Source organism: Paenibacillus terrae (assembly GCF_005217525.1).
GTDB classification, from domain to species: Bacteria; Bacillota; Bacilli; order Paenibacillales; family Paenibacillaceae; genus Paenibacillus; species Paenibacillus terrae_C.
On record NZ_PNXQ01000014.1, the window covers coordinates 109,157 to 166,827 of the forward strand.

At 47.3% G+C, this 57,671-nt stretch carries 51 protein-coding genes and 2 pseudogenes (2 of these 53 running past the window's edge); 40 read left to right on the top strand and 13 right to left on the bottom strand.

The genetic code is table 11. From position 1 onward, the window contains the following. The 9 genes from C1I60_RS15210 to C1I60_RS15250 all read left to right on the top strand — a co-directional run. Positions 1–1,971, top strand: partial view of a glycosyl hydrolase 115 family protein gene (locus tag C1I60_RS15210; RefSeq protein ID WP_137062505.1) — the 3' portion only. 897 nt of this gene lie to the left of the window's left edge; 1,971 of the gene's 2,868 nt are visible here — the last part of the coding sequence; the start codon falls outside the window, past its left edge; it ends in the stop codon at positions 1,969–1,971. A 211-nt stretch (positions 1,972–2,182) separates the two neighbouring features. Then, on the top strand, positions 2,183–3,709 hold the full coding sequence (locus C1I60_RS15215) for a response regulator transcription factor (protein ID WP_137062506.1): 1,527 nt from the start codon (positions 2,183–2,185) through the stop codon (positions 3,707–3,709). A gap of 49 nt (positions 3,710–3,758) precedes the next feature. Then, positions 3,759–5,582 carry a sensor histidine kinase gene (locus C1I60_RS15220; protein ID WP_137062507.1) on the top strand — a complete coding sequence of 608 codons (1,824 nt, stop codon included), beginning with the start codon at positions 3,759–3,761 and terminating at the stop codon, positions 5,580–5,582. Next, the gene (locus tag C1I60_RS15225) at positions 5,572–7,155 is read left to right on the top strand and encodes a response regulator (protein ID WP_137062508.1); all 1,584 of its coding nucleotides are present in this window, start codon (positions 5,572–5,574) and stop codon (positions 7,153–7,155) included. The genes C1I60_RS15220 and C1I60_RS15225 overlap by 11 nt, the downstream gene beginning before the upstream one ends. A gap of 69 nt (positions 7,156–7,224) precedes the next feature. After that, the gene (locus C1I60_RS15230; RefSeq protein ID WP_137062509.1) at positions 7,225–8,910 is read left to right on the top strand and encodes a type 2 periplasmic-binding domain-containing protein; all 1,686 of its coding nucleotides are present in this window, start codon (positions 7,225–7,227) and stop codon (positions 8,908–8,910) included. A 74-nt stretch (positions 8,911–8,984) separates the two neighbouring features. After that, complete coding sequence (locus tag C1I60_RS15235) at positions 8,985–9,959, top strand: ABC transporter permease (protein WP_137062815.1); 975 nt, start codon at positions 8,985–8,987, stop codon at positions 9,957–9,959. A 17-nt stretch (positions 9,960–9,976) separates the two neighbouring features. Next, a complete protein-coding gene (locus C1I60_RS15240; RefSeq protein ID WP_137062816.1) occupies positions 9,977–10,912 on the top strand; it encodes a carbohydrate ABC transporter permease in 936 nt (311 codons plus the stop codon). Continuing rightward, positions 10,913–12,472: a glycoside hydrolase family 43 protein gene (locus tag C1I60_RS15245; protein WP_137062510.1), complete on the top strand. Its 1,560-nt coding sequence runs from the start codon at positions 10,913–10,915 to the stop codon at positions 12,470–12,472. A 40-nt stretch (positions 12,473–12,512) separates the two neighbouring features. Beyond that, entirely contained in the window at positions 12,513–13,538 is a 1,026-nt protein-coding gene (locus C1I60_RS15250) for an endo-1,4-beta-xylanase (protein WP_137062511.1), read from the top strand. Positions 13,539–13,981: 443 nt separating this feature from the next. Here the strand turns inward: C1I60_RS15250 and C1I60_RS25685 are convergent, their stop codons facing one another. Then, positions 13,982–14,389 carry a carbohydrate-binding protein gene (locus C1I60_RS25685; protein WP_252361750.1) on the bottom strand — a complete coding sequence of 136 codons (408 nt, stop codon included), beginning with the start codon at positions 14,387–14,389 and terminating at the stop codon, positions 13,982–13,984. A 6-nt stretch (positions 14,390–14,395) separates the two neighbouring features. Continuing rightward, positions 14,396–15,655: pseudogene (gene xynC, locus C1I60_RS15255) on the bottom strand (glucuronoarabinoxylan endo-1,4-beta-xylanase XynC); the annotation flags it as partial. Between the two features lie 860 nt (positions 15,656–16,515). On the opposite strand from xynC, the gene fabV reads away from it, so the two are divergent. Beyond that, positions 16,516–17,688 carry an enoyl-ACP reductase FabV gene (fabV, locus tag C1I60_RS15260; RefSeq protein WP_137062513.1) on the top strand — a complete coding sequence of 391 codons (1,173 nt, stop codon included), beginning with the start codon at positions 16,516–16,518 and terminating at the stop codon, positions 17,686–17,688. A gap of 158 nt (positions 17,689–17,846) precedes the next feature. Here the strand turns inward: fabV and C1I60_RS15265 are convergent, their stop codons facing one another. Further along, a complete protein-coding gene (locus tag C1I60_RS15265; RefSeq protein ID WP_137062514.1) occupies positions 17,847–18,050 on the bottom strand; it encodes a hypothetical protein in 204 nt (67 codons plus the stop codon). Positions 18,051–18,218: 168 nt separating this feature from the next. Here C1I60_RS15265 and C1I60_RS15270 point away from each other — a divergent pair, with 168 nt between their 5' ends. The 4 genes from C1I60_RS15270 to C1I60_RS15285 all read left to right on the top strand — a co-directional run bounded on the left by C1I60_RS15270 (position 18,219) and on the right by C1I60_RS15285 (position 23,424). Then, entirely contained in the window at positions 18,219–19,370 is a 1,152-nt protein-coding gene (locus C1I60_RS15270) for a sn-glycerol-1-phosphate dehydrogenase (protein ID WP_137062515.1), read from the top strand. Between the two features lie 198 nt (positions 19,371–19,568). Next, the gene (locus C1I60_RS15275) at positions 19,569–20,666 is read left to right on the top strand and encodes a GntR family transcriptional regulator (RefSeq protein WP_137062516.1); all 1,098 of its coding nucleotides are present in this window, start codon (positions 19,569–19,571) and stop codon (positions 20,664–20,666) included. A gap of 353 nt (positions 20,667–21,019) precedes the next feature. Beyond that, a complete protein-coding gene (gene araD / locus C1I60_RS15280; protein ID WP_137062517.1) occupies positions 21,020–21,730 on the top strand; it encodes an L-ribulose-5-phosphate 4-epimerase in 711 nt (236 codons plus the stop codon). Then, positions 21,727–23,424: a ribulokinase gene (locus C1I60_RS15285; RefSeq protein WP_137062518.1), complete on the top strand. Its 1,698-nt coding sequence runs from the start codon at positions 21,727–21,729 to the stop codon at positions 23,422–23,424. The genes araD and C1I60_RS15285 overlap by 4 nt, the downstream gene beginning before the upstream one ends. A gap of 175 nt (positions 23,425–23,599) precedes the next feature. On the opposite strand, the gene C1I60_RS15290 is transcribed toward C1I60_RS15285, so the two are convergent. Next, positions 23,600–24,184 carry a helix-turn-helix domain-containing protein gene (locus C1I60_RS15290; RefSeq protein ID WP_013370447.1) on the bottom strand — a complete coding sequence of 195 codons (585 nt, stop codon included), beginning with the start codon at positions 24,182–24,184 and terminating at the stop codon, positions 23,600–23,602. A 344-nt stretch (positions 24,185–24,528) separates the two neighbouring features. Here C1I60_RS15290 and C1I60_RS15295 point away from each other — a divergent pair, with 344 nt between their 5' ends. The 13 genes from C1I60_RS15295 (at position 24,529) to C1I60_RS15355 (ending at position 34,281) form a co-directional block, all read left to right on the top strand. Then, positions 24,529–26,427, top strand: a complete 1,899-nt coding sequence (locus C1I60_RS15295; RefSeq protein ID WP_137062519.1) for a 3'-5' exonuclease — start codon at positions 24,529–24,531, stop codon at positions 26,425–26,427. Positions 26,428–26,714: 287 nt separating this feature from the next. Next, entirely contained in the window at positions 26,715–27,851 is a 1,137-nt protein-coding gene (locus C1I60_RS15300; protein WP_137062520.1) for a polysaccharide deacetylase family protein, read from the top strand. 208 nt (positions 27,852–28,059) lie between these two features. Continuing rightward, positions 28,060–28,473 (top strand): phage holin family protein, encoded by a 414-nt coding sequence (locus C1I60_RS15305; RefSeq protein ID WP_137062521.1) that lies wholly within the window; start codon positions 28,060–28,062, stop codon positions 28,471–28,473. Positions 28,474–28,555: 82 nt separating this feature from the next. Then, complete coding sequence (locus tag C1I60_RS15310; RefSeq protein ID WP_137062522.1) at positions 28,556–28,843, top strand: Dabb family protein; 288 nt, start codon at positions 28,556–28,558, stop codon at positions 28,841–28,843. 24 nt (positions 28,844–28,867) lie between these two features. Next, positions 28,868–29,308, top strand: a complete 441-nt coding sequence (locus tag C1I60_RS15315) for a DUF86 domain-containing protein (protein WP_137062523.1) — start codon at positions 28,868–28,870, stop codon at positions 29,306–29,308. 8 nt (positions 29,309–29,316) lie between these two features. Then, positions 29,317–29,964, top strand: a complete 648-nt coding sequence (locus tag C1I60_RS15320; RefSeq protein WP_137062524.1) for a helix-turn-helix transcriptional regulator — start codon at positions 29,317–29,319, stop codon at positions 29,962–29,964. 98 nt (positions 29,965–30,062) lie between these two features. After that, positions 30,063–30,386: a YtxH domain-containing protein gene (locus C1I60_RS15325; protein ID WP_137062525.1), complete on the top strand. Its 324-nt coding sequence runs from the start codon at positions 30,063–30,065 to the stop codon at positions 30,384–30,386. Between the two features lie 204 nt (positions 30,387–30,590). Further along, on the top strand, positions 30,591–31,406 hold the full coding sequence (gene racE / locus C1I60_RS15330) for a glutamate racemase (RefSeq protein ID WP_170970832.1): 816 nt from the start codon (positions 30,591–30,593) through the stop codon (positions 31,404–31,406). A gap of 117 nt (positions 31,407–31,523) precedes the next feature. Next, positions 31,524–32,780 carry a M14 family metallopeptidase gene (locus tag C1I60_RS15335; protein WP_137062526.1) on the top strand — a complete coding sequence of 419 codons (1,257 nt, stop codon included), beginning with the start codon at positions 31,524–31,526 and terminating at the stop codon, positions 32,778–32,780. A 130-nt stretch (positions 32,781–32,910) separates the two neighbouring features. Next, a complete protein-coding gene (locus C1I60_RS15340) occupies positions 32,911–33,177 on the top strand; it encodes a hypothetical protein (protein WP_137062527.1) in 267 nt (88 codons plus the stop codon). 193 nt (positions 33,178–33,370) lie between these two features. Further along, positions 33,371–33,673, top strand: a complete 303-nt coding sequence (locus tag C1I60_RS15345) for a heme biosynthesis protein HemY (RefSeq protein WP_014280825.1) — start codon at positions 33,371–33,373, stop codon at positions 33,671–33,673. 23 nt (positions 33,674–33,696) lie between these two features. Beyond that, complete coding sequence (locus C1I60_RS15350) at positions 33,697–33,918, top strand: YuzB family protein (RefSeq protein WP_014280826.1); 222 nt, start codon at positions 33,697–33,699, stop codon at positions 33,916–33,918. Positions 33,919–34,011: 93 nt separating this feature from the next. Further along, entirely contained in the window at positions 34,012–34,281 is a 270-nt protein-coding gene (locus tag C1I60_RS15355) for a hypothetical protein (RefSeq protein ID WP_044646319.1), read from the top strand. Between the two features lie 153 nt (positions 34,282–34,434). On the opposite strand, the gene C1I60_RS15360 is transcribed toward C1I60_RS15355, so the two are convergent. Further along, positions 34,435–36,444: an LTA synthase family protein gene (locus C1I60_RS15360; protein WP_137062528.1), complete on the bottom strand. Its 2,010-nt coding sequence runs from the start codon at positions 36,442–36,444 to the stop codon at positions 34,435–34,437. Positions 36,445–36,682: 238 nt separating this feature from the next. Then, entirely contained in the window at positions 36,683–37,843 is a 1,161-nt protein-coding gene (locus C1I60_RS15365) for a THUMP domain-containing class I SAM-dependent RNA methyltransferase (RefSeq protein ID WP_137062529.1), read from the bottom strand. 157 nt (positions 37,844–38,000) lie between these two features. Between C1I60_RS15365 and C1I60_RS15370 the strand changes: the two genes are divergently transcribed. After that, positions 38,001–38,645 carry an O-methyltransferase gene (locus C1I60_RS15370; RefSeq protein WP_137062530.1) on the top strand — a complete coding sequence of 215 codons (645 nt, stop codon included), beginning with the start codon at positions 38,001–38,003 and terminating at the stop codon, positions 38,643–38,645. A gap of 123 nt (positions 38,646–38,768) precedes the next feature. On the opposite strand, the gene C1I60_RS15375 is transcribed toward C1I60_RS15370, so the two are convergent. Further along, a complete protein-coding gene (locus C1I60_RS15375) occupies positions 38,769–39,989 on the bottom strand; it encodes an MFS transporter (RefSeq protein WP_137062531.1) in 1,221 nt (406 codons plus the stop codon). A gap of 229 nt (positions 39,990–40,218) precedes the next feature. Between C1I60_RS15375 and hemE the strand changes: the two genes are divergently transcribed. The 10 genes and pseudogenes from hemE to C1I60_RS15425 all read left to right on the top strand — a co-directional run bounded on the left by hemE (position 40,219) and on the right by C1I60_RS15425 (position 51,368). Further along, a complete protein-coding gene (gene hemE, locus C1I60_RS15380) occupies positions 40,219–41,265 on the top strand; it encodes a uroporphyrinogen decarboxylase (protein WP_137062532.1) in 1,047 nt (348 codons plus the stop codon). Between the two features lie 31 nt (positions 41,266–41,296). Next, positions 41,297–42,238, top strand: a complete 942-nt coding sequence (hemH, locus tag C1I60_RS15385; protein ID WP_137062533.1) for a ferrochelatase — start codon at positions 41,297–41,299, stop codon at positions 42,236–42,238. A gap of 7 nt (positions 42,239–42,245) precedes the next feature. After that, positions 42,246–43,691: a protoporphyrinogen oxidase gene (hemG, locus tag C1I60_RS15390; RefSeq protein WP_137062534.1), complete on the top strand. Its 1,446-nt coding sequence runs from the start codon at positions 42,246–42,248 to the stop codon at positions 43,689–43,691. Positions 43,692–43,846: 155 nt separating this feature from the next. Beyond that, positions 43,847–45,334: a CapA family protein gene (locus C1I60_RS15395; RefSeq protein ID WP_137062535.1), complete on the top strand. Its 1,488-nt coding sequence runs from the start codon at positions 43,847–43,849 to the stop codon at positions 45,332–45,334. A 73-nt stretch (positions 45,335–45,407) separates the two neighbouring features. Continuing rightward, positions 45,408–46,181: a glycerophosphodiester phosphodiesterase gene (locus C1I60_RS15400; protein WP_137062536.1), complete on the top strand. Its 774-nt coding sequence runs from the start codon at positions 45,408–45,410 to the stop codon at positions 46,179–46,181. A 35-nt stretch (positions 46,182–46,216) separates the two neighbouring features. Next, positions 46,217–46,840, top strand: a complete 624-nt coding sequence (locus C1I60_RS15405; protein WP_137062537.1) for a fumarylacetoacetate hydrolase family protein — start codon at positions 46,217–46,219, stop codon at positions 46,838–46,840. A 188-nt stretch (positions 46,841–47,028) separates the two neighbouring features. Then, entirely contained in the window at positions 47,029–47,835 is an 807-nt protein-coding gene (locus C1I60_RS15410; RefSeq protein WP_137062538.1) for a DUF92 domain-containing protein, read from the top strand. Between the two features lie 17 nt (positions 47,836–47,852). Continuing rightward, positions 47,853–47,945 (top strand): annotated as a pseudogene (locus C1I60_RS26445) (TetR/AcrR family transcriptional regulator); the annotation flags it as partial. A 209-nt stretch (positions 47,946–48,154) separates the two neighbouring features. Further along, complete coding sequence (locus C1I60_RS15420) at positions 48,155–50,101, top strand: ABC-F family ATP-binding cassette domain-containing protein (protein WP_137062539.1); 1,947 nt, start codon at positions 48,155–48,157, stop codon at positions 50,099–50,101. Positions 50,102–50,378: 277 nt separating this feature from the next. Beyond that, positions 50,379–51,368, top strand: coding sequence for an aldo/keto reductase family protein (locus tag C1I60_RS15425; protein ID WP_137062540.1), 990 nt, complete (start codon positions 50,379–50,381; stop codon positions 51,366–51,368). A gap of 19 nt (positions 51,369–51,387) precedes the next feature. Here C1I60_RS15425 and C1I60_RS15430 read toward each other — a convergent pair whose 3' ends face one another. The 6 genes from C1I60_RS15430 to C1I60_RS15455 all read right to left on the bottom strand — a co-directional run bounded on the left by C1I60_RS15430 (position 51,388) and on the right by C1I60_RS15455 (position 56,315). Beyond that, positions 51,388–52,287: a LysR substrate-binding domain-containing protein gene (locus tag C1I60_RS15430; RefSeq protein ID WP_137062541.1), complete on the bottom strand. Its 900-nt coding sequence runs from the start codon at positions 52,285–52,287 to the stop codon at positions 51,388–51,390. A 72-nt stretch (positions 52,288–52,359) separates the two neighbouring features. After that, positions 52,360–53,397 carry a M42 family metallopeptidase gene (locus C1I60_RS15435; protein WP_137062542.1) on the bottom strand — a complete coding sequence of 346 codons (1,038 nt, stop codon included), beginning with the start codon at positions 53,395–53,397 and terminating at the stop codon, positions 52,360–52,362. A gap of 14 nt (positions 53,398–53,411) precedes the next feature. Then, positions 53,412–53,834 carry a LapA family protein gene (locus tag C1I60_RS15440; RefSeq protein ID WP_137062543.1) on the bottom strand — a complete coding sequence of 141 codons (423 nt, stop codon included), beginning with the start codon at positions 53,832–53,834 and terminating at the stop codon, positions 53,412–53,414. 56 nt (positions 53,835–53,890) lie between these two features. Continuing rightward, positions 53,891–55,687, bottom strand: a complete 1,797-nt coding sequence (gene pepF / locus C1I60_RS15445) for an oligoendopeptidase F (protein ID WP_137062818.1) — start codon at positions 55,685–55,687, stop codon at positions 53,891–53,893. 198 nt (positions 55,688–55,885) lie between these two features. Next, positions 55,886–56,074, bottom strand: coding sequence for a hypothetical protein (locus tag C1I60_RS25695; protein ID WP_025686450.1), 189 nt, complete (start codon positions 56,072–56,074; stop codon positions 55,886–55,888). A gap of 7 nt (positions 56,075–56,081) precedes the next feature. Beyond that, a complete protein-coding gene (locus C1I60_RS15455; RefSeq protein ID WP_013309704.1) occupies positions 56,082–56,315 on the bottom strand; it encodes a hypothetical protein in 234 nt (77 codons plus the stop codon). Positions 56,316–56,488: 173 nt separating this feature from the next. On the opposite strand from C1I60_RS15455, the gene C1I60_RS15460 reads away from it, so the two are divergent. Together C1I60_RS15460 and C1I60_RS15465 are read left to right on the top strand one after the other, a co-directional pair. Then, positions 56,489–56,686 carry a cold shock domain-containing protein gene (locus C1I60_RS15460; RefSeq protein ID WP_010348936.1) on the top strand — a complete coding sequence of 66 codons (198 nt, stop codon included), beginning with the start codon at positions 56,489–56,491 and terminating at the stop codon, positions 56,684–56,686. A gap of 207 nt (positions 56,687–56,893) precedes the next feature. Beyond that, positions 56,894–57,671, top strand: the 5' portion of a protein-coding gene (locus tag C1I60_RS15465; protein WP_137062544.1) for an MATE family efflux transporter. The gene runs 635 nt beyond the window's last position; the window shows 778 of its 1,413 coding nt (coding positions 1–778); it begins with the start codon at positions 56,894–56,896; its stop codon lies off the right edge, out of view.

Sequence of the window (57,671 nt, forward strand, 5' to 3'; positions counted from 1 at the left end):
TCCAATATGATTACGCTGGGAATGCGCGGCGAACAGGATTCGGCTCTTGGTGGCACCCTGGAGCAGAATATTCAGCGGCTGAAGGACATCATTTTGACCCAGAAGGCTTTGTTGCACAAGCATGGCCTGGACAATGCACCGCAAGCATTGACGATCTACAAGGAAGTGGAGACATTCTGGCATGGGACAGATACGGTTCAGGGTCTGAAGCATTGGGAGGTGTTGGATGATGTGACCATCATTTTGTCTGATGATAACTTCGGCAATATGCGGAAGCTTCCCGAAGCCCCGGATCGGAAACGCAAAGCTGGCTGGGGGATGTACTACCATTTTGATTACCATGGTGGCCCCCGGTCTTATGAATGGGTTAATACGGTTCCGCTTGAGAAAACATGGGAGCAGATGTCTCTGGCCTATGACTATGGAATCCGAGACCTCTGGATTGTGAATGTCGGCGACTTGAAGCCGATGGAACTGCCCATTTCCTATTTCATGGAGCTAGCCTATGATTTCGAGACCTGGGGAACAGGAAATCCCAATCGTACGGAAGAATTTTTGCAGACATGGACGGAGCGACAGTTTGGTCATGCTGCTGATGAAGAGACCACCGAGGGCATTGCTCGGGTTTTGGCGGACTATACAAAAATGAACGGGAGCCGCAAGCCGGAAGTGACCTATGCTGACACATACAGCTTGCTTCACTACAACGAAGCGCAACGGGTGCTAGAGAAAGCGATCCGGTTGGAGAAGGACGCCAAGGCATATTATGAGCTTGTGCAAAAAGAGCAGAAGGATGCCTACTATCAGCTTGTGTATTATCCGGCCGTAGCATCGGCCAATGTGACCAAAATGCAGATATACGCGAGCTTAAATCACAAATATAGCGGATTCCAACCTCAGAGCGTTCTTGCCAATCATTATGCGGCTTTGGTGGAGGAAGCCATTGCCAAAGATGTACAAATGCAAGAGGACTACAATAACAAAATTTCCAGCGGCAAATGGGAGGGAATGATGTCCTCTGCCCATATCGGCTATGTAAACTGGAATGACGAAGGCTGGCAGTATCCAGAGTTCAAGTATATCGAGCCTAAGGAAAAAGCGATGATGATTGTTGATGTAGAAGGGACAGACGGAGGGTTTACCGCTGGAACGGTAGCGCTCCCGCCATTCACTAGCTTGCAAAAGGAACGCTACCGTATAACCGTCAGCAATGCCGGAAAACAGGCGTTTGCTTATCATCTGGAGACTGACGCCGACTGGATCAAGACTGATCCAACGCATGGAAGCGTTTTGACCGGGGAAACCATTGAGGTGCATGTCGATTGGGGACGGCTTGACGCATCGGCAACGGGGGAAATTATGATTGTCTGCGGCAATCAGACGGTAAAGGCAACGGTCGTCGCAGAGGTTGTACACATCGATAATTTGCCCGATCTGACCTTTGCTGAAGCACACGGTGTGATTGCAATTGAAGCAGAGCACACTTGTGGCCGGGAAGCTGCGGGGGAGCTTCGCTGGGAGATAATCAAGGGATATGGACGCTCCTTGTCCTCCATGAAGCTGTTCCCCACAACAGCTCTTTTTGAGCGGATCGAAGACGCTCCATATCTGGAATATCGTATCTGCACCGCGGAAGAACAGATCTATAGCTTAACGGTTTATGCGGCCCCGACTAATCCTCTGGGGGAGGGTAGACGGCTGAAATATGCGGTGGCTTTTGATGGTCATCAACCGGTTTTGACAGATATGCTGCCTCTGGAGTTTGCTGCGGGCGAATCCCGGCATTGGTCAGAGTCCGTTATGAATAATATCCATACTTCCACAACGCAGCATTCATTGACCGCCGGCGTGCACACCCTACGATTGTATGTGCTGGATGCGGGTCTGGTGCTACAGAAGCTGGTCTTGTCCCGCGAGCCGCTTCTCTGCTCCTATTTTGGCCCCGAGGAGAGCTTCTGTAAGGAAGATTAGTATCAATACCTATTTCTTCGTAAGCGGTATTGCCGACAGGCATACCGGAAAATATACAGCTGATCGGCTAAATGCTCTGCATTAAACGGTGGGAACGCTAGGCCGGGGACACTTATACCCGTGGGGCAAATTTGATATCTGAACCGTAAATTGTAATTGCGCTTTCATGTATACAAGGCAAGGTTCATTTAACGAAGGGGGCGAAGGATAGATGATGAATGTGCTGTTGGTAGACGATGAACCGTGGGTTCTTGAGGGCTTGCGCACAATTGTGAACTGGGACAAATATGGCTTCCGGGTCTGTGGAGAGGCCTCGAACGGCAGCGCCGCCTGGTCTCTGATAGAGCGGCTTCAGCCCGAACTGGTGTTTACCGATATTCAAATGCCTTCCGTCAGCGGTCTGGAGCTGATCGACCGCTCACAGCATAAGCTGGCAAAGCCGCCGCGGTTTGTCATATTGAGCGGGTACAATAACTTCGAGTATGCAGTGACGGCGCTTGACCAACGTGTCGATGATTATCTGCTCAAGCCGATTGACGAGGATGAGATCGAGGCGGTGTTGGACCAGATGAGCCGCAAGATTCGGGAAGAGACGGCCCAGGAGGAGCTCCGCCGCCGCGACCGATCCCTGTACGTCAATAGTCTGATCAATCGGCTGATTCAGGGCGAGGTGGGCACCGAGCTTGAAAAAGAAGCCGCGGCCTTGTTGAATATCGGAAGCAGTGAGGAGATCGGCTGCCTGCTGGTTGAAACGGAAATGAGCGAAGAAGAGTTGAAGCGTCAGATACCGGAGCTTGCCGGGCCGGAACCGCCGGAGCTGTTCACGGATCCCGAAGGAAGAGTAGGCCTGGTCGCTTCCGGGAAACCGCACGCTGCAGATCGGCTTGAGGCTCTTGGGCGTCGGCTGTGTGAAGAGTGGCCGGGCGAGGCTCCCTCTCCCGCAATTGCGGCGCTGAGTTATGGTACAGGAGGGGCGTCCACACTTCGGCCTATTTACGAAAAAGCGCTGGCAGCGCTCAAATGGAAGCGCTATCACAATGAGGGAGGCATTATCGCCTGCAACGAGCTTCCGCGGAACGAACGCATGAAGGGAGTGAACAAAGCGGCCCTGGCTTCCTTGATCGAACGGGTCTCCTCGGACAGTCCCGAAGAGATTGAGGCTGCGGCGGACGCCCTGCTTGCTGCACCGCCCCCCGGGCTACCGGATATCGAATATGTGCGGATTCAGCTGTCCGCCCTCGAAATGGGCATCTCCAAGAAGCTGAAGGAGCTGGGTGGAGACGCCGATGCCTTCATGCGGGGCATACAGGGAGAGTTCGGTACGCTGACGGAGACAACCACTTTTCCGGCTTTTCGCCGGTATGCCCTGGCGCTATGCCTGAGCGGAGCGGCTGCCCTCCGCGAGCAGCGTGAACGCAGCGAGTGCCGCACGATCTTCCGGGTGGTGCAGCATGTGGACCAGGAATTTCGGAAGAAGCTGCAGCTTCAGGAGCTTGCCCAGATGTTCCATATGAATCCTATCTATTTGGGACAGCTGTTCAAGCAGCAGACCGGCAAGTCGTTCCGGGAATATCTGAACGACAAGCGGGTTGAAGAGGCGAAGCGGCTTCTGCGACAAGGCCGGCTGAGCATCGCCGAAGTGGCGGCGAATTCCGGTTATCCCAACACTGATTATTTTATAAGCCAGTTCAAACGGATAACAGGGATAGCGCCGTCTGCCTTCAGACGGCGGGAATAGAGACGGCTCAGGCCGAAAGAATGTTCAATGGGAGATGGTGGTGGAAGCCATGATTAGAAAGTTCAGATTTCGCAGTATAGTGAACGATATCCCGCTGAATTACAAATTCATGCTGATTTATGTAATCGGGATTTTGCTGCCTATTGTTATAATCAATTATTTGTTTATGGACCGGATGTCCGGGCTGATCAAGGAGCGGGAAGAGCAGAATCTGCAAATCTCGTTGGAGCGGGCGAGAAAGGATATCCACGGCATGATTGATGGCGGAGTTGCGGTCAGTCATGCCCTGATTACAGATAAGCTGCTGTACGAGACCCTGGACCGTAATTATAAGGATTCGCTGGATTTCTATAATACGTTCAACGAACAGCTCCGTCATCGGGTCACATCCTATATTCCGGTGAACAATCAGATCCAGCGGATCGGCATTTACACGGACAATCCGACGATCGTGCCCGGCAGCGACTATTATTACTTGAATGAATCGGTTTTTGCCAGCCCCTGGTATCAGGAGTGGAAGTCGTTCAACGGAACCGTGCTGGTGTCTGCGTATCTGGACATGGAGGCCAAACCCCCCGCAACTGCCACGCCTTATCTCAGCGTCGTTGAGAAAATGGATAATTACGACGTCAACAACTCTTACCAGAAGCTGGTGCGGATCGATTTCGATCTCAGCCGCTTTTACGATGTCATCGCCCGCGAGCGGGATTACCTGGATCTCTATCTGGTTAACGACCAGAACGAGATCATCGTATCTATGGACAGCGGATACCAGCGCGAGAATACCCCCAGTTTTCCTTTGTTCAAAATGGACAAAGAGGCGGACAACGATCTGCATATCATGCCGATCGGTAACGCCAGCTATGTGCGGGGGTGGAAGCTGATCGGCGTGCCCCAGGGGACGCGCGTCAGCAAGGCCATGCTGGATATGCAGCTTTATTCTAGCATACTGGTCGGCCTGATTACACTGTTCACCTCAGTGTTCATTTACGTCATGCTGCGCTCGTATAATCACCGGGTCAAGCGCTTGGCCCGGCACATGCAAAAGGTAAGGAACGAGAAGTTCGACTTGATCACAATCGATGAGGGGCGCGACGAAATCGGGCATCTGATCCGCAACTTTAACATGATGACCTCCCAGATCCATTCCTTGATCAATAATGTGTATAAGCTGGAGATTCAGCAAAAAAGCCAGGAAGCCGAGCGCGTCCGAGCTGAGCTCAATCTGCTGCAGAGTCAGATGAATCCCCATTTCCTGTTCAATACGCTGAATGCGCTTCTAGTGGTCAGTACCAAAAACAATTACACAGATGTTAAAGACATCATCAAGAACTTGTCGAAGCTGCTCCGCCGCTTGCTGAACTGGAAGGACGATCTGGTGCTGCTGGAGGAAGAGATAAATTTTACCGTGATGTATCTCGGCATCGAGAAATTCCGCTTCCAGGACAAATTCGAGTATTCCATCGAGATCACCGAGGAAGTGCGTCACTACAAGATACCGAAGATGAGTATTCAACAACTCGCGGAGAACGCCTGCAAGTATGGAATACAGGCTATTGAGGGGCTTGGAGTTGTCAAAATCCGCGTCGAAGTAGCCGATGAGCAGTTGCGCGTGGTTGTATCGGATAATGGCAAAGGTATTGACGAGGATCGTTTAAAGGAGGTTTTGTACAACATGCGCAGCGAAAAGGAGACTATAGGAGGTAATATCGGTATCCGTAATGTATACCGACGGCTGGAGTTGTACTACAACGACAGGGTTAGTTTTAACCTGACTAGCAAGGTGGGAGAAGGTACCGAGGTGTCCTTCGAAATTCCGATGCAGTTGTTGAAATGTCAGGATGGAGAAGGAGGGAAGGGGAATGGGGTTTAAAGTGCTGCTGATTGACGATGAGCCTTGGGCACTGGAGGGCATGCAGATTTGTATTGATTGGGGAGAGATGGGCTTTGAGGTGTGTGGTATCTGCGGCAACGGAATGGATGGTTTGAGGCTAATGGAGGAATTGAGCCCAGACCTGGTGATGGTGGATATCCATATGCCGATAATGGATGGTTTGGAAATGATAAAGCAATGGCGGCAAAGAGGGAATGTCTCCACGAAATTTATCATTCTTACCGGGTACAGCGAATTTGATTACGCTCGAAAGGCTCTCAAATACAGAGTCTCCCGGTATTTGCTGAAGCCTTTGGATGAGGAGCAGACTGAACTGGAGATTCGGGCAATCCAGCGCGAATTGTTAGAGGAACAGGAGCTCATTTACATCGGGCAGATTGCTCGTCGGGAAGAGGTGCTGCAGATGATTAAGGAGGCACTACTGGGCAAATCGATGTCCACAGAGGGTAATGATTTCATGGAATCTGTGTCCCAATCCGCCGATTTATGGAATGTATGTCTGGTGCAAGCGCATCGGGACCAGTCCGGACGACTGGGCGAGTTTGCACTTGAATTACTCGATGACTTAGAGACAGTATATTTGGTGCATCTGTCCATGGAACATTTCGTCATTGTGTTCGGCGACTCGGCGTATCAAGGTGATGGGCTCAGTGCTGAGAAGACTATAGAAGCACTGGCCCGTCGCTTGGCGGGTTTTCGTGTCTTCATGGCTGTTGGTGCCCCGGTAGGCTCATTAACTGGCATTGGAACCGCCTACAAAACGGCGTCCAAGGCGCTGCTGCATGCGTTTTATGAGTCGGAAAATAATGGAATTATTCACTATGACATAATTAAAGACAGCGTGTTTCAACATTGCTACAATCAGGTGGAACTTTTGGAACGCATATTGGAGACATTTGAAATCATCGACTATGCTGGCTATCGGTCAATTGTCGATTCGATGGAGCAAATGTTTTGGGAGACGCGAGTGTATCCTGATGAGGTCCAAAAATTTGTCGTCTTTATCCTTCACGAAATCAGGGCGTATATGAGTGTGCATTTTGCCGATGACAGGGAGCCTTCCGACTATCTGTTCGATATTCCCAATATGGACGAGGCATTGCTGACCTTTGACGATATGATTGGGATACTACGCTCTTGTGGACAGGTTTGCTTTGAACTTCTTCTCAAACAGAGCATGATTGAGCCTCAGGGGATCGTGCAGGATATCAATGACTACATCCGTAGTTATTTCCGGGAAAGTCTGACCATTAAACAACTGGCAGAGCAATTTTTTCTGCATCCTACCTATCTGGGACAATTGTTGATACGCAAAAACGGTATCGGGTTCAATGAATTGCTCCATGATCTGAGGATTGAAGAGGCAAGTCGCCTGCTTCGTATGAACCAATATAAAAATAGCGAGCTATCGGAAATGGTAGGATATACTAATTATAACCATTTTCTGAAGCAATTTGAGAAGCGCTTGGGTATGTCACCAAACGAATATAAGAAAATCAAAGCTTTTCATGTGAAAAGCTTTAATTCGAATATAGTTTCCGATCAGATATAAATTTAAACTAAAATTAATTAAATGTAAGGGCTTTCATTATTGGTATTACAAAACTATCGGAGGTGTCTTATGGGGGACAGAAAAAAATCGTTACTTCGTATTGGAGCGGTAGCACTTTTGTCACTGAGCGTTGTTCTATCTGGCTGCTCAATCAGCGGCAGCAGCAAAGGTGGAAATTCCAATGCGGACAATGTCAACAGCGGAGAGGTTGGAGCGGCAAGTCCAATTGAAATCTCAGTCTTCTTGAATGAAGCTGGACAGCAGCCGACAGCGGACAACAAGCTTTACAAAATGATGAAGGATGAGCTTGGTGTTACCTTCAAATTTGAATTTCTTGCGGGCGATAAGAACCAGAAGCTCGGCGTTATGATTGCTGGCGGGGACTACCCGGACCTGATCTCGGCAGACACAAAGCTGACCGCTGCGGGAGGTGTCATCCCGTTGGAAGATTTGATCGAGAAACATGCGCCTAATCTGAAGAAACACTATGCAAAGTATTGGAACCAAATGAAGGACCCTAATGATGGACATATTTACTATTTGCCAAACTATGGTGTCTATAATGGTGAAGTTGCTGATACCTATTACGGTGGTCCTGCCTTCTGGATTCAAAAGGCTGTTCTCAAGGAGTTCAACTATCCGACTCCTAAAACATTGGATGAATACTTCGATCTGATTAAAAAGTACAAAGATAAATATCCAACGATTGATGGCAGCCCGACCCTTGGTTTTGAAGTCCTGAACTATGACTGGAAAACCTGGGGATTGCTGAATCCTCCACAACATTTGATTGGTCATCCAAACGATGGCGGTGTAGTTGTAAACAAAGGCGTGGCAGAAATTTTTGCTGATAAAGATTACGCTAAGAAGTACTACCAGAAGCTGAATGAAATTAATGCTCAAGACTTACTCGATAAGGAAACGTTTACACAGAACTATGATCAGTACTTGGCGAAGTTGTCTAACGGTAATGTTCTGGGGATGTTCGATCAGCACTGGAACTTTCTCAAAGCTGAGGATTCATTGAAGACGCAGAAGAAGCTGGAGCGGACATATGTAGGCTTCCCTCTGGTATATGATTCCAGCATTAAGGATTACTATCGGGACCGTCCAGCGCTTAATCTGAATAATGGTTTTGGTATTACTGTTAACGCTAAGGATCCGGTAAAAATCCTCAAAGTACTCGATAAACTAATGGATGAAAAATGGCAAAAGCTATTTACTTGGGGTGTTGAAGGCGAGGATTATTATGTTAATAAGCAAGGTCGCTTTATGAAAACACCAGAGCAGCGTACTAACACTGATGATGCTGCCTGGAAGCTCGCCAATAAGGCAGAAGCTTTATACAATACCGCACCGAAGCTGGAGGGTTATTTTAGCGATGGCAACGCCACCACGGCAACCAATCAGCCTGAAGAGTATCAAGCAAGCTTGAAGCCTTACGATAAGGAAGTTCTAAAGGCATACGGGTTTAATAGCTACGTTGACTTCTTTAGTGCTCCTCCTGAGAACCCGGTCTACTACCCGGCTTGGTCCGCCGATATCGTGGATGGTTCTCCGGCCAAGATTGCCAGCACAAAGCTGAACGAGCTTTCTACAAAGTATCTGCCTAAAGCAATCCTGTCGAGTCCGTCTAGCTTCGACTCCGTATGGAACGAATACACCTCCGAGATTCATAAGCTTGACATCAAGGCCTATGAAGACAAAATAAACGAAGTGCTGAAGTGGAGAATTGAGAATTGGACTGCTAAATAGAACTATTTCTAAACCGGAAAGGGAGCACTCCTCCCTTTCCGAAAAATATAAGAATGGATAGGGAGTTTGATACTATGGAGGAGATTGCAATTGGCGCCAAGTCAGTTAAACAGGCAGACCCGAAGAAGAAACGCAGCGACAAACGCGTGACCTGGGCTATTATCAAGGATCAGAGACAACTTATCTATATGTCAGTTCCTCTGCTTGCTTATATAGTCTTATTTGCTTATGTGCCGATCTGGGGCTGGTCGATGGCATTTCAAGATTACAAGCCCGCACGAAGCTTTGATGAACAAACTTGGGTTGGCTTCAAGCATTTTAAGTTCCTGTTTACAGATGATAATTTTTTACGTGTCCTTCGTAATACACTTGCTATGAGTATGATCAACCTGATTTTTGGGTTTGTCACTGCCATTATTTTGGCATTGCTGCTTAATGAAATTAAAAAGATTATCTGGAAGAGAGCCGTTCAGACCATTTCGTATTTGCCACACTTTTTGTCATGGATTATCGTTACAGGAATTGTTGCCACTTCTCTTGCCTCTGACGGCATTGTCAACGAAATGTTGATGAAGCTGCATTTGGTTGATAAACCCATTTTATGGTTGAGTGAAGGAAAGTATTTTTGGGGAGTAGTGGGAGCCTCACACGTTTGGAAAGAAGTTGGCTGGAATACAATTATTTATTTGGCCGCCATAGCCTCTATTGATCCGGCTTTGTATGAAGCCGCTGATATTGACGGGGCCAACAGATATCAAAAAATGTGGAGCGTTACTTTGCCAGGCATTAAGCCAACTATTGTTATTCTGTTGATTATGTCAATTGGACATATTTTAGAAGCTGGTTTTGAAGTACAGTATTTGCTAGGCAACGGACTTGTTGTGGATTGGTCAGAAACGATTGATATTTTCGTTCTTAAATACGGTATTGCGCAAAGTAACTATTCCTTGGCCACTGCGGGAGGCATATTCAAGACCATTGTCAGTATTACAATGTTGCTGCTCGCAAACTGGACAGCAAAGCGGCTTGGGGAAGAGAGGTTATTATAGTGATGAAGAAAACTCAGATGTCTGGCCCAGAGAGTACAATTGCAATCTCCAGACGCCGTCCAGGAAGCAGGGGATTAGAGCCGCTTGTTTTCAACACACTTAATACAATATTTATGATTATCCTGGTCATTGTTACCTTATATCCGTTCCTAAATACAATTGTAGTGTCGTTTAATGCGGGGAACGACACGATCAGAGGCGGTCTCTATCTGTGGCCTCGGCAGTTCACGTTGCAGAATTATAAAGCGGTATTCGTTTCGGGCACTATTTATAATGCATTCCTGATTTCGGTTGCACGTACCGTGCTTTCGACCTTGCTGAATATTTTCTTGACCACAATGCTGGCTTATGCACTTAGTCGGCGGAATTTTGTGTTCCGCAAGCCTATTACTACAGTTTTTGTCCTGACCATGTATTTTAATGCAGGTTTGATTCCTGGCTACTTCTTGATGAAGGACCTGAATTTAATTAATAATTTCTTCGTATATGTACTGCCGTCAATGATCAGCGCATTTAACCTAATTGTTATCCGTACCTATATCTATACAATTCCAGAGAGCTTGGTGGAATCGGCTAAAATAGATGGGGCAGGGGATTTTAAGATTTTTTGGAGAATTATTTTACCGCTCTGTAAGCCTGTGCTGGCTACTATTGCGTTGTTTGTTGCGGTAGGTGCCTGGAACTCTTGGTTCGACGCTTTTTTGTATACCTCGTCCCAACAGGAACTGAGCACACTGCAATACGAGTTAATGAAGCTGCTCTCCTCTAGTATGAACGCCAACAGCAATCCATCAGTGTCCAATGGTGTTGGAATGCAGAATGCTACCCAGGTTACACCCATTTCAATTCGCGCTGCTGTCACTGTAGTAGCTTCTATTCCAATCCTGGTAGTGTATCCGTTCATGCAAAAATATTTTGTTGTTGGGCTTAACGTTGGGAGTGTGAAGGAATAAATGAATAATCAATTGGTATCGCAAACCATTCGTTACTCAAATCCCATACTTCCTGGCTTTTATCCTGATCCTAGCATTACTAGAGCGGGAGAATACTTTTATTTGATTTGCAGTTCGTTTGAATATTTTCCCGGTGTTCCTATCTTCCGGAGTCGGGATCTGATTCAATGGGAACAAGTGGGTCATGTGCTGAACCGGCCCAATCAGCTTGATCTGACGGATCGCAAGAGCTCTGACGGCATTTATGCACCATCAATTCGTTATTTCGAGGGCACCTTCTACATGATTACAACCGATGTAGGAGGGATCGGGAATTTTTATGTTACAGCGACCGATCCGGCCGGACCTTGGTCGAATCCGATCCATGTTCCTTACGGTGGGATTGATCCTTCACTGTTTTTTGACGATGACGGCAAGGTGTACGTCACCGCGCAGCAGGGAGCAGACTACGACTCCCATGCCATCCAGTATGAAATTAATATTGTGACTGGAGAAGCGCTTTCGGAGCCGCAGGTGGTTTGGTACGGTGATGGAGGTCCATGGACAGAAGGTCCTCATCTATACAAGATTAATGGAATGTATTATATGATGTCCGCCTCTGGCGGAACAGCGAAGGAACACAGGGAGATTATCGGACGGAGCAACAATCCTTATGGTCCGTTTGAACGTTATCCGGAGCCGATCCTGACGCATCGGGGGCTTGATCATCCGATTCAATATCTGGGCCATGCCGACCTGGTAGAAGATGTACAAGGGAATTGGTGGGCTGTTTTTCTCGGCGTTCGGTTGACTGAGGATGGTTACAGCGTACTTGGTCGTGAAACCTTTCTGGCTCCGGTCATCTGGAAGGACGAATGGCCGTATATCGACAATAACGAGGGCTGTGTCAAGCTGAAAATGTCGGTTGCGCGTCTGCCCGCAGCGACACCCAACGCTACGGGCGTCACTGTGGGCGAAGGCCGGGACGATTTTGCCGCAGACCATCTCGGACCCGAGTGGATCTTTGTGCGAAATCCGGCCGAGGGTAGTTATTCGCTAGATGAAGCTCCTGGGTCTTTGACATTGCATGGACAGGCGACGGGACTCGGGGATGCCGGCCGGATTACTTTTGCAGGCAAAAGACAGCAGCATAAGCAGGCAAGCTTCACCACTTGCATGTCGTTTGCGCCAACCGCTGAAGGTGAAGAGGCCGGATTATGTGCACGCCGGGATGAGGATGCCCATTATGAGATCGGGGTGTTGCGTTCTGGTAACCGCAACCGAGTCATGGCCCGTCTGACCATTCGCGGAGAATCCCAGATCGTCTATGGGGCTGAGACAGAATCGGAGCGAGTTTTGCTAAGAATTGAAGCGACTGAGGATGAATATGCTCATTCATATTCGGAGGATGGCGAGAACTGGTCCAGTATAGCTACAGGTCCGGCACGGGCGTTGTCTCCGGAGGATTTTGTGAATAAAATGTGCTTCACTGGGGTAGTCATTGGGCTGTACGCAACAGGAAATGGCCGCTTAAGTGGGGTACCTGCGCACTTCGATTGGTTTAAGTATCAGGCTAAGTAGCAGTAAGTGTTTGCCGATAGCCTGCACAAGGAGGAAAAGGATGAATTTATCGACTCGGCAAGAAGCTTCACTAAAAGAATTATACAAAAACGATTTCCAGATCGGAGCGGCGGTCAATCCTCTAACCATTGAGATTCAGAAATCGTTGCTTGCTTACCACTTTAACAGTATAACAGCGGAAAATGAAATGAAGTTCTCAAGCTTGCATCCAGAGGAGGAGGTGTATACCTTTGAGAATGCCGACCGACTAGCTGCATTTGCCAAGGAGCATGGGATGGCAATGCGCGGTCACACCCTGGTCTGGCATAATCAAACGCCGGATTGGCTGTTTGAGAATGAACAAGGCGGTCCAGCGGATCGTGCCTTGCTGCTGGAGCGGCTCCGTTCGCATATCCAAACGGTAGTTGGACGGTATAAGGATACTGTATACTGCTGGGATGTGGTGAATGAGGTCATCTCGGACGAGGAGTCAGACAAGGAGGAGTTCCTTCGCCCGTCGAAATGGCTGGACATCGTCGGACCTGATTTTATCGCCAAGGCTTTTGAATATGCGCATGAAGCAGATCCTAAGGCTCTGCTATTCTACAACGACTATAATGAGTCCCATCCTTATAAGCGGGATCGTATCTATCGGCTGGTCAGGTCGCTGCTGGACCAGGGAGTGCCGATTCACGGCGTGGGTCTTCAGGCGCATTGGAATTTGTTCGATCCTTCCCTAAACAATATCCGCGCAGCCATCGAAAAATATGCAGAGCTGGGACTTCAGCTCCAGCTAACTGAACTGGATCTGTCAGTTTTTCGCTTTGATGACAGACGTACCGACCTGCTTCATCCTTCGGAGGAAATGGTGGAACGGCAAGCGGAGCTTTACGAAGCGGTTTTTCGTCTCCTGCGGGAATACCGCAACTGTATCAGTGCAGTCACATTCTGGGGGGCTGCCGACGATTATACCTGGCTGGACGGCTTTCCGGTAAGAGGCCGGAAGAACTGGCCTTTGTTATTCGATCAATCGCACCGTCCGAAGCTGGCTTATGAGCGTGTTGCTGCGCTGGCGATTCAGCCATAGTCAAGCCACTCAAATAGATGACAAAGATAAAGTTCTCTGTCTTAATAGTTGAAATATTTAAGCTTTAATGCAATAGCTCCTGAATTTGTCCTTGTGGCGATCAGGAGCTTTTTTGATATCATCGGAAATTGGAATGTATTGCTCTTCACCTGAGCACTTGGCGGGGATCATTTTCCAAAAGCTCCTCCTTATACGAGAGGTGAGTGGTTGTAACGTTCCGGTTGTCCTACCTCTTGTTGCAGTTGTAGTAAACAATTCCATTTAATTGGAAGAGGATTTAGGCGTGCTGAATATCCGGATAAGCTCTAAACAGCTTTGAATCAGGCGTAGAACAATGTAGAAACAAGGACTGGTTAGGTCTTTGTAGACAATATCCTTTTGAGAAAAAGAGAACCCGAGTCTTGGAAAAGACCCGGGTTCTTGAGTTTTTCGCCTGAATGCACCTACTCGGCTGAGACGCTTATACTTTCTATATTCGGTCCTTCCGCACCGGTAGTTACCACTTTAAAAGTATTGTTTCCGCTATTCATAGGTACCTGAATCGTTTTTTCGCCCCAGGTTGCCCAGCTACCGGTTGCTGTAAAGGCAGCATCGCTGATCACTTTCGTTCCGTTAACATAAACATCTAGATTTCGAGCCCCTGACTCCAGTGCATATCGGAATTTCACATTTTTAGTTCCAGAAACAGCGCAGTAGATTCTATTCCACTGTACGGTTGCATTTGTTGCAGCATTAAAGTTGACATATTGGATAGTGTCATCACCCGAATAGGTGGCTTCTACTACGGAGTGGGTCAATGTTGTATCCGCTTCCCCTCCATAAGTCGTGTTGCTGATGGTCTTGCCACCCAATTCACCTACAAAAGTTGTAACACTTTGGGCAGGGAGCTGGGCTGTAAAGGCACCGCCAGACAGATTAATGGCCGATCCTGCTGCCAGATTTCTGCTGCCGTCCGTTACCCATGAAGATACTCTCGATGCAGTCCCGTTCTGTAGGGCGAACCTTTGGTTTACTGCTGAAGTACCTCGATTAATTGCAACAATAACTACCTTGTTGTCACCTTTATATGCAGAGGTGTAGATGTTTGTATTTGGATTCTTCGTTGCATCTACTCGTACATATCCGGGACGAACAAATTTCGAGAAATGAGCCATATTATAACCACGTTTGCTTATTGTACCGTCCTCATTCATAGGACCGTATTGTCTACGAATGTACCACCATACATATGTCTGAAAATCTCCCTCTACCATAGCATTGTGCATATGATATGAAACATCCAATGCCTCGGGCCAGCGATCTGCCGAGTTATTGTCGCTATTTGGATAGTATACTTCCGTCATCCAAAGCTCTTTTCCCGCTCCTTTTTGTTTGAAAAGAGGATAAAGGAAATCACTAAATTTAGTACCATAAGTATGAGCACCAAGAATATCCATATTAGCAAGAGCCTGCGGATCGTTTAGAATTGGGTCTGACATATTTTTTAAGTATGAAAATGACTCAGGAGCGATAACTCTGCAGTTAATAGATCCAGCATTTTCTTTCATAAAACGAAGCATTTCTTGTGGAGTCCACCATGTCCAAGTATGTGCATAATCAGGTTCATTTTGAACGGAGATAGCATACAGATCCACGCCATTATTCTTCATGTAAGAAACGAAATCGTTAAGATGCTGCGCATATGCAGCGTACTTATCGTATTTAAGGCGTTTTGCTTTTGTATCACCTTCATGATTAAAGGTCTCAGTCATGTCACTTGGAGGATTCCATGGTGAAGCAAAAACGATTCCTCCGCTTTGAATTGCACGTTTTGCAGTTGGTATTTCTTTGTACCAGTTATTTTTATTGTCGTCTACATAAATTCTTAACACTGAAAAACCTAACTGATTATTTCCATTACCAAAAGCTGTTTCTCTTTGAGATGTTGTCAAATCTCCAATCCAAGCCGGATGGTTTATTCCTCCAAAACCGCGAATCACCTGTTTTTGTGCCGATAAGTTAATGGTTACATCACTTGCTGCTGAAACTTCTGCAGGTGCTGACATGCTGAACATGAGCGGCAGTGCAGTTACAAATGCCAATAATACGCAAATTGATTTTTTTACACGTGAAATCATTCTTTCATCTCCTAATAAAAATAATAATTTCCTAATCCTGTAGCTGTGGAAATATAATTTCTATTTTACGAATGTTCAAACGATCGGTCTATTCTGATCACCCCCTTTCGTATTGTGGAGCACAGGGTCACCCATTTCTTACCTTGTTTCATTGAAGTCCCCCATAAATGAGGTTTCGCTTGGAACTTATCCTACAAGATCAGCCCTCAAAGGACAGGTTTAGTCCAAGGGCAGCAAATAATAATAGTTAAAATAGATCTTTAATCATTGAGAGCGCTTTATAATTGATATAAAAGCACTTTAATCACAATCTCATCTGGATGTTGGATATTGAAGGGAATGGTCTTTATTTCCGAAAGGAAGCGTTTATTCGGTCTGATTGCGTAAAATCCTGGGGGCTTACTAATAAGGAGAATTGCTACTGTTCTGGTTGTTTTGCCCGAGATAACGTTCTAGCTCTTAAACACGAGTGGTGAGGCATTGAATTTAGTCTATTAAACAGATAATAAACTGTTATTTTATCTTATTTATATCATGAATTTGTTTTTTTGTGAATTTTTTTATTCACTAAAAATTATGATTATACACATATTTCGGTTTTTTTGTTAGGAGTATAAAGAGGCTCTTCGACATCTGCTGAGCACCTAAATGGTTACGCCTGTTAATGACGGGCGAATTCATTATTACGGCTTGCATGATAGTGCTATTGTCTCATAATATAATGAGATGCTAATTTTGTTGTTAGTGATATTTCATATGCTGTAGTCTAGGTTGAGCCGCAAGCTGATTTACTATATAGTTATGACTGGACAACGATTCCATCCATATTAAATGAATGCCAAAATAGGGGGACCCTTGCAATGATTATTAAACCGAAAATCCGTGGTTTCATATGTACGACTGCACATCCTGTAGGATGTGCGGCTCATGTTAATACTCAGATCAACTACATCAAAAACAGCACATCACTACAAGGAGCTAAAAAGGTACTTGTCATTGGGGCATCTACTGGATATGGGCTGGCTTCTCGTATTGCTGCGAGCTTCGGTATGGGAGCGGACACCATAGGTGTATCTTATGAACGTCCCGCATCAGAGGGGCGCACGGCTTCAGCAGGCTGGTATAATACCGTAGCCTTTGAAAGAGCAGCCAGAGCGGCTGGCTACATAGCAGAAAGCATTAATGGAGACGCTTTTTCCCATGAAATCAAGCAGGAGACGTTGAAACTGGTTAAGGAAAAGCTGGGTAAGGTAGATCTGATTGTGTATAGTGTTGCCTCACCACGACGGACGCATCCCGATACGGGTGAAACCTTCAACTCCGTTCTCAAGCCCATCGGGCAGCCCTTTTCTGATAAAACGGTGAATACCAATACAGGTGTCGTATCGGAGATTACGCTGGAACCGGCTACAGAGGAGGAAATCGAAAATACGATAACGGTAATGGGGGGCGAAGATTGGTCCTTATGGCTAAAAGCGCTGGAAGAAGCTGATCTGCTGGCTGAAGGGGTAACCACACTGGCTTACTCGTATATTGGTCCAGAGATCACAGAGGCCATTTACCGTAAAGGAACCATTGGCCAAGCCAAAAATGACTTGGAGGCCACAGCGCATACCTTAACGAAGCAACTGGAGCGTTATGATGGAAAAGCCTACGTTTCTGTAAATAAAGCTTTGGTTACACAGTCCAGCTCGGCTATTCCAGTTGTACCTCTGTATATTTCTTTGCTGTTTAAGGTTATGAAGGAAAAGGGTTTGCATGAGGGCTGTATCGAGCAAGCGCAGCGTCTGTTCGGGAAGCTATATAGTGGAGCGACAGTGGAAACCGATGAGGAAGGGCGCATTCGTCTGGACAACTGGGAAATGAGAGCTGATGTCCAGCAGGCTGTCCAAGAGGCTTGGTCCGGGATTACTACAGAAAATGTGTCTGAACGGGGCGACCTTGAACAATATCGTCTGGATTTCCTTCAGTTGTTTGGATTCGGGTTTGATGAAATTGATTATGATTTGGACGTAAATCCAGATATTCAGTAGCATCGTAGCTGATCGCGAATTGTACGGCAAATATAATAAAAACGGGCACTTACAAGCGAATTAAATGGCTTGTGGTGCCCGTTTTTATATATCAGGATTTTGCAAAATTCCTCATATGTTAGGCAAATGTATAGTGTTCTTATTTTTAACAGTTGAAACTATTGGGGATCTGACGTAGATACCGATTTGTGATGAAGCAGACGAAAAACAGCGATGGTAATCATGATCCCGGCAACGCCGAAGACAGCAACGGAGGTTAGAGCCCGGTAGGCTTGCCAGCCGAATAAAAAAGCAACACCACTGCCAAAGGTTGTGCCTGCCAGTAAACCGAGTGCGCAAGCGATGTCTGTTCTGAATTTCATAAGCATTTTTCCTTTCGGAATCAGTATTTGCAAAGCAACTTGTACTTTTCATCTGGACTTGGACAGGAACTTGTGCGTACAATTAAATAGAAATCGTTTTCAAAGAGAATCTTTTTAACAGTATGGATCATTCTTGTGCAAATTATTCCTTTTCAGGAGGTAGATGAAATGAATATGAATGAGCAGATCAAGCAGTGGAACGAAGAGGCACAGGCGAACAACACCGATCACCCTTATCGAAAGGTAGAATTATTTATTGAGGTGCGTGATGGAGCGCTTGAAGCCGTCGTCCCTTATTTGAAGCAACAGAATTACCATCATGTGACGCTGGTAGAGGATGAATACACTTCTGCGGCGGCAGGGAAAAAGGTGACGCAACGGATACGTGATGCAGGTTTGGTGGTCGATGTGGTTCGGTTGCCTCCCAATGCTGTGGGGGATGTGATTGCAGATGAAGGCTATATCGTAAAGGTGTTGTTGGGCGTGGCAGATGAGAGTCAGGCTGTACTGGCCGTAGGCTCCGGCACTATTCATGATCTGGTTCGCTTCGCATGCTATAAAATGAATCGTCCTTTTCTGTCGGTGCCGACGGCCGCTTCTGTGGATGGATTCACATCGGCAGGCGCGCCGTTGATTGTGGGCGGCAGCAAGCAGACATTCCAGGCTGTTCCGCCGGAAGCGATCTTTGCTGATCTATCCGTACTGGCGAATGCGCCACAAGCGATGACTGCCGCAGGCTTTGGCGATATGCTCGGCAAATTCACCTCATTAGCCGATTGGCAGGTGTCCAGGGATTTGGGGGGCGAACCGTATTCGCCTTTGGCTAATCGAATCACGGAGGAGGCGCTGCGGGCCTGTGTAGAGCATGTTGATGAGATTGCGGCGGGTAGCCAGGCAGGTGTCGAAGTGCTGATGAACGCGCTGATCGCATCAGGCATTTCCATGCTGATGATTGATCATTCCCGTCCAGCATCGGGGGGAGAGCACCACATTTCTCACCGAATTGAAATGGATTTTATTGCAGAGGGGCGCAAGCAAGTTTTGCATGGTGCCAAAGTGGGCGTAGCTTCAACTTTACTGGCGGACTTGTACAGGGACCTGGCTGCGAGCCAAGCTGTGGATGCTTTGGAGGTATATCGAACCTTGCCCACGTCAGAGCAGATGCGTGCATGGCTGACTCAGGTCGGCGGTCCATCTACGATTGCCGAGCTGGGCGTAAGCGAGGAGCAGCTTGCGCGCGCACTTCGTACGGCTCATACTCTGCGTAATCGCTATACAGGGCTCAAGTATATGAACGATCATCAATTGCTTCGCTCATAAAATGCACATTTACAGAAGCGATATTTATACAGGATAACCAAGCACTTGTAACATGGAAGGGATTAGCGAATGGGTTTACGCCTCCGGCAGCTATACAACGATATCCTGCTCCTGTGACATTTGTATGTACAAATGAACGATATGCTATAATCGTGAAATACAAAAGGGTACACGATATTGCAAGTGACGGAGGAAATTATGGCGCCCAAATATATACAAGTTAAACAGGAAATTTTGTCATGGATTCATTCATCCAGGCTGGAGCCTCAAAGCCAGCTTCCATCTGAGCATGAAATGTCTGAGCAATTTGCGGTTAGTCGGCAAACCGTGCGTCAGGCGTTAGGTGAGCTGGTGCAGGAAGGTTGGCTGTTTCGCATGCAGGGCAAGGGGACCTTTGTCGCCACACGGGATAGCAAGCAGCCCGAGGACCCACGGACGATCGGGGTCGTTACGACCTATATATCCGATTATATTTTTCCGTCGATAGTGCAGGGAATTGAGTCCAAATTAAGTCGTCAGGGCTATAAGCTACTGCTGTCAAGCACAGGCAATGACCCCGAGCAGGAACGGCAGTGTTTGGAAATGCTGTTAAGTCAGCCCTTGAGCGGGATTATTATTGAGCCGACGAAAAGTGGGGAGCGCAATCCCAATCTGAATTATTACCTGACCTTGGAAAATCGCCAAATTCCTTATTTAATGATCAATGCGCGGTATGAGGAAATGGATGCGCCATGTCTGCGTGTAGATGATGAGAAGGGTGGATTTTTAGCGGCTGAGCATCTGATTAAGCTGGGACATCGGCGGTTAGCCGGGTTTTTCAAGACAGATGATATGCAGGGAATTCTTCGTATGAAGGGATTTGTGGCCGCCCACCGTAAATATGGGGTTACGCTGCATCCGAATGCAGTGACCACCTACCGGACAGAAGAAAAAAATGAGGTTCCGTTACAGCGTGCGTCTGCACTGTTGAGTATGGAGCCGGAAGAGCGCCCTACTGGATGGGTAACCTATAATGACGAGCTGGCTGTGCGTTTGTTGGACATTGTGCGTTCGGCGGGTCTGAGCATTCCGGGCGATTTGTCGCTGGTGGGGTTTGATGACTCTTTTTTGGCAACGGCAACGGAAATCAAGCTAACTACAATCCGCCATCCCAAAGAAGAACTGGGATTTCGCGCTGCTGATACAATATTGTCGATGATCGAAGAAAAGGGCTTCCGCGAAGAGGATCGCCAGTGGATTATTCCACCAGAGCTGATTATCCGTGAATCTACGGGTCCTGTTGCCAGTGACGTATAAGAACCTAATAAATATGGTCGAGTTTTTATTTGGATACATGTAAGGACAAGTTGGAATGAATGTAGTTCTGACACCTCATAGCGTTTCGGCCTACCTACGCGCCTTATCGTACAGCCTGTTTTCTGTATTGCAGAAAATAGGCTGTTTTTGCTATGTTTTTTCTGAAAATATAGACAGTTACGCAGTGAAAAAACGTATAAAAAAACACTGGCTAAGTTGTACGTACAAGTGTATAATGAAAGCGGAACCAAGGATAAGGGACATTATGATCCTCTTGTGGTTTTCCATTTGAAGCTAGGTTTAGCACTTCCATTTTAGATTTCAGAAATGATAGTAAAAGGAGTGTCTTATACATGTTAGAACAATTAAAACAGGAAGTATGGGAGGCCAATCTGGCTCTTCCCAAGCATGGTCTGGTTACTTTTACGTGGGGAAATGTAAGCGGTATCGACCGTGAGCAGGGGCTGGTTGTAATTAAGCCAAGTGGTGTGGCCTATGAGGAGCTGAAAGCAGAGCAATTGGTCGTACTCAATTTGCAAGGCGATATTGTCGAAGGGGACCTTCGTCCTTCATCGGATACACCAACACATCTGGCGCTGTACCGTGCTTTTCCACAAATAGGCGGTATTGTACACACGCATTCCTCTTGGGCCACAAGCTGGGCGCAGGCAGGACGCGCGATTCCTGCATTAGGGACAACACAGGGTGATTATTTTTATGGAGCGATTCCGTGTACTCGCGCGATGACTTCAGAGGAAATTGCCGGAGAGTATGAGCTGGAGACGGGACATGTGATCATTGAGACGTTTCAGGATATTAGTCCGGCGGATATTCCAGGTGTACTCGTTAATCAGCACGCACCGTTCGCTTGGGGGAAAAATGCCGATGATGCCGTTCATAATGCGGTGGTGCTGGAGGAAGTAGCCAAGATGGCGTACCGTTCCTTCGCGCTGAACCCGGAATTAACTTCCATGGATCAGGCGCTGCTGGATAAGCATTTTCTGCGCAAGCATGGAGCGAACGCTTACTACGGTCAAACGAAAAAGGAGGAGACACACAAATGAGCAAGTATACCATTGGTGTCGATTATGGAACAGAGTCCGGGCGTGCAGTCATTGTTGATCTATCTAACGGAGCTGAAATTGCCACACACGTAACACCTTATCGCCATGGGGTTATTGATGAAGTGCTACCTGGCAACGGACGCAAGCTGGAAATGGACTGGGCGCTGGAGCATCCGGCTGACTATATTGAAGTGCTGACAACTTCTGTACCTGCTGTCATGAAGGAGACAGGAATTTCTCCGGACGACATCATCGGGATCGGCATTGATTTTACGGCATGTACGATGCTGCCAATCGACGCACAAGGACAACCATTGTGCTTTGACGAGAAGCTGAAGGATAATCCGCATAGCTGGGTAAAACTGTGGAAGCATCATGCAGCACAGGATGAAGCGGACCGTCTGAACGAAATTGCCTCACAGCGGGGAGAGGCATTCCAGCCCCGTTATGGTGGTAAAATTTCATCTGAATGGATGATCGCAAAAATCTGGCAAATTCTGAACGAAGCGCCGGATATTTATGATCAGACAGATCGCTTTGTAGAAGCGACCGACTGGGTTATTTCCCAGCTTAGTGGAGAGCTGAAACGCAATCAATGTACAGCAGGCTACAAGTCCATTTACCATCATCGTGACGGTTATCCGGACCGTGAGTTTTTCAAAGCGCTCGATCCTCGTCTGGAAAATCTGACGGATACGAAGCTGCGTGGTGAGATTTATGACTTGGGTAGCCGTGCAGGTGGATTAACAGAGGACATGGCTGCAAAACTCGGGTTGAATCCGGGAACTGCGGTAGCCGTAGGTAACGTGGATGCACATGCGGCTGTTCCGGCGGTAGGTGTCGTGACACCAGGGAAGCTGGTTATGGCGATGGGCACCTCTATTTGTCATATGCTGCTCGGTGAGGAAGAAAAAGAAGTCGAAGGTATGTGCGGTGTTGTAGAAAACGGAATTATTCCGGGCTATTACGGCTATGAGGCTGGTCAGTCGGCGGTAGGAGATATTTTCGCATGGTTCGTTGAGCATGCTGTTCCCGGCGAGGTGAAGGAGCAGGCTGCGGCAGAAGGCGTGAACGTTCATGTGTGGCTGGAGCGCAAAGCGGCTGCGTACAAACCGGGCGAAACCGGATTGCTTGCACTGGATTGGTGGAACGGCAACCGTTCTGTGCTGGTGGATACGAACCTGACGGGTCTTATTGTCGGCTATACGCTGCTGACGAAGCCAGAGGAAGTGTATCGTACATTGCTGGAAGCAACAGCGTTCGGCACACGTAAAATCGTCGATGCGTTCCATCACAACGGCGTGCCGGTAGATGTATTGTACGCATGCGGTGGATTACCGCAGAAAAACCGTCTTTTGATGCAAATTTATGCGGATGTAACTGGACGGGAGATCAAAGTGGCGGCTTCTACTCAAACCCCTGCGCTGGGCGCAGCGATGTTCGCGGCAGTGGCTGCGGGAGCAGAAGCCGGAGGGTATGACGATATCGTCGAAGCAGCGCGCCATATGGCTCGTGTACGGGACGAGAGCTTTAAGCCGATCCCAGAGAACGCGGCCGTCTATGATAAGCTGTACGAGGAATACAGCCGTCTTCACGACTACTTTGGACGTGGAGGCAATCCGGTGATGAAGAAGCTGAAGGCGATTAAGGAAGAAGCCGGACGTTCTACACAAGCGGCAAGCACTCATTCTTAAAGAGATAAGATATCTAAAAAAGCACAGTGTGCCGAGAAAACGGCAGACTGTGCTTTCTTTGTTCTTATATTCCGTGATTTGCAGCAAGCGAAAGTCTTATGAAATGAAAGATGGTAATGCGTTCCTTTCATAGACTTTCAGGTAAAGTACAAAAGTTTAGTTTTAACGGACATTCTCACTTTTTCAGCATGGCATCAGCAAACAAAATGGATTTCGGAATACGGAAAAACTGTTCCGCCTGATCCTGGAAGGTTTGAGAAGGAACGGTACCCTGGTGCAACCATTTTCGGAATGTGCCGGGATGAACGCCAATCCAATGACTGACATCGGTCACCGAAATATCATGGACCATACATAGACCCGCCAAAATCCGGTTTTTGACCGGGGAACGAGTCACAGTCCGTTTCATAAAACGGGACGGTGATGGCTGACAGATGAGCGGTGAACGCCGGACAACCTCTTCATTAAACAGAATATGGTGTGGATACCCAAGTGTGTTACACGTTTTTTCCAGATTAGTGTTGCCGGGAATACGGCCCTCATATACCCACGCGCTGACGCTACGTGAGGAAATGGAAAGCTCCTCGGCAAGCTGAGACAGTTTAATGTCATTAGCCATCAAAACGGCTAGCAGAACACGGTTTCGTACTTGACAGCGTGTCGGCTTGCGAAAACGTTTGACGCGCACACCTTTTCCCAAATATTTGCGATTGATCAGAGACCACGCCTGAATGGAATGTTTATCTTGTTGTTTAGGCATATATCCTCCGATTTTTTTTAACCACATACTACTATACCCGGAGGGGGCTTTGCAAGTGACTCCCCTCCTGATTTTCTTTTAATCCCATGGGCTTAACCGGTTTATGGAAAATAAGGTCCATTTGACCTATGAAAAGAGGCGTTTAAGGGACCGATATATTAAATTATTATATTTATTGTGGAAATGGAGGAAATATGTTCTTTTTTATGATTGTAAGGTTTATAAGAGAGAAATGGATAGCTGTACTTCGCCCTTTGGAAAATATTTGATATACTATATATGTAATATGCTGTTGAAATCTATACATTACTGTGGAAGAACCGCGAAATGGAGAGACAGAACACATGGCTTATATGGTACCGGAGTATATACCGAAGAATGCAACAGCAGGAGAGCGACTTCTGTTTGAAACCTTAAAGAGATATTTACCTAGTGATTATATTGTTTATTATGAACCGGAAATTCGGGGACGACGACCTGATTTTGTTATTATCGGCCCGGATCTTGGACTCGTTGTTCTTGAAGTAAAGGATTATACGAAAAGCACGTTGCATCAAATTAATCAGGACGAATGGATGCTACATACCTCAGCCGGTGAGACACGAACGGTGAAAAGTCCGCTGAAACAGGCGCGGGACAATGCCCGACTTATTTCGGACCAATTGAAAAAAGACAAAAACTTACTTCAAGGTTTATCTGGTTATCTAAAGTTTTCCTATGGATACGGTACGGTATTTACACGTTTGAAGCAAGAGGATTTCATTAAATTAGGACTATACAATGTAATAGATCCTTCTTTTGTGCTGTGCAGAGATGAGATTGATACAGAAGACGAAGGATTTTCCAGCGAAACTTTGATGGAAAAGCTGTTTGGTATGTTCACGATTCAAAGCAAACGTCGTTATACCCTTACAGATGAGGACATTCAGGCTATCCGGTTTCATTTATTTCCCGAAGTACGGATTAGCGCAGAGTTCAAGGAACCTGTACCTTATCAGGATCAGTTGTTGCTATCTCTTCATAATATCAAAACCATGGATCTGCACCAGGAGAATATGGCTAAACAATTGGGAGACAGACATCGTCTTATTCGTGGCGTGGCAGGTAGTGGAAAAACGCTGGTTCTTGTCAGTCGGGCTAAGATGCTGGCTCAAGCCCATCCTGATTGGAAAATTCTTGTTCTTTGCTATGGTATCCCCCTATCTCGGACTCTCAAGCAGTGGATTGGCCAAAAAATGAGGGAGCCGGAAGATTTATTTGGTTTTGCTAATGCAGAATGTGAATGGGAGTCTTCTAATATTGAAGTATATAACTTTCATGAATGGCTTGGTAGTCATATGCGGATCAAGGACAGTGCGATACCTGAGTTGCTAGAGAAATTGGACAAATCTGAAGCCATTGTTCCGATCTACGATGCCATACTCATTGATGAAGGACAGGACTTTGAGCCAGATTGGTTGCGTTTGGTCAGTCATTGTCTCAATCCTGATACGAAGTCCCTACTGTTAGTAGAGGATCGGGCACAATCTATTTTCAAAAGGAAGAATAGTCTTGTACAGGAAACGGGTCTCGATTTTCGGGGGAGATCGAAAATCCTTTCTATTAACTACCGAAATACGGCCCAAATTGTACAGTTTGCTTGGGATTTTTATCGCAGCCATTCACAACTACAGAACAAGGTGCAAAGCGGATCACTTGAAGGAGTTGAAATTATTCCCCCACAGTCAACCAAGCGCAAGGGACCTGAACCTATCTTCCGTAGATGCCGAAATATTCGCGAGGAGATGGATTTTATTATTAAATCTATTACATTTCTGCGTCAAGAAAAGGCTATTCCGCTTAATGATATAGCTATTTTATATAGGGTGCAGAACAGTTACAAAATCTCTTATATTAATGAGATCAAAAGCAGCTTACAGAAGCATCAGGTACCGTATACCTGGATGACTGAAAGCCGTGAATCCAAACGTAATTTTATAAGAGAAGAAGAGACGGTAAAAATATCTACTCTCGACAGTGCTAAAGGTCTGGATTTTCGTGCTGTCTTTATTGTGGCGATTGAGAACATGCCATTTAAGAGGGAAGAGGTTGAAGAAAGAGAGGTCTCTCTGCTATATATTGGCATGACCCGTGCGCTCGAATGGTTGTTTCTTACATATAGCGGAGAGTCCAAATATACCTTGTATCTAGATGAGATGTATAAGAGGAAAACGAAGAAAATCGCACCCAAGCAATCAGGTTGAGGGGTCTCCAATTTATTCACAACTTTGTAACCTCGATGGTCGGGGAGATTGCGAGATTGTTGTCGAATTGTTTCACTATATTTACATACTATACTCTGGTAATCTATTAATATATATAGGTGGGACGGAAAGGCGTTCCGATTCAATAAGTTGAGATGCGTTTATGTTCTATATGTTTAGTGAATGTCTATATTGCCATGTCTATACCGTCATGTCTGTATAACTTCATAGACAAGCTAGAGATAGCTCCCGCACAATATAAAATACAGCACAGGATGGTGTAAGTAATGAAGTTTTTGAATGTAAAATGGATGGCTGTATGTTTGATGGCAATATGTTGTTTGGGTCTGTTGGGCGTACATACGAATACGGCAAGTGCGCAAGCGAAGGCTCCTTTGCTGGGGGTCAATGATGTATTACTGGATTCGAATACGATTCGGCCAGTGATGGAAAATGACAAATTGTATGTACCTATCGTTACATTAGGTCAAAAGATGGGGATTTCCACTTCGGTCAGCGGTCGTACATTGCAGTTGACGGGACATAATCGCAGCTTTACGCTGGATCTGACCAAGGGTGATGTTTTTGAGCGCGGAGGACGTACGATGGTGCCGATTCGCACCTTGGCGGATGCCTTCGGTTTTACCATCACGATACCTTCAAGCAATCTATACCGAATTCAGAATGCGAATTCAAGCTTGTCTGATACACAATTTTTGAACAAATTTGCCGTAGAAATTAAACAGTATGCCGCTGTGAAGCCAGGCAAAGCCAGCAATGCAGGAACTAAGGGGAACGCTTCCCCATCAAGCCGTACGATTTATTTGAGCTTCGATGACGGTCCTACAGCCCATACTTCACAGCTGTTGGATATCTTGGATAAATATAATGCCAAGGCGACTTTCTTCATGTTGGGACCGGAAATTCGTCAACATAGTGCAGTTATGAAAAGAATGGTAGAGGCAGGGCATGGTTTGGGCTTGCATGGTATGACGCACCAGGTGAAGAAAATCTATGCTTCTCCGGCAGCGGCGCTTGGAGAAATGAATCAGGATAATGAGATTTTATTCCAGGCAACAGGACAACGCACTTCTTTAATTCGTACGCCTTATGGCAGCAAACCGTATTTGAATAAAGCATTCCGTGATCAGCTGACGGGTGCAGGCTATCATATTTGGGATTGGAATGTAGATTCCAACGATTGGCGTTATACCAAAAATCCAGAGCATTTTGAACAGAGCGTTCTGCGTGATATTAAAAGATTGAAAAAACAAGGCAGAACACCTGTCGTTCTTATGCATGATAAGCCATCTACGATCAAGGTTCTTCCACAGATCATGGCAGCTTTGCAGAAAGAAGGCTATTCGTTCGAACCGTTAAATGGCAATTTGACTCCACTTAATTTTTGGAATGATCATCGTTAATTGAATAGCTGTCAGAAAAACAGGCTACCCTACTTTATTTTTTGAAGAGGGGGGTCTGTTTTTTTCGTGTTTGCACAGAAAATCATGAGGTTTAACAGCTTGTTTTATATGAATCTATGAATTCTTATCCCTGTCCAGGTCATATGACTTTACGGGTTGCCACGTCGCTGCATATATTGCAGTAACCGCCCCGAGAGGAGGAACAGGTATGAATATTAACCCGGCAATGTTTAGTATGTTTTGTGCTACCACAGGTGCCATTATTACATTTGCATTTGGCGGCTGGAATCAGTTGATGGTGCTGTTCACAGTTGCGATGGCTGTTGATTATGTGACAGGAGTTGCCGCAGCGATTAAGACAGGACAAGGCTTGAGCAGCAAAGCCGGTTTTTGGGGGTTGATGAGAAAGGCTTTGATGCTGATGGTGATTTCTTTGGCACATCATATGGATCTTCTGATGGGCACCGAAATCATGAAAGGGGCGGCGACGTATTTTTATTTATCCAACGAATTAATCTCTATTACAGAAAACTGCTCACGCATGGGCTTGCCGCTTCCACCAAAGCTCAAGAATTTTTTTGCTTTGCTGAAGGACAAGGAGTCTGGTGGGAAAGATCGCTAGAATTATAAAGCTTCTTTCCGTATGTGGGGCGTTATGATAAAATTTTGAAGAGAACATTTTAAAAGATAAGGAGCCTATAAATATGATTAAACATATTGTTTTGTTCAAATTGAAAGACCGCTCCCCTGAAAGCATTGAGCATACGGCGTCCGTCTTGCGCAGCATGAACGGTAAAATCAAAGAACTTCTGTCACTCGAAATAGGTACGGATGTGATTCGTTCGGAACGATCTTATGATATTTCCCTTACGGCTGTTGTCGAAACACTGGAGGACTTGCAAACGTATCAGGTACACCCTGTGCATCAGGAGATCATTGTACACATGAATGAAGTGAAGGATGTATCGATCGCAGTAGATTATGAAATTTGAAGCGGTTACGGGAGGTGCAGGACCTTGTATTATGTCAACCGGGAGCAAATTGAGCTTCGACTCGGTGCCGTTCCCGAGATTGTTGCAGGACTCCGCCGCATAACGGCCGCTTGGAACGGAGATTTGTTGCAGGGGCTGGTGCAGGAGCGCTGTCTACATTTGGCGATTGAAACGGTAACAGATGTAGGGAGCTATATCATTGACGGATTTATTATGCGTGATGCGAGCAGCTATGAGGATATTATCGGTATCATTCATGAAGAGGGCGTGCTGAATGATACCGTGTTTAATCCGCTGCTGGAACTGGTAGCTTTGCGGAAACCCTTGGTGCAGGAGTATTTCGATTGGGACCGGACGAGCCTTCATCCGCTTACACCTGAGCTGCCTGAGCTATTGGAGTGTTTTGTATCCAGTGTGCATGACTATTTAAATAAGGAATTGGGTCCGCAGCCCGAGGGAGTGTAAAGGCTAAAGTGACGGATAAGCATATCGTACCCGAAATGCCCACCAGGCGCATGATTATGACATTGTTGAAAACGAAGGGACCTGTGGGTGTCGGAAGCTTGGCAGCTCAATTGGGCATTACCGAAATGGGGGTGCGCAGACACCTCAAATTGATGGAGCAGGATGGTCTCATCGTCGCTACAGTAGTGCGGCAGGCGATGGGGCGTCCGACGTTTTTATACAGTCTGAGTGAGCAGGGAAGTGAGCAGTTTCCTCGGAATTATGATCATTTGTTGCTGGAACTACTGGAGGAACTGGATGAAGAGCAGGGAATGGAAGCTGTTTACTCTCTGTTTGACGGTAGAAAACGCAAAATGATGAAGCGTTACGCTCCTCAGATCGAAAGTGAGACCACGCTGGCTTCACGTGTGGAAAAGCTTTCCGGTATTCAGAACGCCTCCGGTTATATGGCGGAGTGGCGGGAAGAAGAGGACGGGAGCTACTCTATTGTGGAATACAATTGTCCGATTTCTCAAATTGCAGGCCGTTACCGCAAGGCTTGTGAATGTGAGCAGCAAATGTTCGAGGAGCTGCTTGATGCCGAGGTTGTCCGTGAGGATTGCCTAGCGGATGGAGGACGTTGCTGCCTGTACCGTATCCGGTCCCGAAAAATGTAGGAACTTTCACGGCTTGTTCGCTGTGTCATGACAAGCTCCCCGTGCTTATAATGCATTAACAGATGGGCATTCGCCCGGGCACAAAGGGAGAGATGATGATGAAAGAAACCCACAAAAGCTTTATCCGTGGTGCGGTGACAGGTAGCATTGTCGGTTCGCTGGCTGCGCTGCTGTTTGCCCCCAAGTCAGGTCGTGATCTGCGTCAGGACATAACGGAGCAGGCACGTCTTGTCAGTGATAAGGGGCAGGAGCTGGCCGGTAAAATTACAGATGTCTCTATTGAGTATACGGATAAAATTAAGGATACGGCCTCAGCGGTCATTCATGAAATCGGGCAATTTCGCAAAAAAGGCGAAGTTCTTCCTGAGGTCAGCATTTCATCCGCTCCTGTTCAAGAAGATACGAAAAAGGATTCTCTGTAAGCAGCTTCTAAATGAATACATTATAACTGAATATGGATTCGCTTTGAGGCTTCTCCTGTTGGGATGGAGCCTCTTTGTTGATGGCTTTCCCTTTTTCGAGTAATATTTGGGGGTACCTTTTACTCGAATACAACATAAGGTAATGTAGCAACGGATCGCTTCCCGCGAGGGAACGACTCATACTTGAACAAAAAAGGAAGCGGTATGTACGTGCAGCAAGCGATTGCAATATTGGATTCCGGTGTAGGAGGTCTGACGGTTGTTAAAGAAGTTATGCGGCAGCTTCCACGGGAAAAAATCATTTATTTTGGAGACACTGCGCGCACCCCGTATGGACCTCGGCCATCGGAAGAGGTTAAGAAATTTACAGAGCAAATGGTTGATTTTTTGATTCAATTTGATCCGAAAGTCATTATTATTGCCTGCAACACGGCAACAGCCGCGGCATTGGATTATATTAGCCAAAAGGTATCCATTCCGGTGATCGGAGTGATCCACCCCGGGGCACGTGCTGCAATCAGCGCAACAGCCACCGGGCATGTCGGGGTGATTGGGACTGTCGGTACGATTCGAAGCGGAGCCTATACGGCTGCGCTGAAGCAACTATCCCCCTATGTAGACGTGGTGAGTCATGCTTGCCCTTCGCTTGTTCCTTTGGTGGAACAGGGATTGTTCCGTTCAGAGAGAACAACAGAGGTTGTAGAGGAGACATTGAGACCGATTCAAGCGTACCCGATTGATTGTCTGATTCTTGGTTGTACGCATTATCCTTTTTTGAAGGAAACGATTCAGGAAGTGATGGGCCCCAACGTGAAGCTGATTAGCTCCGCAGACGAAACGGCTCGTGAGACGAGTACGATTTTGTATAACAAGGGCAAGTTGGAAGCCGGGGATGAGACACCAGTGCATCAGCTTTTTTGTTCTGGTGATCCAGAATTGTTCCAGAGTATTGCCGCACAGTGGCTCGGGGAGCAAATTCGTCAAACGCCTGTTGTTTGGCAGGTCACCCATCTGGATTGATGAGACAGCCGATTTTTTTGTCATGGGACAAAAGAATCGGCTGTTTTGGTATTCGTTACATCAAGACACGCCGCGTCTGCATAACATGCAGTAAGACAGATGGAAGGGGCGTAGAAGATGAGGGAATATATCGTACAAAAAGGAGATACTTTGCACCGGGTCGCCTCGGCTTTTAAATTATCGGCAGATACATTGATGGCAGACAATCCGTGGGCTGCCGCGCAACCCTATCTGATTTGTGGTCAAGTGCTGTACATTCGTCCGTCAATGGATCGTAAATACGTTATTCAGGCCGCTGAGCATGCCAGACAGATTGCCAAGCAGTTTGGTATGGAGCTTGATGAGCTGTGGCAGGCCAATCCCAAACTTGCGGAGCATGATTTTGTGGAAGGAAAAACCATTATTATACCTGAAAACCATCAGAATCAGATTGTACGCTTGCGTGGAGAGTATGGATACGAGGACTTGAGAGAAGATCTTGCGGCCCTGGCTCAAAGGTATCCGTTTATTGAAGTGGGCAGCATCGGCACCAGTGTCATGGGAAAAGATATCCCCTATGTACGCATTGGACAGGGACCGTTGAAAATTCACGCCAACGCCTCCGTACATGCCAATGAATGGCTGACGACGCCATGTTTGCTGCGTTTTGTTGAGCGATATGCGCAAGGGGTCGACAGTATGAATGGAAATGAAGGGGGGGAGCATCATGATGAACGAGAGGATCCAGGCGAGGCTCCTCTATGGATATATGGAGTTTCTCCACAGACTTGGCTAAACCGTACTTCCTTATGGGTAGTGCCCATGGTTAATCCAGACGGGGTGGAACTGGTTCAACAGGGTGTCCTTCCGTCTCATCCCCTGTACCATAACTTAAGAAAGTGGAATGAAGGCCGTGCTGATTATCGTGGATGGAAGGCTAACATTCGCGGTGTGGACCTTAACGATCAGTTTCCGGCGTATTGGGAGGAAGAGGTACGCAGACGTGGTAAAACAAGCCCGTCCAGAAGGGATTATGCGGGTCCTGCGCCTTTGTCTGAGCCGGAGGCTAAAGCGCTTGTCGATCTGACGGAGCGGGAACAGTTTGATATGGTGTTGTCCATACACAGTCAGGGACAGGAAATCTATTGGAATTACCGGGATTTGGAGCCAAAGGAGAGCAGGGACTGGGCATCACGGTTGGCGGCTGCAACAGGATACCGGGCGGTAAAGCTGGGGGGCAGCGATGCGGGATATAAGGATTGGTTTATACAGCGATTTGGAAAACCGGGCTTTACCGTTGAAGTCGGGCTGGGTGTAAATCCGCTGCCTATGCGTGATTATGACGATATTGCGGCAGAGGTGGGCATGTTAATGGCAACGGTGCTTTCATGGTAAAAAGTTAGCCTGAAACTCCATGGTTTATCAGCACGTATTAGGAGGAGCACGTGTTTTTACAAGTGTTCCTCTTACATGTCCCTTCATTGGGGTATATACTTAGGAGCATTGGAAATGGAGTGAACAACCTATGAAGTGGAAAAGATTACTGTCTCTCCGTCAATGGTCACATGTGTTTCGTCGCATGCCCCGATTGATTACTTCGTCGAAGATTCCATTAAGTGAAAAATTGCTGTTTGCCATCCCTGTATTGCTCTATTGGGTGTTGCCAGATGTCATGCCCTTTATGCCTATTGACGACATTGGGGTGACGCTGCTGATGATGAACTGGTTTGTGACCCGCGCTGAACGTAAATATCCCGACGTGCTTGAGAAGCAGCACGTACGTGTCCGGTAGGAATAAAAGCTTATGAATTTCGTGATTGCGATTTTTCGCAGTTTTCTTTACAATAGGAATATTGCCTTTCTAATATATAGAGGCTATTTTGTAGTTTATAGTTGTTGAATTTACCTGTTAATTGGTGTGGTACGGATATTCATACTCCAATGGACCACACTTCATTTGATTAATATGAAGGAGATGATAGTTGATGAATTGCAAAATTACTCGCAACGCAGCTAAAGTATTGAAGCTTGAATTGGATAAAGAAGAAAACCAAGGGAAGAGCCTGCGCGTTGTCATTACTCATTCCCATGGGGACCATGCTCATTACGGGCTGGATTTGGACACGCCTAAAGAAACGGATACCGTCGTATCAACGGATAAAGGCATTGATGTTATTTTAGAAAACGGCCAGCCGTTGCTGGATGGTGTAAAAATTGATTACTTGTACTTCCCCGAAGAAGGCTTTGTCATTACTAACCCTTCCCAAGGTAATCACGGCGATCACTAAGCCGGAGCACGGAGGGATGACAGATGGCCAATGATATTCGCGTATGTGATGAATGCAATCATATTCGCTTGAAAACGATCTTGCCCAAGCTGCAAAAGATGGCACCGGATGCGGAGATCAAAATCGGTTGCAAATCGTATTGCGGTCCTTGTGGAAAGCGGGCGTTTGTATATGTGAACGGACGTTATATAAGTGCAGCTACAGAGGATGAAGTATTGGAGAAGGCTGCGCGTTTTATAAAATAATTCCAGTGCGCAGCATTCACAGCTTTGTATAGTTCCCCTTCTTCTGATCCATGCTAATGGATGCAGACCACTGCCCAGAAGGAGGAGTGACTCATGGCTCAATATGATTCCAATCTCGACAATCACAGTGTCGAGGCCCAAACGCAAAACTCGGTGGACAAGCTTCACCATGCCGTATCACAGGCATTGTCACATCCGGCTGAGCAACTGATTGAGCAGGCGGAGCAGTCCCGTACTCATGCGGAGCATGCCTTAGAGCAGGCGAAGGACAGCCTTGGCGACGATGCGGTAGAGGTTGCCGAGGAAATGCTTGGTGAAGAGACACAACGGCTGGAGCAAGCCAAAAAAGCGTTGCGCCCATAAGCATTCGTAAATGTAAATGAGCGCCGTTTACTAGCTCAAGAATACAAAAAGCCCGATCATCAGCATATTGCTGCTTGATCGGGCTTTTCTTGTTGGTATTAACTTTCCGGGAATCTGGGAAGAGTGCTGTGTAAGCAACTTTCCTCAGAAAATTTAGTTGGATGTCGAAGGAGTCGCAGTGACTTCTTTGATTTCCGGTTCCCATTGGCGAATGAGATCATACGTGATCACCTGATCGGAAATGTTCAACCGATTGAGAGCTTCAGTATACCCCGGTCCGCAGGCGTTCACATCCGTAGGCTGGCCTGTGGTGAGGTTGTAACAGGTTCCTTTGGAGAATGTACCGTCCTCGGATGGAATATAGTATAAACGACCATCAGTGAAAGCACCACTGCGCAGCACGACCATACGAGGCTTCCCGCTGAACAGATCATTTCCCATAAAGTGATACGGCTTCGTTGAAATGCCAAGCAGATGCATCACTGACGGTGTCAGATCAAGCTGTCCTGCCGGTTCGGTGTAAGTTCCCGCGTGGCTTCCATCGGGAAGATGCACAAGCAGCGGCACCTGGTTCATGATTTTCTGCATATCAAGATCTGTGAGTGGTTTACCCAAAAATTTCTCATACAGTGCCTTATCTTTAATAGAATTGTCATGATCCCCGTAGAACATGAGGATTGTATTATCCCACAATCCGTCTTTCTTCATTTGATCGACCAGCTCGCCCAGTGCTTCGTCCACATAATGGACGGATTTCAGATAGTCTCCGAACATGGTCCCTTCAAACTCACCAACGTCCAAATCCACGGCGTCTGGTGGCAGATTGTACGGGTGGTGGCTCGAAATTCCGACCATATAGGCGTAGAACGGCTGTTTGACCTCAGTGGTGAGATCATTGAGCGTTTGACGAAAGAAGGATTTGTCTCCCAGTGACCAGCCCAATGGCTCATCTATTTCAAAATCCTTTTTACTGTAGAACTTGTCATAGTTCATTGCCTTATACATTGTATAGCGATTCCAGAAGCTGCTGTCGTATACGTGAAATGCATTAGGGCTGTAGCCAGTATCTTTTAGAATAGAAGGCAACGTATCGAATTTATGGTCCGCATAACGGATGAATACCGAGCCTGTAGGGAGCGGATGCAGAGAAGCATGTGTAGAGAAATCCGCATCCGAGGTACGACCCTGTGCAGTCTGGTGATAATAATTGTTAAAATACATGCTTTCCTTCGTCAGCTTGTCAAAGTTAGGCGTAATAGCCTGACCGTTGATTTTTTTGCCGATGAAAAAGTTCATATACGCTTCAGCTTGAATGACCATCACATTTTTGCCTTTATACTTGCCGGATAGGTCATTTTTCACCTGAAGCAGCTTTTGATGCTGATTAAACCATTCCTTATCCTTATCGGACTCTGCCTGAGCCAGCGTAGGCTGGGATCCCAGATGGTCCTGACTATAGCGGTAAATGTCGTACCCGTGAAATCCGATCAGCCCGGTTACATTGTACAGGGCCATCGACCACCAGTTACCGACGAAAATGCCGGTTGCCCACGTGGACGTATAATATTTAATCGGTCCAAAGGTAAAAATGTAGCCGATCAGGAAGGCCAGCGCGCCTTTGGAGAAGCGAAGCAGAAAGCTTTTAGTGAATGAGCGGTGGGACGTTTTAGAGTAAGGATCACTCGTTACATACCGACGCCGTAAGGAAGCTACGAACAGCACATACGGAATGAACAGAATCCAGTCTGCAAAAAAGAAAAGATCCCACCAGTACATCAGAGATACGATACTTCCACCCAAGGAATCAACTTGTCCAGCTTGAAGCAAGACGGGGATCGTAATGAAATCCTGAAAGTACCGATAATAAACCATGTCAGAATAAATGAGAGCGGTAAGCAAAATATCGAGCACTACAAGAGCGACCAAGCGTCCGCGCCTTGACAGCCATAAGGTCCAAAAACTCACAAGCAAGAGCGAACCGATAGCGATGACATAATCCAGTATATTCATGTCAATATTTTGGGCATGCAGGTTATGGTGGATCAGAACGAGCTTGCCAATCATAAGTACAAAAAACAGACCAAACCCAAAATATCGGGACAGCAGCATTCTGCTGAACATGTTTCCAGTGCGATTTGCACCGGCCGTGCGAATAACCAACACTTTACCCCCTTCGGCATAAATATTCGGCTAGTATAAACTACATATTAACGTAATGTTAAAACCGAAATCGCCTTTAATTATTATAGCGCTCATCCCGCGCATTTCAATGATTAAGTAAAGAAAATACAGCATTTTCCTTCCTGCACAATAGGGAAGGAGCCTATTTTATCAGGTGCGAAGCACAAATCAGGCCAGAAAGCGAACAGCTGGTTCGCTTCCTGGCCTGAGCGTGATCTGTTTAAGACTGTGACGGCGAAGTGTCTTTGTGGCGCGGAGGCAGAGGGCCCAGATACTGATAGTATTGGCACTCGATCCGTCCGTTAAACAGCTTGCGTCTCTTATCGGCTTTGCGTCCCCAATAGTGCTCGAATTGCTTGGTGGAGCTGATCGCAAAGAAGGACCATGTCTTCATTTCCGCTGCCGTGCGTGCGATTGACCGGATCAACTTCTCCACCTCGGCTTGCTCACTCAATCTTTCACCATAAGGTGGATTGGTAATCATCACACCATATTGGCCTTCAAGTCTGACTTTCGTTACAGGCATCACCTTTAATGAGATATCTTTAGCGAAGCCAGCTGCCTTTACAGCAGCCTCTGCGACTTCGATGGCACCCGGGTCAATATCGCTGCCTGCAATCTCGAAAGGAATGTCATCGCGGGTCAAATCCATCGCTTCGTCGCGAGCTTGATCCCATAGCTCGCGACCAATGACAGGCCAGTCTTCCGAGTTAAAGGTACGTCTCAATCCCGGGGCAATATTCCATGCCTGCATTGCTGCTTCTACCAGTAGAGTACCGGAACCGGCGCACGGGTCATAGAATGGTCGATCCGGGGTCCAGCGGCTAAGCTGAATAAGAGCCGAAGCCATAGTCTCTTTGAGAGGGGCCTCTGTCACGAGCTTGCGGTAGCCGCGCTTGTGCAGCCCCGGACCTGTCGTATCGAGCGTTAGCAATGCACGATCGTTTAAGAGAATGACCTCTATTACGTAACGAGGGCCATCCTCCTCAAACCAATCCGTGTGGTAAGTTTCCTTGAGCTTTTCTACAATTGCCTTCTTGACGATTCCCTGACTGGCTGGTACGCTACTAAGCTGTGATTTGTGCGAGCGTCCCTCTACAGGAAATTCACCATCCACAGGAATCCAATCCTGCCAAGGCAATGCTTTGGTGCCCTCGAACAGCTCGTCGAAGGTTGTGGCTGCAAATTCACCCATTTTAATAAGAACGCGGTCTGATGTGCGCAGCCACAGGTTACACCGGCATATATCCATATAATCTCCTGTAAAAACGACGCGGCCATTCTCGACGGTCAGGTCCTCGTATCCGAGTTCTCTAAGCTCCCGAGCCACGACGGCTTCAAGTCCCATCGGCGCAGTTGCAATTAGTTGCAGTTGAGTCATTAAACGTATTCACTCCGTCCCCATAATCATATAAGCTTGGTTCAATCCCTATAGTATAGGTCATTGTACACCAAGAGACAAATCATTAAGCCAAATAATTTACGAAGGACACCGCGTCCAACCTGCGTTATGATAAAGCGAGAAGGAGAGATGAAACGTGGAAATTACACCCAATATGACACCTGAACAATATGTAGACCAACTGGTACAGGAAGATGAAGCGCTACGCGGCATCAGGGAGGCCATAGTTGCAGAGGGAATGCCTGAGGTATCGGTGGCTCATCCTTACGGGAAGCTGCTGACCTTTCTGATTGAGGTATCCGGCGCGCAGCAGGTACTGGAGATTGGCGTATTAGGCGGATACAGTGGATTATGTCTGGCCCGTGGGCTGGGAGAAAAGGGGCGCATTGTGTCACTGGAGCTGAAAGAAGCGTATGCGGCGCTGGCACATCGACATATGGAGGAAAACGGCTACGGTGACCGTGTCGAATATCGTATCGGACCCGCAGCGGACAGCCTGAAGAAGCTTCAGGAAGAGGGGAGAACATTCGATTTTTTCTTCATCGATGCGGATAAGGAAAATTACCCGGTGTATCTGGAATATGCGATTGCTCTGGCAAATCCAGGTGCCATTATTGCGGGAGATAACTGTTTCCTTCGTGGACGGACGCTGAATACGAACAAGAACGGTCCCGCCGTACAGGCCGTGAGACGCTTTAACGAAACGATAGCTACGGATCCACGGCTGGTCAGTACGCTTTTGCCAGCCTATGACGGATTGGCGTTGGCCCGAGTAAAATAGGCTGTAATGCCACTGATATAGATTAAAAAAAGTAGCGATACCAAAAAGAACCTCCTTGTCCACAAAATTGTGGATCGGAGGTTCTTGTCTGATCTGGAAGGCTGACCTTACCAGAGGACTAGCTTACCTGAAATCAGGCGCAGGCTTACGATCGTAGAGCTTCATACGTACCCAGAATATGTTGACGATCAGCAGGACACCTGACATAATGAATAGTCCTTCGATGCCGATAAATCCGGACAGCACCCCGCCAATGACAGCGCCCAGCATATTCCCCAGTGCCAGCGAGCTGGTATTGAAGCCGAACGAACGGCTTTCCATGCCTTCCGGTGTATACGTGCGAATCAGCGCATTAACGCTCGGCAGCAGACCGCCCATAAACACGCCCATGAAAAAACGAATCGTGGCGAGTTGCCACACCTGATTGACAAAAGCTTGCGGAATGAGCATAAGTGCTGTTCCAAGCAGAGCGAGGGTCAAAATGCGGTGTGCCCCGATCTTGTCACTCAATCTTCCAAGCAGCGGCGCGGCGACCATATTGGATACGCCGGTAATAGCTGTAACAAAGCCAGCAATGAGCGCAATTCCTTCTGCAGACCCATACAGCTTTTGCACATATAACGGCAACAAAGATACCGTACTGATCATGGCAAACTGGAGCAGGAACGTTACGGTAAACAGAGCCGGAAGCTGGGGCGTATGGCTTAGCTCCTTTAATCCGGCAAGAACCGAAATTTGAGGTATTCGTGCAGCTTCGGCTTTGCTGAAATCTTCCTTAACCAGAAGCATTGCGATGAGAGAGGCTACAAGAATAAGAGCGCCTGTAATGTAGAAGATCGGTCTGAATCCAACCCAGTCAGCCAAAAAACCGCCCATTAGAGGGCCGAGAATCGTACCCGCCATCTGACCGGATTGCATAATCCCCATAGCGAAACCAGTCCGTTCTTTGGGTGTGGTACCCGACACCAGAGAAATCGAAGCTGGATTGAAGCCCGAAATCGTACCATTCAGCAGACGAAGCGCCAACAATTGCCACGGATGGGTGACCAAACCCATGCAGCCGATCACCAGAGCCATACCGAAACCCGAGCGGAGCAGCATTGCTTTGCGCCCATATCGGTCAGCCAGCTTGCCCCATAGAGGCTGGAACATAAATGAAGTCAAAAAGTTTGCGGCAAAAATAACTCCGGCCCACAGCCCGATATCATGTTCTCCCTTCACATGAAGGTCTTGAGCCAGATAGAGGGCGAGGAATGGAGTAATCATCGTAATACCCGCATTGACCAGAAACTGACCGAACCAAAGCACAATGAGATTGACTTTCCACGTCTCCCACGTTTTCAATGTGCTTTCACTTCCTTTCTGTCATTTCTTGCTGATGCAAAACTACTTATTCATGTAGAACTTCCCGGAGCTTTAAAAAAGCCATTTCTCTAGTATAGCACACTTCATTGAAACTTTATCCAAATGTCATGGGTTTGTCATGGATTGTCCGCCAGCGGCGGTTGTTACGACTCCTGAAAAAGGGCATAATAAAAAATAGTAGTTACGATTCGAACTGGAGGCTGAAGTCATGACCTACAACGATACCTTTATCCGCGCCTGCCGCAAGCAGGCTGTGGATCATATTCCCGTATGGTACATGCGGCAGGCCGGAAGGTATGATCCTGAATATCGCAAAATTAAAGAGAAATACACGTTGCTTGAAATTTGTCGTCAGCCCGAGCTGGCCGCAGAAGTGACCTTAATGCCCGTGCGCAAGCTCGGGGTGGACGCTGCTATTTTATATTCTGATATTATGAATCCGGTAGCCTCGCTGGGGGTTGATTTTGATATTGTCAAAAATATTGGTCCGGTTATTGAACATCCGATTCGTACAGCGGCGGACGTGGACAAGCTGCGCCCGATTGATGTAGAACGAGATCTGGGTCATATTTTGGAAACGATCCGTATTTTAGACCGTGAGCTGGAAGTACCGCTGATTACGTTCGCCGGAGCTCCTTTTACAATTGCTAGTTATTTAATAGAAGGCAGACCGTCCAAGGGATATATCCGCACTAAGGCCATGATGTACGGAGAGCCTGAATTATGGCGTCGGCTGATGGACAAGCTTGGAGACATGGTTATTACATACGTGCGTGCCCATATCGCTAACGGTGGCAAGGCATTTCAACTGTTTGACAGCTGGGTAGGGGCGCTTTCGCCTCGTGATTTCCAAACGTTTGTGTTGCCGACGATTACACGTATTTTCCATGAGATGTCCGATCTGGACGTACCGAAAATTTATTTTCCAGGTGTAAGCTCGGGTGAGTTGCTTCCGCTGCTGGGCGGGGTAAAAGCCGATGTGATCGGACTGGACTGGCGGGTGAGTATACCTGAAGGACGCCGTCGTTTGGGTAATGCTTTTGGTGTGCAGGGAAATCTGGACCCTTATGTGCTCACAGCGCCGATAGATGTAATTAAACAGTATGCGAAAACGATTGTGGATGAAGGAATTTTGGAGCCGGGATATATTTTTAATCTGGGTCATGGTTTATTTCCAGAGGCTTCGTTAGATAAGCTGAGAGAGCTTACAGAGTATGTGCACGAGTATTCCCGATCCGTTTTGACAAAAAAGTAATCAATCCAAAATGTTAAGAGGTGTTGTGCTGATGAAAACCAAAGTGGGTGTACTGGTTATGTCCTACGGGACACCGGAAAGTTTGGATCAGGTGGAAGCCTATTATACGCATATTCGTCGTGGTAACCCTCCTTCCCCGGAGCAATTGAAAGAATTAAAGGACCGTTATGAAGCTATTGTGGGCGGTGTATTCCCGCTACGTCAAAATACGGATCGTCAGGTTCAAAATCTGCAAGAAACCTTAAATCGGGAAAATCGTAATCCAGATATTGAATTTGTCTGCTATCAAGGACTCAAACATGCCAAGCCGTTCATCGAGGATGGCGTGGAGGCTATGGTGCAGGAAGGTATCCATACAGCGGTGGGTGTCGTACTGGCTCCGCATTATTCCGTGATGAGTGTAGGCACTTATATCAAGCGCGCACAGGCCAAGGCACAGGAATTGGATCTGGCTATATCGTTTGTGGAGAGCTATCATCTTCATCCAAAGCTGATCAAGACGTTAACTGAGCGTGTGAATACAAAACTGGCGCTTTTCGAAGAGGCAGGGGCGAATCGGGACGAGGTACGTGTATTGTTCAGTGCGCACAGCCTGCCTGAGCGGATTTTGGCGATGGGTGATCCTTATGTTGAGCAATTAATGGCTACATCGCAAGCAATTGCGGATAAGGCAGGAATCACCAACTGGCAGTTTACGTGGCAGAGTGCAGGCCGCACAGCAGAGCCTTGGCTGGGTCCTGACATCCTGGATACCATGCATAGTCTCAAGGAAGACCAGGTTGAATATGTGCTGGCTGCGCCAGTCGGCTTCGTTTCCGATCATCTGGAAGTACTGTACGATCTGGATATTGAGGCGCAGGCTTTGGCGAAAGAACTGGATATGCGTTTCCAGCGGATTGATTCGCTTAACAGTGATCCATTGTACATGGAGACGCTTAGCGATGTCATCATAGACCAATGGAAAAAGGGATGAGGACATAATGGAGCAAAAATTACGCAACATTGTGATTGTAGGCGGAGGATTGACCGGACTGAGCGCAGCTTTTTATACACGTAAAATGTACAAAGAAGCAGGCTACACACCACGGATTACGTTGGTGGAGAAGGCCCCGGTGCTGGGCGGGAAAATCGAAACGTTGCATAAAGACGGGTTTGTGATTGAAAAAGGGCCGGATTCCTTTCTGGCCCGTAAAACGGCTATGATCGATCTGGCGAAAGAGCTGGAGCTGGATCATGAGCTGGTAAGCACAAATCCTGAGGCAAAAAAAACATACATTTTGCATGAAGGACAGCTTCATCCGATGCCCCCCGGCCTGGTACTGGGGATTCCGACGGAGCTGAAACCGTTTCTGCAAAGCGGATTGATCTCGTTGCGCGGCAAGCTGCGGGCCATGATGGATTTTGTTATTCAACCCCGTCGTGTACCGGGGGATGAAGCCTTGGGTGATTTTATTGAACGCCGATTGGGCAAAGAAGTGCTGGAGAATGTAACCGAGCCGCTGCTGGCTGGCATATATGCTGCCAATATGAAGACGCTGAGCTTGCAAGCGACCTTCCCGCAATTTGCTGAAGTAGAGCAGCAATATGGGAGCCTCATTCACGGGATGATGACCGGAAGGAAACCGGCAGAGACGCATACAGGTACGAAAAAAAGCGCCTTCTTGACCTTCCGTCAAGGGCTGCAAAGTTTGGTGCATGCGTTGCTGAATGATTTGCATGACTGTGATTTGCGCACGGGAATTGCTGTTACCGAATTCACAAAGACAGCAGACGGTGAAGGAAGCGTCTACCATGTTGTACTGGATAATGGGGAGACGTTGGAGGCGGACGATCTATTTGTCACGACTCCAAATTTTGCCGCTGCGCCGCTGTTGCGGGGACATGTGAATGTGGCAGCACTGGAAGCCGTTAATTATGTGTCCGTGGCAAATGTGGTCATGGCCTTTAATAAAAAAGACATCGAGAATGTCTTTGATGGTTCCGGTTTTCTGGTTCCGCGTAAAGAGGGACGCAGTGTGACGGCATGTACGTGGACGTCCGCTAAGTGGCTACATACCAGTCCAGACGATAAGGTACTGCTGCGCTGCTACGTGGGGCGTGCCGGAGCCGAAGAAACAGTAGAGCTACCCGATGATGGACTGACTGCGCTGGTACGCAAGGATTTGCAGGACATGATGGGCGTTACGGCGACTCCGCTATTTACGGAAATTACCCGTCTTCGCCACTCCATGCCGCAATATCCGGTAGGACACCCGCAGGCTATTGCTGATCTGCGTGAAGAACTGCGTACAACGATGCCGGGAGTGTATGTTTTGGGTGCTGGCTATGATGCCATCGGCTTGCCGGATTGTATCCGCCAAGCCAAGGAATGGGCCTCTGTCGCCGTCCAAGCTGCGGAACGGGAAGCGGTTGAGGTACAGGTATAATTAAATGAATGGAGCTACTTGAATAACGAACCCTTCGCGATCCCAAGCGAGGGGTTCTATTTATACCGAAATTTGATATATAATGGAGAGGGTGTCAAAATCGCCGGATCATTCAAGAATGTAATGCATATGCAATAGCATAGAAGGAGTGAAGAATGTACCCTCCCAGATCACAGAAAAATGAAGGTCGAAAGAAAGCAAGGAAGCGAAAAATAGGCAAGGCCTGGATTATTACAAATCTTGTCCTGCTGCTTATGATCGTAGGTCTTTTTGGATATTATTACATATTTGAACACAGGGAGAGCAGCTCTCTTGTGGAAAACGCCGGACTATTGCAACAGGAGAACAAGGCCAAAACGGATTCTGCGGGTGGAGGACAGTCTTCTAGTCCGATAAGGGAGAACGTTACAGCCGTTTCAAATGAACAACTGGACAATAACCCCAATGGCGACGAACAAGCTGCTGACGATAAAACGGAGCATCCTTCTGATACTACTAAAGACACAGCCCGCCCGCCCGCGACAACGTCTGACACAAATGTTGCCGAAGGCAACTCGTCAGAATCAGGAGAATCTTCGGAGAACGCTGGGCAATCACCGGACAGATCTTCAAATAAGGATGTATCGAACAGTGGAAATTCTACTGACCCCAACGAATCGGAGCAGGGAAAGAACGTGGCATCGGATGGAACAGCTTCACAGACAGTCACCCTCCATTTTGTAGGGGATGTGCAGTTTTCCGGTAAGGTTGAGCAGCGGTTGGAAAAGAACGGATTTGATTTTCCATATCAATATCTCGGAAATCTGTTTCGCAAGGACGATCTGACGATAGCCAATCTGGAAACGCCGGTTACAACCGGGGGCGTGGGTGCGCTGAATAAAACGTATGTTTATAAGTCATCTCCCAAGGCGTTGACTGCGTTGGCTGCGGCAGGGATAGACGCTGTAAATTTGGCCAACAATCATATTTTGGATCAGGGCACAGCGGGATTACTGGATACGCTGAAATATTTGAAAGAAAATGATATAGCGTATACCGGAGCCGGACGCAATGCAAAAGAAGCGTATGCTCCGCACTATTTGGAACGTAAAGGGTTTAAAATTGCGTTGTTGGGGGCTACACGGGTTATGCCCGAGGCCCACTGGAATGCAGGCACCAAGCAGCCCGGTGTTGCAGGAGCCTACGATTCGACTGCAATCGTGAAGTCGATTCGCGAGGCGCGCAAGCAGGCTGATTTGGTTATTGTCATTGCCCATTGGGGCAAGGAGCGCGTGACTGTATTGGAGCCTCATCAAACCGAGCTATCGCACGCTTTTATTGATGCAGGGGCAGATCTCGTAATTGGAGGTCACCCGCATGTGCTACAGGGGATGGAGCAGTATAAAGGCAAATGGATTGCATACAGCACAGGTAATTTTATTTTTTCTAAATCTACAGTACCAGCCACCTGGGATACAGCGATATTTCAGGCAACCTGTACCCGGGCCGGGGCTTGCAGCATGAAGCTGACTCCTTACCGGGCGGAACTGGGTCAACCAGTTCCGATGAAGGATGCGGAGGCCAGCAAAATTTTGCAAGGAGTAGCGGCGATGTCACCGGCTAATGTTTCAGTAGGCGCAGACGGAACAGTAACCGCCCGATAATTGTGAAGAAAAGCTTTTACACGAGGCTGGTCTGTATGGAGGCTACCACCTGTGGTTGGAGGGGATAACCGGAATGGATCATTTGTGCGTGGCTCACCGTGGTTTTTCGGGAATTGCTCCCGAGAACACGTTGGCGGCCTTTAAGCTTGCGATCGACCAGCCGTTTGTGCGCTGGATTGAGCTGGATGTGCAATTGTCGAAGGACGGCGTTCCGGTGGTCATTCATGATTTCACGCTGGAACGCACGACCAACGGCACAGGTAAAGTAAAGGATACGGACTGGAACGAGCTGAAGTGTCTGGATGCAGGTGGCTGGAAAGGTGCGGAATACCAAGGAGAAAGGATTCCTGCTCTCGCACAGGTGCTGGATTTGTGTCGTGGCCGCGTATCGCTCAATATTGAGCTAAAAACCGCAGGGGATATGTATCCGGGGCTGGAGAAGGCCGTACTCCGTGAAATTGTGGCGCGGGATATGGAGAATGAGGTGGTATTGACCTCTTTTGAGCGTTCGGCTTTACGTCGGGCCAAAGAGCTGGCGCCAGGTATCCGTACCGGTCTGATTATCGATGCTCGTCCGGATGATCTGGCAAAGCAGCTGGAAGGGCTGCAATGCTCTTTTCTATCCATGGGCTACCCGCGTTTGGATCGAAAGCTGATGAAAGACTTGACCGGACGCGGTATCACTGTCATGGCGTGGACGGTGGATGACCGCAGCATAATGCGAAGATTGGCCTCGTTGCATCCTGAATTGATGATTTGTACCAATTGGCCGGATCGCTGGGAGCAGGTTTTTTTGCATTCCAGGCATCGGATGTGGCACTATATACGTAATCTATTTATTAAATAATTGGACTACATACGGGGGAAGGATGACGGGTCGTAATGAACGTGGAAATTCGTAATGTTTACTGTGTCGGGCGCAATTATAAGCTGCATGCCGAGGAACTGGGAAATGAGGTTCCTACAGAACCGATGATTTTTTTAAAGCCTTCCCATGCGGTAGTACCGCTGGATGGAGAAACACTGGAGCTTCCTAAAGATCAAGGAGACATTCACTATGAGGTAGAGCTGGTTGTGGCGGTAGGCCGTAATTACGAACCGGGCATGTCTGCGGAAATGATTCTGAATGCATTTGCCTTTGGTATTGATTTTACCCTGCGTGATGTACAAAGCGTGCTCAAGAAAAAAGGTCATCCATGGACGGCGGCTAAAGGTTTTAAATTTTCTGCTCCCGTCACACCGTTCTTGCCTTTAGAGAAACTGGACACGCTGGAGCAGCAGGATTTTTCATTGCTCAAAAATGGACAGGAAGTACAGCGCGGTCATATCAAGGATATGATTTTTTCCATCGAGCATATCCTTGATTACATAGGGAGCCATTATGGACTGGGTGAGGGCGATATTATTTTTACAGGCACTCCGGCAGGTGTAGGGCCTACAACAAGTGGAGACCGCTTCGAGCTATTTTGGGGAACTGACCGTCAAGGAAGCTGCACAATAGGTTAAGTTGATTAAAAAGGGAGTTCCCTTGGCAGTTGGGCAGTATGGAGGGATTCCCACAGGCAAGAACGTAAGGGCCGTGTCCTGTGCCATATAGCATGGGACACGGCTTTTATATAAGTGTAGAGCGTTGTACAATAAAATACGAACTGAAAAATGAAAAACGAGAGATTCATTCAAAGTGGGGGTATATCATGGATTGGATCATCGGATTGCTTGGCGCTGGTATAGTGGCGGGAGCTGCTTTTTATAAAAAATCCTTAACCTTATCGGGCTTTGCGGCGGCTGTGCTGATGGGAACCGTGTATTATGGTGCAGGCAACCTGTTTTGGTTCGGGACCTTGCTTCTGTTCTTTATTACATCGACCTTGCTGTCGAGGTTCAAAAAGGAGCGCAAGGCAGAGCTTGAAAAATCATATGCCAAAACCGGAAATCGGGATGCTGGTCAGGTATGGGCCAACGGGGGATTAGGTATGCTGTTATGCCTGGGCTATGCAATCTGGCCTCATGTTGCCTGGCAGTTGGCTTTTGTTGGCGTCATGGCTACAGTCACGTCGGATACGTGGGCAACGGAATTTGGCAGCCTGAGCCGTAAGCCGCCCCGCTCGATACTGAATGGCAAGGTGCTGGCACCTGGAACCTCGGGAGGTGTATCTGTTTTGGGGACAGCTGCGGCCTTGGCTGGGGGAGTGCTGATTGGAATAGGCGCATGGGTCTTTGGATACGCCATAGGAATGCCAGGCTTGTCGCTATGGCTGTGGGCACTGATCGGAGGGGTATCTGGTAGTGCTGGGGCCTTTGCCGATTCCTATCTTGGTGCTACAGTGCAAATGATGCGTTCCTGCATGGTTTGCGGCCGAGAAGTAGAGGTAGACTCGCACTGTGGACAACCGACGGTCTATGTGCGGGGCTGGCGTTGGATGAGCAATGATAGAGTGAATAGCATCAGTTCGATTTTCGGGGGGCTGGTCGCTCTCGCAGGCATTCTGTTTATACTCTAGTACAGGGAGGTGCGAAGATGGGCGGTATACATGGAGATAAATATGAGGCCATTTTGGACGCCGCTTACACAGTCTTCGGCACCAAAGGCTTTTATGAAAGCAAAATTTCCGTGAATGCGATGTGGATCAGACGGCTGGATTTGCGGCTAACTTGTTTATGTACGGCTGTAAGGCCGGGAGTGGGATACGCAGACCGTGATATTGTAAAGCCAGAAACCGTACTGACTTCGTTCAGATTACGGTTTTTTTAATCATTTGGTGTGACTGTGTTAAAATAAACAAGATGCATCACAAAATAGGGGAAGAGTAGGGAATCCGTATGAATATTATGACCATTGAACATATAACGAAAAGCTATGGCGAAAAAATGCTGTTTGAGGATGCTTCCTTTGGCATGGATGAACGTGACAAAATAGGAGTGGTCGGTGTGAACGGCACCGGGAAATCTACTTTTTTACGCGTGATTTCCGGCTTGGAGCCACCGGATGATGGTAATATTGCGGTCAACAACGATGTACGTATTCAATATTTAGCGCAAAATCCGGAGTTTGACCCCGAGGTGAAGGTACTCCAGCATATTTTCCACGGCAACCAGCCTGAAATGAAGGCAGTGCGCGAATATACGGAAACGATGGAGATGCTGGAGCTGAATCCGGGTAGCGAGGAGCTTCAAAACCGCCTGTTGCGGGCAAGCCAGCAGATGGATACGCTCCAGGCATGGCAACTGGAGAGTGAGGCCAAAAACGTGTTGACCCGACTGGGTATCACACAGTTTGAAGCACGTATGGGTGTGCTCTCTGGGGGACAGCGCAAGCGGGTTGCTTTGGCAGCAGCCTTGATCCAGCCCTGTGAGCTGCTCATTCTGGACGAGCCTACTAACCATATTGATAATGAGTCGGTGGAATGGCTGGAGCAGTATTTGCAGAAAAGACGCGGCGCGTTGCTGATGATTACGCATGATCGCTATTTTCTGGATAGAGTGGCGAATGTCATGCTGGAGCTGGATCATGGTCGACTTTTCCGGTATGAAGCTAACTATACCCGTTTTCTGGAGCTAAAGGCGGAACGCGAGGAACGGGAAGCGTCTTCGGAGCAGAAACGGCAAAACCTGTTGCGCAATGAACTAGCCTGGATTCGCCGGGGGGCAAAAGCCCGTTCGACCAAGCAGAAAGCGCGTATTGAACGATTTGAACAGCTTAAGGATCAGCAGCCGGAAGCTCGTTCCGGGTCTGTAGACATGTCGGTAGCCTCCACGCGTCTGGGTAAAAAAATACTGGAGCTGGAGCATCTGTCCAAATCGGTAGATTCCCGCAAGCTAATACAGGATTTGAGTTATATTGCTGTGCCCGGTGACCGAGTCGGGATTGTGGGTCCCAACGGTAGCGGAAAATCGACCCTGTTCCAAATGATTACACAGCGCGTAGAACCGGACTCAGGCAGCGTGGTATTGGGACCGACCGTGAAGCTCGGTTATTTTACCCAGGAACATCAGGAAATGAACGAATCGCTGCGTGTCATCGAGTATATTAAGGAAGAAGCAGAAGTCATCCGGACAGCAGATGGCTCGGCTATTACAGCCGCACAAATGCTAGAGCGGTTTCTGTTTGCGCCAAGCGCGCAATGGACGGTCATTTCCCGGTTGTCAGGGGGCGAGAAACGGCGCTTGTACCTGCTGCGCGTCCTGATGTCCGCACCGAATGTATTGTTACTGGATGAACCAACGAATGATCTGGATATTCAGACTCTTTCCGTGCTGGAGGACTATCTGGATGAATTTCCGGGTGTTGTTTTTATCGTTTCCCATGACCGGTATTTCCTGGACCGCACGATAGACAAGGTACTGGCATTTGAAGGAGAAGGTCAGGTACGTGTGCATGTGGGCGATTACAGCGAGTATGCAGAATGGATCAGTAAAAATGCTCCATCCGCTGCGAATTCGTCTGTCTCGGCGGGTACTTCTTCTGCTCAGTCTTCCACGTCTAAGTCTGCGGATGCTTCGGATTCAGTCAAGGAGACTACCAAAACCAGGCTTAAATTCACCTTTAAGGAACAGCGGGAATATGAGCAAATTGACGAATTGATCGAACAGGCTGAAGAGAAGTTGGCTAGCATCCAGCGACAGATGGAAGAGTCTTTCAATGATTCCGCACGACTACAAGAGCTTATGGCTGAGCAAACAAAGGCCGAACAGCATTTGGAGCATCAAATGGAGCGCTGGACCTATCTGAACGAGCTGGCCGAGCAAATCGAACAAAGTAAATCTTAAAATACGAAATAAGTATGATGCGTGAATCGTTTTTCCGTTGTTACTTAAACAAGCAAGTCTCCGTTAAGCACTGGAGACTTGCTTTTTCGTATTTATTCCAGTACATCGGTTGTGGAAATAACTCATATCCGGACTTAGAAACTCGAAGCTACCTATCATTATGCAAATGTATGAATTTATTAATATGTTTTTCATATTAATAATCAGTTTAATATATATTTCTAATATTAAAATTTGCTTGCTATAATCAAATTTATATGGAAGGGAGGCATTCAAAATGGAATATCGTAAACTTGGAAAAAGCGGTTTGAGGGTAAGCGAGATAGCATTGGGGAACTGGATAACCCACGGTGCACAAGTGGATGACACCACAGCGAAAGCATGTGTCCATGCTGCATTAGATTCAGGAATCACAACGTTTGATACTGCTGATGTTTATTCAGAAACGATGGCGGAAACGGTTTTAGGTCATTCTTTAAAGGGAATACGACGTGAAAGTATTGAACTTTGTACAAAGGTTTTTCATCCAACAGGTACCGGACAGAATGATAAAGGGCTATCCCGCAAGCACATTATGGAGGCCTGCCATGCTTCCCTTCGACGCTTGCAGACGGATTATATTGATGTTTATTATGCACATCGTTTTGATCCAAACGTATCGCTAGAAGAGACATTTTTGGCATTATCCGATTTGGTTCGTCAGGGGAAGGTTTTGTATGTAGGGGTGAGCGAGTGGACAGCAGACCAGATAAAGCAAGCTGCGGATTTAGCGAGAGAGCTAAAGATCCCCTTCGTGGCAAGTCAACCCCAATATTCCATGCTCTGGCGTATTATTGAAGCTGAAGTGATTCCCGCTTGCGAGCAGGAAGGAATTGGACAGGTCGTTTGGTCACCTCTGGCACAGGGTATTCTTTCTGGCAAATATGCAGCAGACAAGCCGCTTCCCGAGGGTTCACGTGCTTCTACGACAGCAGGTTCACCATTTTTCGAACGCTTGGCCGGACAATGGTTACGTAAAGAGGTCCTTCAGGCAGTGGAGCAGATCCGGCCGATTGCACAAGAAAATGGTTTGACGTTACCACAGCTTGCAGTGGCATGGGTTTTACAAAACCCGCAGGTGTCCTCAGCTATTATCGGTGCTTCCAAGCCAGAGCAGGTGAAGGAGAACGTAAAAGCTGCGGGTGTCCGTCTCGATGAAGAGGTTATGAGACAAATGGACAGTATTTTAAACGGTGTTGTTGAACTCGATCCGAGTAAAACGGGTTAGGACTACACACTGATGGAGTTTACATGTCTAATGGCTCACTACAAGCTATTTCTTCAACCACCTTCAGAAAATGAGTTAGAACAGCGTCATTCGCATCTGTTTTCCATGCAGCGTAAAGTGGGATGGACGGAGAATCTTCGTGAAAAGAACGAAATACGACATCACTACGTTGGAACACAGAAACAGAAGAGGGAACAATGGAAATGCCTATACCAGCAGCTACCAAGTTAACGATTGTATACATTTGAACGGCTTCCTGTACAATTTTGGGCTGGAAGCCGTGTTGTCTGCAAAAGTCTAATATGAGGTCATGAAAAGACGCTCCCATATGAGGCGGAGACAGGATAAAAGATTCTTCCGCTAAAGAACGTAAAGACAAGGTTGGGTGGTGGGCTAGCGGATGTGTTGCGGGAAGCACGGCGATGAGTGATTCGTTGCTGTAGAGCTGGGAGGTGATATGTATAGATGGATCTGCCCAGCGCAGGAAGCCCACATGAACTTTACCGTCGTGTATGGCTTTCAGTTGTTGAACAGATGTCATTTCAAACAACGTGAGCTTCACGTCAGGAAAACGCTCCCGGAATTTCTTTAAGGCGTTAACCATCAGACCGCCAGATGCCGAATCAACAAAAGCGATGGATAAATGTCCGAATTTCCCCTGACTTGCAAGCTGTGTCATTTTAATGGATTTTTCCAATTGAGAAACCATGTTTCTGGATTCTTCTAAAAAGATGGCTCCTGCGGACGTAAGTCGAACTTGCCTTTTGGTTCGTTCCAATAGTTTCACGCCAAGCTCTTCCTCAAGGCTTTGGATTTGTTGGCTCAAGGGGGGCTGGGTGATATTCAGTTTTTTTGCAGCACGATTAAAATGTAGTTCTTCTGCGACTGCGATAAAATAACGTAGTTTCTTCAAATCCATAGTTGTGATTTCCTTTCGGCAAGCCTTCGCCGACCTATTCTCAGTGGAACAGGCCGGTCGTCATCGTTCGGATTAAACCGTCACATAAGCGGCAAGCAGACGAGCAGTGTTCACCACAGCCAGCTTGTGCGTACGCTCCATCGCATGGGAGGCGTGTACGCCAGGGCCGATCAGCGCAGCACGGATATTGTTGCCTGCTTTCAGCGCAGCCGAAGCGTCAGAACCATAGTGCGGATAAATATCAACCGCATACGGGATATTCAGCTCCTTGGCCAGCTCAATCAGACGAGTCGTCATGTCATAATCATAAGGCCCGGAAGAATCCTTGGCACAAATGGATACATCCGTCTCCTTGCAGCTCAGATCCTCGCCTATGCAACCCATATCGACAGCAATCATCTCGCTGACCCCTTCAGGGATGTAAGCAGCTCCGTGACCGACTTCCTCATAGTTGGAGATGAGCAGCTTAACAGTATGACGGGGCTTCCAGTCTTCGCGTACAGCGGATTCCAATAAACCAAACAGCGCAGCTACGCTGGCTTTATCATCCAGATGCCGCGACTTGATAAAGCCGCTGGGTGTCACGACCGGACGGGCGTCGAACGAAATAAAATCGCCTACCGCAATGCCGAGCTGGAGCACATCTTCTTTGGATTCAACAAGCTCGTCGATCCGCACCTCCATATGGCTTTCCTTGCGTTCAAAGCTGCGTGCATCATCATAGACATGCACAGACGGATGGCTCGACAAAATCGTGCCTGTATACGTTTGTCCGCTTCTGGTATGAATAAGGCAGTATTCGTTTTCGATGCTGTTCATCATGAAACCGCCGACAGATGTCAGGCGCAAGGTGCCGTGACTGGTAATCGAGCGTATCATTGCGCCTAATGTATCCACATGCGCGCTCAGTGCAATTGTAGGGCCTTTTTCATGGCCCTCCAGGGTCAAGATGGCACCGCCTTTGGCGTTCCATTCTATGGGCATCCCAAGGCTTGCGGCTTCCTTACGGATCAGTTCCATCACATGATGTGTGTAGCCGCTGGGACTAGGGGTGTTCAATAGTTGATTCAGAAAGCTCATTATATAATTCTCATTCAGGTGAATCGTCATGTTGTTGCTCCTCCTCATTTGGACAACCGGTCAGGCTCAGAGGACGTTTGCTCTGTAACCTTGTCGGATGTAGACACCACACTGGACGAACCAGACGTGTTATAGACGGTATCCGCATATGCTTCCACAGCGGGTGTGTGCTCTTCTTGTAGTGTATGAAGCTGGGTGGTCAGACGTTTGATTTCTCTCTGAAGCTTATATTGACGGAAAATACCGAAGGAACCGACGATAAGCCCTCCAAGAAGAGTGCAGCCGAGAATAAGTAAAATCAAAGGAACGTTGACCGTACGAAATAGTAGATTTACTTGGACCGATTTCACGTTAATGACAGCGAATACAGCCGTTAACAAAGCAATAACAAGAGCTGCAATCAAAGACCATTGTGTTTTCAAAATGCCACCTCCTTCCGCTACATTATAAAATCCCTTGCCCGTCATGGACAAGGGATTTATCCGTGCATCGTTTCAATGCCGGATTCTAATCGTGTATGGTTTTACTTTCCGGCGGTCAGCTTTTCCATTTCCGTAATAACTTCCTCGAATACGCTCATCGCTTCGCGAATGGGTTGTGGAGAGGACATATCCACGCCGGCCTTCTTCAAAATATTAATCGAATAATCGCTGCCGCCGCTCTTCAGGAATCCTAAATAACGGTCAACGGCTGGCTGGCCTTCTTCCAGAATCTGTTTTGAGAAGCTGGTTGCCGCAGAGAAGCCGGTAGCATATTTGTAGACATAAAAGCTGTTATAAAAATGGGGGATACGCGCCCATTCCATTTCAATGTCTTTGTCTACTTTCATGCCAGGGCCGTGATATTTCACATTCAGATCATAATAAATCTCTGATAGAAGCTGCGGTGTAAGGGACTCTCCCTGTTCTGCGCGTTCATGTACGATTTTCTCGAACTCCGCAAACATCGTTTGACGGAATACCGTCGTGCGGAATTGGTCCGCATAGTAGGTAAGGAGGTACATTTTCTCTTTTGCATCGGTAGATTTTTTCAGCAAGTAGTCCATCAGCAACGCTTCATTCGTTGTCGATGCTACTTCAGCCAGGAAAATGGTGTACTGGGCATCCCGATACTTTAACGCATTATCCGAGTAATACGAATGCAGCGCGTGTCCCATCTCGTGAGCGAGCGTGAACATGCTGTTCAGATTATCTTTATGGTTCAGCAGCACATAAGGGTGAGTGCCGTAAGCGCCCCAGCTGTATGCACCTGTACGTTTATTTTCATTTTCGTACACATCAATCCAGCGGTCATCGTAGCCTTTTTGCAACGAAGCCAGGTAGTCCTTGCCCAACGGCTTTAGACCTTCCTTCGTTTGCTTTTTAGCATCTTCAAATGAAATATCGAGCTTGTATTCGTCCACAAGCGGAGCAAACAGGTCATACATATGAAGCTCATCCACACCCAGCAGCTTTTTACGTAGCTTGATATAACGGTGCAGCAAAGGCAAGCTCTCGTGAATGGTATCAATCAGATTGGTGTACACTTCCTTCGGAATATTGTCACCGTATAATGACATTTCCAGTACGGAAGGGTACTTGCGAACACGAGAATAAAAAACATTTTTGTTCACATTGGCACTCAATGTGGAAGCAATCGTATTTTTATTTTTGGCATACGTATCATAGACCGCTTTAAAAGCACGCTCCCGTACTTCCCGGTGCGGGCTTTCAAGAAATTGAATATAGCTGCCATGTGTCAGCTCAGCCTCTTTGCCGTTTTCATCCTTGATTTTTGGGAATTTCATATCGGCATTGTTCAGCATACCGAAAATGGTTTGTGGTGCTTGAGCCAGGTTACCAACCTGTGCGAGCAGGGCTTCTTCCGACTTACCCAAAATATGCGCTTTCTCCCGTTTCATTTCTTGAAGCGTAAAGCGATAATCTGCCAGCTTCGGATCTCCAATCAATGCATCGAGCTGATTGTCGGGCAGCGCCAAAATTTCAGGTGTCACGAAAGACAGGGCTTCACTAACCTCAACGCCTAATTTTTTGGCTTTTTGTGAAAGGCCCTGATATGTAGGTTCAGCCGTATCCTCGTCATGATGTAGATGGGCGTATACGTATACACGCTCGGTTTTGAGTGATAGTTCATCTTCCAGCTTAAAGCAATTGACAATCACTTCGGCTGAATTGAGCTTGCCTTGGAATTGTGTAGCCTTTTTGGCTAATTGTTTGACTTCTTCGTACTCTTGATCCCATGCTTTACGGTCTGGAAACAGATCATCAAGCTTCCAGGTATTTTCCACAGGCGCATCTGCGCGTTTTACGATTTCACTCATGGAGAGCCTCCTCTTATCGAACGAAATGTGGGGTGGGGCTGCGGCGGAACGGGGCGGCTGCCAAAATGAAGAAACCGCCACGCTGACCGTGAGCAGCAGAGCAAGAGGTTTTGTGGCATGCATGAACGGCATATCCTCCTTATACCATGGCTTGTTATGCCATAGTATGACCTCTTGCGCCCAAAAGTATCATTTTCCTTACCTTGGGTCGGAACCTATATTTAATAAGCTGTATACAATAAGATAAAAGGCAAAGCAAACCATGATTACGGCAGTGAGGGCCATCCACTTTTTGAGAGGAGCCGGTAACGTATCACGTTTCATGATCAGCACTCCGCCCAGCGTAAAGGCCAGAATAATGAAGATGAGAAAGCTATTGGACACCATGAATGCGCTATACCTGTTTGAAAGCGTTCATGATCCGCTGCCACTCTTCCTCGTTATCTTGAAAGGACTGCTTGGGAAACCGATTTTGAGCCCAATGCATCAGCGCCGGACGGCTCAAAAACGTGTGGGCTTCTTCGCCCCAATCATCGGATATTTCCCGTAGAACGATGTAACGGCCCTGCACCTCGACAGTCATCATGTTCCAATTGTCTTTTTTGTATATTTCGTGTTTTTTCATCATATGCATGTCTCCGATTTTAAAGATGTTTTGGTTCATGATACCGCAGTTTCCGCGACAAAAGCAAATCATTCCAGCCTGTAAAAGCCCTCAAAACATCAATTGCATTGTGAAAAAGCATGAAGTATAATATGGATATTCGCCATAGATGGCGGTATTTTTAGGAGGTTGTTCACTTGAAAGGTACAGTAAAATGGTTTAACGCAGAAAAAGGTTATGGCTTCATCCAAGTGGATGGTGGCGAGGACGTATTCGTACATTTCTCCGCAATCCAAGGCGACGGTTTCAAGACTTTGGAAGAAGGTCAAGCGGTTGAATTCGAAATTACTGAAGGTAACCGTGGACCCCAAGCAGCTAACGTAAATAAACTGTAAGTGTAACTGAATTGTAAGAAATGTTCCGCTCATGCGGATGTCTTATATATTACGGTTAAACGATGAATTGAGAGCGCAGTTCCTTGAAATTTAAGGGACTGCGCTTTTTTGCGTAAAAAAGTTTATGATATGACAAAGCTGAACTGGAATAGGGTATTATACCGTAATGGAAACAAAGCATTCGTTATTATTGAAGGAGTTGATAAGATGAGCGCAGCAGAGGCTAGTCGTAAACCTTCCTTGACCGAAGGTCCAATTGCCAAAACACTGTTTTTATTTTCCTTGCCAATGCTGTTCGGAAACGTGATACAGTCGTTGAATGGAACGATCAATTCGATCTGGGTCGGCAAGTTTCTGGGCGAGGCTGCATTGACCGCCGCTTCCAACGGAAACATTATTATGTTTTTTCTCATCAGCGCCATCTTTGGCGTCACCATGGCTGCCACCATCATGATCGGGCAGAAGATTGGTGCGGGAGATGTTGCTGAAACCAAGCGTATAGTAGGCACAAGTGCAGTCTTTTTTCTTGTACTTGCTCTGGCTGTTGGCATTATAGGATTTTTTGGATCTCCATGGATTCTTCGTGTGCTGAACACACCCGCTGAGTCTGTGGATATGGCAATCACATATACGCGTATTATTTTTGCGGGTATGCCCTTTTTGTACGGTTATAACTATATTATGACCGTGATGAGAGGGGCGGGGGATTCCAAAACACCATTTTATTTTCTACTCATTTCTGTCGTACTGGATGTGCTGCTTAATCCATTGTTAATATTTGGATGGGGACCTATACCCGCGATGGGCATCGGGGGTTCTGCAGCGGCTACACTGATCGCTCAAGGGGTCAGCTTCGTGCTGATTCTCATTTATCTTTACCGTGTAAAATACTTTTTGCGTATTACATCCTCAGAGCTTCATTTGCTGAGATTTGATTGGGAAATTATTTGGGCCTTAATCCGTAAGGGAGTGCCTATGGGGCTGC

Bases quoted from the DNA above. Each gene is read 5' to 3' on its own strand.
- C1I60_RS15215 (WP_137062506.1), top strand. From the start codon at position 2,183: ATGATGAATGTGCTGTTGGTAGACGATGAACCGTGGGTTCTTGAGGGC.
- C1I60_RS15220 (WP_137062507.1), top strand. From the start codon at position 3,759: ATGATTAGAAAGTTCAGATTTCGCAGTATAGTGAACGATATCCCGCTG.
- C1I60_RS15225 (WP_137062508.1), top strand. From the start codon at position 5,572: ATGGGGTTTAAAGTGCTGCTGATTGACGATGAGCCTTGGGCACTGGAG.
- C1I60_RS15230 (WP_137062509.1), top strand. From the start codon at position 7,225: ATGGGGGACAGAAAAAAATCGTTACTTCGTATTGGAGCGGTAGCACTT.
- C1I60_RS15235 (WP_137062815.1), top strand. From the start codon at position 8,985: ATGGAGGAGATTGCAATTGGCGCCAAGTCAGTTAAACAGGCAGACCCG.
- C1I60_RS15240 (WP_137062816.1), top strand. From the start codon at position 9,977: ATGTCTGGCCCAGAGAGTACAATTGCAATCTCCAGACGCCGTCCAGGA.
- C1I60_RS15245 (WP_137062510.1), top strand. From the start codon at position 10,913: ATGAATAATCAATTGGTATCGCAAACCATTCGTTACTCAAATCCCATA.
- C1I60_RS15250 (WP_137062511.1), top strand. From the start codon at position 12,513: ATGAATTTATCGACTCGGCAAGAAGCTTCACTAAAAGAATTATACAAA.
- fabV (WP_137062513.1), top strand. From the start codon at position 16,516: ATGATTATTAAACCGAAAATCCGTGGTTTCATATGTACGACTGCACAT.
- C1I60_RS15265 (WP_137062514.1), bottom strand. From the start codon at position 18,050: ATGAAATTCAGAACAGACATCGCTTGCGCACTCGGTTTACTGGCAGGC.
- C1I60_RS15270 (WP_137062515.1), top strand. From the start codon at position 18,219: ATGAATATGAATGAGCAGATCAAGCAGTGGAACGAAGAGGCACAGGCG.
- C1I60_RS15275 (WP_137062516.1), top strand. From the start codon at position 19,569: ATGGCGCCCAAATATATACAAGTTAAACAGGAAATTTTGTCATGGATT.
- araD (WP_137062517.1), top strand. From the start codon at position 21,020: ATGTTAGAACAATTAAAACAGGAAGTATGGGAGGCCAATCTGGCTCTT.
- C1I60_RS15285 (WP_137062518.1), top strand. From the start codon at position 21,727: ATGAGCAAGTATACCATTGGTGTCGATTATGGAACAGAGTCCGGGCGT.
- C1I60_RS15290 (WP_013370447.1), bottom strand. From the start codon at position 24,184: ATGCCTAAACAACAAGATAAACATTCCATTCAGGCGTGGTCTCTGATC.
- C1I60_RS15295 (WP_137062519.1), top strand. From the start codon at position 24,529: ATGGCTTATATGGTACCGGAGTATATACCGAAGAATGCAACAGCAGGA.
- C1I60_RS15300 (WP_137062520.1), top strand. From the start codon at position 26,715: ATGAAGTTTTTGAATGTAAAATGGATGGCTGTATGTTTGATGGCAATA.
- C1I60_RS15305 (WP_137062521.1), top strand. From the start codon at position 28,060: ATGAATATTAACCCGGCAATGTTTAGTATGTTTTGTGCTACCACAGGT.
- C1I60_RS15310 (WP_137062522.1), top strand. From the start codon at position 28,556: ATGATTAAACATATTGTTTTGTTCAAATTGAAAGACCGCTCCCCTGAA.
- C1I60_RS15325 (WP_137062525.1), top strand. From the start codon at position 30,063: ATGAAAGAAACCCACAAAAGCTTTATCCGTGGTGCGGTGACAGGTAGC.
- racE (WP_170970832.1), top strand. From the start codon at position 30,591: ATGTACGTGCAGCAAGCGATTGCAATATTGGATTCCGGTGTAGGAGGT.
- C1I60_RS15335 (WP_137062526.1), top strand. From the start codon at position 31,524: ATGAGGGAATATATCGTACAAAAAGGAGATACTTTGCACCGGGTCGCC.
- C1I60_RS15340 (WP_137062527.1), top strand. From the start codon at position 32,911: ATGAAGTGGAAAAGATTACTGTCTCTCCGTCAATGGTCACATGTGTTT.
- C1I60_RS15345 (WP_014280825.1), top strand. From the start codon at position 33,371: ATGAATTGCAAAATTACTCGCAACGCAGCTAAAGTATTGAAGCTTGAA.
- C1I60_RS15350 (WP_014280826.1), top strand. From the start codon at position 33,697: ATGGCCAATGATATTCGCGTATGTGATGAATGCAATCATATTCGCTTG.
- C1I60_RS15355 (WP_044646319.1), top strand. From the start codon at position 34,012: ATGGCTCAATATGATTCCAATCTCGACAATCACAGTGTCGAGGCCCAA.
- C1I60_RS15365 (WP_137062529.1), bottom strand. From the start codon at position 37,843: ATGACTCAACTGCAACTAATTGCAACTGCGCCGATGGGACTTGAAGCC.
- hemE (WP_137062532.1), top strand. From the start codon at position 40,219: ATGACCTACAACGATACCTTTATCCGCGCCTGCCGCAAGCAGGCTGTG.
- hemH (WP_137062533.1), top strand. From the start codon at position 41,297: ATGAAAACCAAAGTGGGTGTACTGGTTATGTCCTACGGGACACCGGAA.
- hemG (WP_137062534.1), top strand. From the start codon at position 42,246: ATGGAGCAAAAATTACGCAACATTGTGATTGTAGGCGGAGGATTGACC.
- C1I60_RS15395 (WP_137062535.1), top strand. From the start codon at position 43,847: ATGTACCCTCCCAGATCACAGAAAAATGAAGGTCGAAAGAAAGCAAGG.
- C1I60_RS15400 (WP_137062536.1), top strand. From the start codon at position 45,408: ATGGATCATTTGTGCGTGGCTCACCGTGGTTTTTCGGGAATTGCTCCC.
- C1I60_RS15405 (WP_137062537.1), top strand. From the start codon at position 46,217: ATGAACGTGGAAATTCGTAATGTTTACTGTGTCGGGCGCAATTATAAG.
- C1I60_RS15410 (WP_137062538.1), top strand. From the start codon at position 47,029: ATGGATTGGATCATCGGATTGCTTGGCGCTGGTATAGTGGCGGGAGCT.
- C1I60_RS15420 (WP_137062539.1), top strand. From the start codon at position 48,155: ATGAATATTATGACCATTGAACATATAACGAAAAGCTATGGCGAAAAA.
- C1I60_RS15425 (WP_137062540.1), top strand. From the start codon at position 50,379: ATGGAATATCGTAAACTTGGAAAAAGCGGTTTGAGGGTAAGCGAGATA.
- C1I60_RS15430 (WP_137062541.1), bottom strand. From the start codon at position 52,287: ATGGATTTGAAGAAACTACGTTATTTTATCGCAGTCGCAGAAGAACTA.
- C1I60_RS15435 (WP_137062542.1), bottom strand. From the start codon at position 53,397: ATGACGATTCACCTGAATGAGAATTATATAATGAGCTTTCTGAATCAA.
- C1I60_RS15440 (WP_137062543.1), bottom strand. From the start codon at position 53,834: ATGACGGGCAAGGGATTTTATAATGTAGCGGAAGGAGGTGGCATTTTG.
- pepF (WP_137062818.1), bottom strand. From the start codon at position 55,687: ATGAGTGAAATCGTAAAACGCGCAGATGCGCCTGTGGAAAATACCTGG.
- C1I60_RS25695 (WP_025686450.1), bottom strand. From the start codon at position 56,074: ATGGTGTCCAATAGCTTTCTCATCTTCATTATTCTGGCCTTTACGCTG.
- C1I60_RS15455 (WP_013309704.1), bottom strand. From the start codon at position 56,315: ATGATGAAAAAACACGAAATATACAAAAAAGACAATTGGAACATGATG.